This is a genomic window from Streptomyces venezuelae (genome assembly GCF_008642315.1).
In the GTDB taxonomy this organism is placed as follows: domain Bacteria; phylum Actinomycetota; class Actinomycetes; order Streptomycetales; family Streptomycetaceae; genus Streptomyces; species Streptomyces venezuelae_D.
The window spans coordinates 5,398,039-5,455,709 of sequence record NZ_CP029192.1 but is presented as its reverse complement, the minus strand read 5'-3'; the positions used below and the strand labels follow the sequence as shown (position 1 = coordinate 5,455,709).

The window sequence follows — 57,671 nt, the reverse complement described above, 5'->3', positions numbered from 1 at the left end:
CCACTTGGTCTGGTATCTCCCGTCCCTCTCCGACGACCGGGCAGCCAATGGATCCGAACGCCGCAGCTTCTTCGACCTGATCCCCTCCGGCTGGCTCTGGGGCACCCTGCAACTCACCATCGCCGCCGCACTCGCCGCCCTGTGGCGCGCCCGCCGCTTCGGCCCCCTCGTCGCAGAACGCCTCCCCGTCGTCATCCGCGCCTCGGAAGCAGTCGAGGGACGCGCCCGCCTCTACCGCAAGGTGAACGCCCGCGACCGCGCAGCCGCCGCCCTGCGCACCGCCGCCCGCACCCGCCTCGCCTCCCTCGTCGGCGTACCCCACACCCAGGCGCACGCGCCCGAAACCCTGATCCCCGCGCTCTCCTCCCGCCGCCACACCCCCGGCCAGGACCTGCACCCCCTCCTCTTCGGGCCACCTCCCGCCGACGACGCAGCACTCATCACCCTCGCCGACCAACTCGACGCCCTCGAAAGAGAGGTACGCCACTCATGATGGACCCGACCACTGACAACGGGCCCACCGGAGCTTCCCGCAGCCCACGCGCTTCCCTCGAAGCCCTGCGCGCCGAGATCTCCAAGGCCGTGGTCGGCCAGGACCCCGCCGTCACCGGACTCGTCGTCGCCCTCCTCTGCCGCGGCCATGTCCTACTAGAAGGAGTCCCCGGGGTGGCCAAAACGTTGCTCGTCCGCGCCCTCGCATCGAGCCTCGAACTGGACACCAAGCGCGTCCAGTTCACTCCCGACCTCATGCCGAGCGACATCACGGGCTCCCTCGTCTACGACGCCCGCACCACCGAGTTCTCCTTCCAGCCCGGCCCGGTCTTCACCAACCTCCTGCTGGCCGACGAAATCAACCGCACCCCGCCGAAGACCCAGTCCTCGCTCCTCGAAGCGATGGAAGAACGCCAGGTCACCGTCGACGGCACCCCGCGCCCGCTCCCCGAGCCCTTCCTCGTCGCCGCCACCCAGAACCCGGTCGAGTACGAAGGCACGTACCCCCTCCCCGAGGCCCAACTGGACCGCTTCCTCCTCAAACTGACGGTCCCTCTCCCTTCCCGCCAGGACGAGATCGATGTCCTCACCCGGCACGCGGAGGGCTTCAACCCGCGTGATCTGCACGCCGCCGGCGTACGCCCCGTGGCGGGCGCCGCCGACCTGGAAGCCGCACGCACCGACGTCGCGAAGACCTCCATCTCCCCCGAGATCACCGCGTACGTCGTCGACATCTGCCGCGCCACCAGGGAATCCCCTTCCCTCACCCTCGGCGTCTCCCCCCGAGGCGCCACGGCCCTGCTCTCCACGGCTCGCGCCTGGGCCTGGCTCACCGGCCGCGACTACGTCATCCCCGACGACGTCAAAGCTCTCGCCCTCCCCACCCTCCGCCACCGGATCCAGCTCCGCCCGGAAGCCGAGATGGAGGGCGTCACGGCCGACTCCGTCATCAACGCGATCCTCGCCCACGTCCCGGTCCCCCGCTGATGGCACTCACCGGACGCGCCGCCCTCCTGGCGGCCCTGGGCACACTCCCCGTCGGCTTCTGGGCCCCCGGCTGGACCGGCATCCTCGCCGTGAACGCCCCCCTGGCACTGGCCTGCGCCTGCGACTTCGCCCTGGCCACTCCGGTACGCCGCCTCGGCCTGACCCGCTCCGGTGATACGTCCGTACGTCTGGGAGAGACCGCCGACGTCGACCTCACCGTCACCAATCCCTCGGGCCGCGCCCTGCGCGCCGACCTCCGCGACGCCTGGCCCCCGAGCACCTGGCAGCCCGGAACTGAGATCACCGCTTCCCGCCACCGCCTGGCCATCCCGCCGGGCGAACGCCGCCGCCTCACCACTCGCCTGCAGCCGACTCGCCGAGGCGACCACGAGGCCGACCGCGTAACAGTCCGCTCGTACGGCCCCTTGGGCCTCTTCACCCGACAGGGCAGCCACAAGGTCCCCTGGTCCCTGCGCGTCCTGCCCCCGTTCACCAGCCGGAAGCACCTGCCCTCCAAACTGGCTCGCCTGCGAGAACTCGACGGCCGCACCAGCGTGCTTACGCGCGGCCAGGGCACGGAATTCGACAGCCTCCGCGAGTACGTCCCCGGTGACGACACCCGCTCCATCGACTGGCGCGCCACCGCCCGCCATTCCAGCGTCGCGGTCCGCACCTGGCGCCCTGAACGCGACCGCCACATCCTCATCGTCCTGGACACGGGCCGTACGTCGGCCGGCCGCGTGGGCGACGCCCCACGTCTCGACGCTTCCATGGACGCGGCCCTGCTCCTCGCAACCCTCGCTTCCCGCGCCGGCGACCGCGTGGACCTCCTCGCCTACGACCGCCGAGTACGCGCCCTGGTGCAGGGCCGCTCCGCCGGAGACATACTCCCTTCCATGGTTGACGCCCTGTCGACCCTGGAGCCGGAGCTCGTGGAAACAGACGCTCGCACCTTGACCTCAACGGCTCTCCGCACCGCCCCCCGGGCTTCCTTGGTCGTACTGCTCACCAGCCTCGACACGGCCCCCATCGAGGAGGGGCTCCTCCCTGTCCTCCCCCGCCTGACGAAACGACACAAGGTCGTGGTGGCCTCGGTCGCCGACCCTCACATCGAGGAAATGGCAACCGCCCGCGGAACGACGGAAGCGGTCTACGACGCGGCCTCAGCTGCCCAGGCCCAATCGGAACGCCACCGCACAGCAGAACAACTCAGGAACCGCGGCGTCACGGTCGTGGACGCCACGCCGCAGGCTCTGGCCCCCGCTCTGGCTGACGCGTATTTGGCCCTCAAATCAGCGGGCCGCCTTTAAGTAATTGCATGGGAAGCCGGCACCCTTGAGAAAAGAGGAAGCCGAAAACCACCCCATAACGCAGAAAACCCCCGCACCATACGGTGCGGGGGTTTTCCCAAAAAAAGTTCGGCGGCGTCCTACTCTCCCACAGGGTCCCCCCTGCAGTACCATCGGCGCTGTGAGGCTTAGCTTCCGGGTTCGGAATGTAACCGGGCGTTTCCCTCACGCTATGACCACCGAAACACTATGAAACTGTCAACCGCACCATGCGTGACCTTGCATGGGGTTGTTCGTGGTTTCAGAACCAACACAGTGGACGCGAGCAACTGAGGACAAGCCCTCGGCCTATTAGTACCAGTCACCTCCACCCGTTACCGGGCTTCCAGATCTGGCCTATCAACCCAGTCGTCTACTGGGAGCCTTAACCCCTCAAAGGGGGTGGGAATACTCATCTCGAAGCAGGCTTCCCGCTTAGATGCTTTCAGCGGTTATCCTTTCCGAACGTAGCCAACCAGCCATGCCCTTGGCAGGACAACTGGCACACCAGAGGTTCGTCCGTCCCGGTCCTCTCGTACTAGGGACAGCCCTTCTCAATATTCCTACGCGCACAGAGGATAGGGACCGAACTGTCTCACGACGTTCTAAACCCAGCTCGCGTACCGCTTTAATGGGCGAACAGCCCAACCCTTGGGACCGACTCCAGCCCCAGGATGCGACGAGCCGACATCGAGGTGCCAAACCATCCCGTCGATATGGACTCTTGGGGAAGATCAGCCTGTTATCCCCGGGGTACCTTTTATCCGTTGAGCGACGGCGCTTCCACAAGCCACCGCCGGATCACTAGTCCCGACTTTCGTCCCTGCTCGACCCGTCGGTCTCACAGTCAAGCTCCCTTGTGCACTTACACTCAACACCTGATTACCAACCAGGCTGAGGGAACCTTTGGGCGCCTCCGTTACTCTTTGGGAGGCAACCGCCCCAGTTAAACTACCCATCAGACACTGTCCCTGATCCGGATCACGGACCGAGGTTAGACATCCAGCACGACCAGAGTGGTATTTCAACGTTGACTCCACGAACACTGGCGTGCCCGCTTCAAAGTCTCCCACCTATCCTACACAAGCCGAACCGAACACCAATATCAAACTGTAGTAAAGGTCCCGGGGTCTTTCCGTCCTTCTGCGCGAAACGAGCATCTTTACTCGTAGTGCAATTTCACCGGGCCTATGGTTGAGACAGTCGAGAAGTCGTTACGCCATTCGTGCAGGTCGGAACTTACCCGACAAGGAATTTCGCTACCTTAGGATGGTTATAGTTACCACCGCCGTTTACTGGCGCTTAAGTTCTCAGCTTCGCACGCCCGAAAGCGCACTAACCGGTCCCCTTAACGTTCCAGCACCGGGCAGGCGTCAGTCCGTATACATCGCCTTACGGCTTCGCACGGACCTGTGTTTTTAGTAAACAGTCGCTTCTCGCTGGTCTCTGCGGCCACCCCCAGCTCACGGAGTAAATCCGATCACCAGGAATGGCCCCCCTTCTCCCGAAGTTACGGGGGCATTTTGCCGAGTTCCTTAACCATAGTTCACCCGAACGCCTCGGTATTCTCTACCTGACCACCTGAGTCGGTTTAGGGTACGGGCCGCCATGAAACTCGCTAGAGGCTTTTCTCGACAGCATAGGATCATCCACTTCACCACAATCGGCTCGGCATCAGGTCTCACCCTCATGTCATCCGGATTTACCTAGATGACGGGCTACACCCTTACCCCGGGACAACCACCGCCCGGGCTGGACTACCTTCCTGCGTCACCCCATCACTCACCTACTACAAGTCTGGTTCGTCGGCTCCACCACTTCCCTCAACTCCGAAGAGATCGGGACGGCTTCACGGACTTAGCATCGCCTGATTCGATGTTTGACGCTTCACAGCGGGTACCGGAATATCAACCGGTTATCCATCGACTACGCCTGTCGGCCTCGCCTTAGGTCCCGACTTACCCTGGGCAGATCAGCTTGACCCAGGAACCCTTAGTCAATCGGCGCACACGTTTCTCACGTATGTATCGCTACTCATGCCTGCATTCTCACTCGTGAACCGTCCACCACTGCCTTCCGGCGCAGCTTCACCCGGCACACGACGCTCCCCTACCCATCCCAGCACCCGTTGGGGCTTACTGCTGGAATGACACGACTTCGGCGGTACGCTTGAGCCCCGCTACATTGTCGGCGCGGAATCACTAGACCAGTGAGCTATTACGCACTCTTTCAAGGGTGGCTGCTTCTAAGCCAACCTCCTGGTTGTCTCTGCGACTCCACATCCTTTCCCACTTAGCGTACGCTTAGGGGCCTTAGTCGATGCTCTGGGCTGTTTCCCTCTCGACCATGGAGCTTATCCCCCACAGTCTCACTGCCGTGCTCTCACTTACCGGCATTCGGAGTTTGGCTAAGGTCAGTAACCCGGTAGGGCCCATCGCCTATCCAGTGCTCTACCTCCGGCAAGAAACACACGACGCTGCACCTAAATGCATTTCGGGGAGAACCAGCTATCACGGAGTTTGATTGGCCTTTCACCCCTAACCACAGGTCATCCCCCAGGTTTTCAACCCTGGTGGGTTCGGTCCTCCACGACCTCTTACAGCCGCTTCAACCTGCCCATGGCTAGATCACTCCGCTTCGGGTCTTGAGCGCGCTACTATGTCGCCCTATTCGGACTCGCTTTCGCTACGGCTTCCCCACACGGGTTAACCTCGCAACACACCGCAAACTCGCAGGCTCATTCTTCAAAAGGCACGCAGTCACGAGGATGAAGCAAGCTCCATCCCGACGCTCCCACGGCTTGTAGGCACACGGTTTCAGGTACTATTTCACTCCGCTCCCGCGGTACTTTTCACCATTCCCTCACGGTACTATCCGCTATCGGTCACCAGGGAATATTTAGGCTTAACGGGTGGTCCCGCCAGATTCACACGGGATTTCTCGGGCCCCGTGCTACTTGGGTGTCTCTCAAACGAGCCGCTGACGTTTCGACTACGGGGGTCTTACCCTCTACGCCGGACCTTTCGCATGTCCTTCGTCTACATCAACGGTTTCTGACTCGTCTCACAGCCGGCAGACTGTAAAAGAGAGATCCCACAACCCCGTATGCGCAACCCCTGCCGGGTCTCACACGCATACGGTTTGGCCTCATCCGGTTTCGCTCGCCACTACTCCCGGAATCACGGTTGTTTTCTCTTCCTGCGGGTACTGAGATGTTTCACTTCCCCGCGTTCCCTCCACACTGCCTATGTGTTCAGCAGCGGGTGACAGCCCATGACGACTGCCGGGTTTCCCCATTCGGAAACCCCCGGATCAAAGCCTGGTTGACGACTCCCCGGGGACTATCGTGGCCTCCCACGTCCTTCATCGGTTCCTGGTGCCAAGGCATCCACCGTGCGCCCTTAAAAACTTGGCCACAGATGCTCGCGTCCACTGTGCAGTTCTCAAACAACGACCAACCACCCATCACCCCGGACCAGTAGCCCGAGTGCACTGGGGTCGGCACTGAAGGCAGCCGAAAACCGGCCGTACCTTCAGATACCCAACAGCGTGCCCGACACCCTTACCGCTTCCCTCAACGCTCCACGCTCTGACGAGCAGTACTAGAAGGAGAAGACGATCAAGTGTGCCGAGTAGTCAACGTTCCACCCATGAGCAACCAGCATCAGACATTCGCTGATGTACTGGCCTCTGAACCAAGCAAGCTTGGCTTAGAAGTGCTCCTTAGAAAGGAGGTGATCCAGCCGCACCTTCCGGTACGGCTACCTTGTTACGACTTCGTCCCAATCGCCAGTCCCACCTTCGACAGCTCCCTCCCACAAGGGGTTGGGCCACCGGCTTCGGGTGTTACCGACTTTCGTGACGTGACGGGCGGTGTGTACAAGGCCCGGGAACGTATTCACCGCAGCAATGCTGATCTGCGATTACTAGCAACTCCAACTTCATGGGGTCGAGTTGCAGACCCCAATCCGAACTGAGACCGACTTTTTGAGATTCGCTCCACCTCACGGTATCGCAGCTCATTGTATCGGCCATTGTAGCACGTGTGCAGCCCAAGACATAAGGGGCATGATGACTTGACGTCGTCCCCACCTTCCTCCGAGTTGACCCCGGCGGTCTCCTGTGAGTCCCCATCACCCCGAAGGGCATGCTGGCAACACAGAACAAGGGTTGCGCTCGTTGCGGGACTTAACCCAACATCTCACGACACGAGCTGACGACAGCCATGCACCACCTGTACACCGACCACAAGGGGGGCACTATCTCTAATGCTTTCCGGTGTATGTCAAGCCTTGGTAAGGTTCTTCGCGTTGCGTCGAATTAAGCCACATGCTCCGCTGCTTGTGCGGGCCCCCGTCAATTCCTTTGAGTTTTAGCCTTGCGGCCGTACTCCCCAGGCGGGGAACTTAATGCGTTAGCTGCGGCACCGACGACGTGGAATGTCGCCAACACCTAGTTCCCACCGTTTACGGCGTGGACTACCAGGGTATCTAATCCTGTTCGCTCCCCACGCTTTCGCTCCTCAGCGTCAGTAATGGCCCAGAGATCCGCCTTCGCCACCGGTGTTCCTCCTGATATCTGCGCATTTCACCGCTACACCAGGAATTCCGATCTCCCCTACCACACTCTAGCTAGCCCGTATCGACTGCAGACTCGGGGTTAAGCCCCGAGCTTTCACAATCGACGTGACAAGCCGCCTACGAGCTCTTTACGCCCAATAATTCCGGACAACGCTTGCGCCCTACGTATTACCGCGGCTGCTGGCACGTAGTTAGCCGGCGCTTCTTCTGCAGGTACCGTCACTTTCGCTTCTTCCCTGCTGAAAGAGGTTTACAACCCGAAGGCCGTCATCCCTCACGCGGCGTCGCTGCATCAGGCTTTCGCCCATTGTGCAATATTCCCCACTGCTGCCTCCCGTAGGAGTCTGGGCCGTGTCTCAGTCCCAGTGTGGCCGGTCGCCCTCTCAGGCCGGCTACCCGTCGTCGCCTTGGTGAGCTTCTACCTCACCAACAAGCTGATAGGCCGCGGGCTCATCCTTCACCGCCGGAGCTTTCAACCTTCCCCCATGCGAGGGAAGGTGTTATCCGGTATTAGACCCCGTTTCCAGGGCTTGTCCCAGAGTGAAGGGCAGATTGCCCACGTGTTACTCACCCGTTCGCCACTAATCCACCCCGAAGGGCTTCATCGTTCGACTTGCATGTGTTAAGCACGCCGCCAGCGTTCGTCCTGAGCCAGGATCAAACTCTCCGTGAATGTGTACCGGTAATCCGGTGCTCACACACGAGAGCGGAACGGTCGGGAGGAATAATCCCGTCCGTTCACAGCGTCCTCGCTGTGTTTTTTCAAAGGAACCTCCAACTCACCGAAGTGAGCCGGGGTTATCAACATATCTGGCGTTGACTTTTGGCACGCTGTTGAGTTCTCAAGGAACGGACGCTTCCTTTGTACTCACCCTTGCGGGCTTTCCTCCGGGCGCTTCCCTTCGGTGTTTCTTTTGTTCTTGCGTTTCCGACTCTATCAGACTCTTTCGTGTCCGATTTCCTCGGCGCCTTTCCGGTTCCCGCTCCGGCCTTTCGGCTTTCGCGTTTCCCTTTCCGGCGGCTCCGACTTTATCAGAAGTTTTCGGCCGGTCTCACCGGCTTCGGATTCCGAATCATCGGGGGTGGCTTCTCGTATTGATGAGATTCGAGAAGCAGGAAGATATTAACCGTTGCGGCCGAACCTGTCTAGTTCTAGGCAACTGTTCGAATCTACCTCCCCGGTCCTTCCGTGTCAACGGTTTTTCCGGGGCGATGAGGAGACTAGCAGGTCAGGTGCGCCGTATGCACATCACGCTGCGAGAGGCGCGGAAGCGCTGCGTTCGGTGCTGTCGAGGTCGCCCGTCTCGCCTGCTCGGGCCGCTCTTCCGCCCAGCACGTAGACGTACACGAGGAAGGCCAGCTCCGCGCCGACGCCGATGGCGATGCGGGCCCATGTCGGGAGGCCCGACGGGGTGACGAAGCCTTCGATGGCGCCCGAGACGAAGAGGACCAAGGCCAGGCCGATGGCCATGCCCAGGGCCGAGCGGCCCTCTTCCGCGAGGGCGGTGCGGCGCGTGCGGGGGCCCGGGTCGATGACGGTCCAGCCGAGACGTAGGCCCGTTCCTGCCGCGACGAAGACTGCGGTCAGCTCCAGGAGGCCGTGGGGCAGGACCAACCCCAAGAAGGTGTCCAGGCGGCCGGCCGAGGACATCAGGCCGACGCCCACCCCGAGGTTGAGCATGTTCTGGAAGAGGATCCAGATGACGGGGAAGCAGAGGAAGGCGCCCAGGACGAGGCACATCGCGGCTGCCTGGGCGTTGTTCGTCCACACCTGGGCGGCGAACGAGGCCGCGGGATGACTGGAGTAGTACGTCTCGTACTCGCCCCCTGGGCGGGTCATCTCCCTGAGGTCGCTGGGGGCGGCGATCGTGGACTGCACTTCCGGGTGCGTGGCGATCCACCAGCCGATGATCGCCGCCAGCACCGTCGACAGCAGGGCGGTGGGGATCCACCAGCGTCGGGAGCGGTAGACCGCGGCGGGGAAGCCGTGGGTCAGGAAGCGGGTCACGTCACGCCAGGAGGCGCGTCGCGTGCCGGTGACGGCACTACGCGCGCGTGCCAGCAGGTGTGTCAGCCGTCCGGTGAGCTGTGGGTCCGGGGCGCTGGACTGGATCAGAGAGAGGTGGGTGGCGGCGCGTTGGTAGAGGGCGACCAGTTCGTCGGCCTCGGCTCCGGAGAGGCGGCGCCGACGGCGCAGCAGGGCGTCCAGTCGGTCCCACTCGGCTCGGTGGGCGGACACGAAGACGTCGAGGTCCATCGGAAGACTGCTCCTCGTACTGCGGCGCGTGATTGTTCAGCTTGGCAGACTGGCCAGTCCTACGGCAGGGCAGGGAAGGGTGGCTGGCGTGAGTGAGCTTGTGACGGGTGAGGCGGTGGCGTTGGAGCTGCGGCCCGCGAAGCTGCCGAGCCGGGCGCTGGCCGTGCTGATCGACCTGGCCGCGGCTTTCGTGGTGTACCTGGTGGTGACCTTCGGGATCATCGCCTCCACTTCTTCGTTGGACGATGCCGCGGCTGCCGCGGTGGCGGTCGCCAGTTTCGTACTCGTTCTGGTCGGTGGCCCCATCGCGGTGGAGACGCTCAGCCATGGGCGGTCGCTCGGGAAACTGGCGTGCGGGCTGCGGGTGGTGCGGGACGACGGCGGGCCGATCCGGTTCCGGCACGCGCTGGTGCGGGGGGCCGTCGGGGTCGTCGAGATTCTGATGACGTTCGGGGTCGTCGCGTGCATCGCGTCGCTGGTGTCGGCGCGGGGGCGGCGGCTCGGGGATGTCTTCGCGGGGACGCTCGTCGTACGGGAGAGGGTGCCTGCGGGGCGGGCCGCGTTCGTTCCTCCTCCGCCGCCCTGGCTGGTCGGGCGGTTCGCCGAGCTGGATCTGTCCGGGGTGCCGGACGGGTTGTGGCTCGCCGTTCGGCAGTACCTCACGCGGATGGGGCAACTCGATCCGCAGGTCGGCGGTGCGATGGCTGAGCGGCTCGCGGCGGATCTGGCGGAGCGGACCGGGTCGCCCGCGCCGTACGGGGTGCCGGCTGCCGCGTATCTCGCCGCGGTGGTGCACGAGCGGCAGGCTCGGGATGCTCGGCGCGCGTTTGGCGGGGTGGAGGCCGAAGCGGGGGGCGGGCTCGGTTCTCGCCCCGGGTCCGGGGGCGGGGACGGATACGGGGGCGGGTACGGGTACGGCTCTTGGGCTTCGGTCGATTCCGGGGCTTTTGCTGCCCCCGGTGCCCCCGGTACTGCCGGTGCTCCCGGTGCCTTTCCCGTTCGTGCTCCCCGTCCCGACGGGCCGGGTGCGGAGGAGGCTCCCCCGGCCACGGGGTTCGTGCCGCCTGCGTGAGGCGGCGGGTCATACGAAGGTCGACGGTGGGGTTTCGAGGTGTTCCAGCTCGATTCCCGGGGCCGCCAGGACCACGTCGCCGGCGATGTGGACGGCGTGCTGTTCCCCGGTGTCCAGGGCTGTGACCTGGTATTCGTCCACGATCAGGGGGCCGTTGTCAGTGGCGTGTGCTTCGCTTTTCCTCAGGGTCCAGGACTGGTCGAGGGTGCGGGGGGCGAGGACCGGATCCGTGAAGGCGACCAGGCGGATTCTGGTCGCGGGGGAAGCGGGGGTCAGGTTCAGGAGCCTGGCCGTCGCGATGAGGAAGACGGGGGATGTGCCGGTGAATGCGTGGGCGGGCGCGTTGTCTTCGGTGCCGTGGGCGCCTGTGGGGTCGGTGCGGACCCAGGTGACGCCGTTGAGTGCGCCGGCGCGGACCTGCCAGTCGCCCGCGTGGAGTTCCAGGCGGATGGGGCGGCCCCGAGCGTCCAGAGCGAGGTCGACGGAGCCTGCTGGGGTGCCTTCGGGGGTGATCCGTTGGGAGACGTAGCGCCAGCCGGAGGGGCCGGGTGCGCAGTTGAAGTGTTCTTCTCCGAGGGGGGTGTGATCGTGCGGATCGTGGAGCGAATAGCGGCCGCGGGGCATGGGCTTGGGTCCTGGTCCTCGGTCGGGTTCCTGTGCTGAGCCGGTGGCACGGCGGGGCGGAGCTGGAGTCGGGCGGAGCTGGGCTGGGCTGGGGCGTGCGCGGGACTACGGCTTCGCCGAGCCATCGCCGTACCTGTCGCGCTGCGTCGGCCGTGCCTGTTGCGTTGAGTCGGCCGTAGCTGCCCCGCTGAGTCGGCGATGGGGTGGGCGGGCTGTGGTGCGTGCCGTCCGCGCGTCTCGCCGCTGACCCATCGGCGAGCCTAGGCCACGCAACTGCCGGGGGCGTGTGCGGTGCTGCGTTGCAGCGGGTGCGGCCTGGGGCCGTGCGGCGTGTGGGGCCGTGCGGCGAGTGCGGCGGGCGCCATACCCGACGGGCGGGGCGCGTCATCGTCGTAGCGCGTGAGGGGTGCAACGGGTCAGACCCCGCTTGGAGGGTGGGGGTGCCACGGGGCAGGCCCCCGCCTGGAGGGCGAGGGCCTGCTGGGTGGTGCTGCTGGGTGGTGCTGTTGGGTCGTACTGACGGGGCCCAGGGGCCCGGCGCGGTCAGTAGCGGTAGTGGTCCGGCTTGAAGGGGCCCTCCACCTCGACTCCGATGTACGCGGCCTGCTCCGCGCTCAGCGTCGTCAGCTTGACGCCGAGGGCGTCCAGGTGGAGGCGGGCGACCTTCTCGTCGAGGTGCTTGGGCAGCACGTAGACGTCGGTCGGGTACTCCTCCTGCTTGGTGAACAGCTCGATCTGGGCCAGCGTCTGGTCCGCGAAGGAGTTGGACATCACGAAGGACGGGTGACCGGTCGCGTTGCCGAGGTTGAGCAGACGGCCCTCGGAGAGGACGATCAGGACCTTGCCCTCGGGGAAGGTCCAGGTGTGCACCTGCGGCTTGACCTCGTCCTTGACGATGCCCTCGATCGCCGCGAGGCCGGCCATGTCGATCTCGTTGTCGAAGTGGCCGATGTTGCCGACGATGGCCTGGTGCTTCATCCGGGCCATGTGCGAGGCCATGATGATGTCCTTGTTGCCCGTCGTGGTGACGAAGATGTCGGCGGTCTCGACGACGTCGTCCAGGGTGGTGACCTGGTAGCCGTCCATCGCCGCCTGCAGTGCGCAGATCGGGTCGATCTCGGTGACGATCACGCGGGCGCCCTGGCCGCGCAGCGACTCCGCGCAGCCCTTGCCCACGTCGCCGTAGCCGCAGACGACGGCGGTCTTGCCGCCGATCAGGACGTCGGTGGCGCGGTTGATGCCGTCGATCAGGGAGTGGCGGCAGCCGTACTTGTTGTCGAACTTCGACTTCGTCACCGCGTCGTTCACGTTGATCGCGGGGAAGAGGAGCTGGCCGTCGCGCTGCATCTCGTACAGACGGTGCACGCCCGTCGTGGTCTCCTCGGTCACGCCGCGGATCTCCGAGGCGAGCTGGGTCCACTTCTGCGAGCCCTCGGTGATGGTGCGGTTGAGGAGCTGCAGGATGACGCGGTGCTCGTCGTTCTCCGCGGTGTCGACGGCGGGAACCTTGCCGGCCTTCTCGTACTCGACGCCCTTGTGCACGAGCAGGGTGGCGTCGCCGCCGTCGTCGAGGATCATGTTCGGGCCACCGGTGGGCGTGTTGGGCCAGGTCAGCGCCTGCTCCGTGCACCACCAGTACTCCTCCAGGGTCTCGCCCTTCCAGGCGAAGACCGGGATGCCCTGGGGGTCGTCCGGCGTGCCGTTCGGGCCGACGGCGATGGCCGCGGCCGCGTGGTCCTGGGTGGAGAAGATGTTGCAGGAGACCCAGCGGACCTCGGCGCCGAGCGCGACGAGGGTCTCGATGAGCACCGCCGTCTGCACGGTCATGTGCAGCGAGCCCATGATGCGGGCTCCGGCGAGCGGCTGGGAGGCGGCGAACTCCTTGCGGATCGCCATCAGGCCGGGCATCTCGTGCTCGGCCAGGGTGATCTCCTTGCGGCCGAAGGCGGCCAGCGAGAGATCGGCGACCTTGAAGTCCTTGCCGTTGATGAGAGTCATGAGTGAGCTGCTCCTCGTGGTTCGATCGAGGGTGGACATGGCTGACCTGCGGCGTTGGGTACACGGGTGGACACCGAGGTGAACACACCGGCGCACCGACGCGCGCAGCGCAGTCCGTCGGAGGCCCTCTCTCCCTCGGACAGTCCGTGCGCGGACCGCCCGACCGCCATCAGCAGCGACGTCTGGCTCGGTGTCCAAGCTACACCGATTGGCCCATCCGGCCCCAGCCCGCCTCCGGGTACGTGATGTGCGGCGAATCGGCCGACGGAAGGCCGTCAGACCCGGACGATATGGGACCTTTGCGCTTTTGATCCTGGGCTTATGTGTTGCAGGATGCCCTGAGATCGGGAACATTTGCGCGATCTTGTTCGGAGCAAAGGCGTTAGGAGATCCACGTGACCAGTCCGGCCGATCCCCCCATAGGCGGTGACGGCGGCGGGCGGACGAAGCTCAAGCTGCTCGCCGTGACCGCCTGTCCGACCGGCATCGCTCACACGTACATGGCAGCCGAGAAGCTCTCGCAGGCCGCGGAGAGCCTCGGCATCGACATGAAGGTGGAGACGCAGGGCTCCATCGGGGCCGAGAACGTCTTGACTGACAACGATGTCAGAGAAGCCGACGGCATCATCATCGCAGCCGACAAGGACGTGGACCGCAGCAGGTTCGCCGGCAAGCGTGTGCTGTCCGTCGGTGTCTCCGAGGGCATCAGCCGCCCCGAGCAGCTCATCGAGCAGGTGCGCAGCGCGCCCGTGCACGGTGGGGGCGCCGGAGGTGGCGCCGCGGAGGGTGCCGCGACCGGTGGCGGCGGAGGTGGCGGCCGGGAGCGGAGCGTCGCGTACAAGGCGCTGATGAACGGCGTCTCGTACATGATTCCGTTCGTCGTGGTCGGCGGGCTGCTGATCGCCATCTCGCTGTCGCTGGGCGGGCACACCGACCCCAAGGGCGGGCTCGTCATTCCGGACGACTCGTTCTGGATGCACGTGAACCAGATCGGGACCATCGGGTTCACGCTGATGGTGCCGATCCTGTCGGGATACATCGCCTACGCGATCGGCGACCGGCCCGCGCTGGTGCCGGGCATGATCGGCGGGTGGATCGCGAACACCGGCGATCTGTACGACTCCAAGGCGGGCGCGGGCTTCATCGGCGCCATCGTCACCGGTTTCCTCGCCGGTTATCTGGTGCTGTGGATCAAGAAGGTCAAGGTCCCGAAGTTCGTCCAGCCGATCATGCCGATCATCGTGATCCCCATCATCGCGACGACCGCGCTCGGGCTCTTCTTCATCTACGTCATCGGCAAGCCCATCTCGTGGGTCTTCGAGCATCTGACCAGCTGGCTCAGCGGGATGACGGGGACGAGTGCGATTCTGCTCGGCGCGATCCTCGGGCTGATGATCGCCTTCGACATGGGCGGTCCCGTCAACAAGACCGCCTTCCTGTTCGGCGCGGGTCTCATCGCGACCGGCAACCAGACCGTCATGGGCATGTGCGCCGCGGCCATCCCGGTCATGCCGCTCGGCCAGGGCCTCGCGACGCTGCTCCGCAAGCGGCTCTACAGCGAGCAGGAACGGGAGACCGGGCTCGCGTCCTTGTTCATGGGCTTCTTCGGGATCTCAGAAGGTGCCATTCCGTTCGCCGCCGCGCGGCCCGCGCAGGTCATCCCCGCCAACATGCTCGGCGGCGCCGTCGCCGGTGCCATCGCGGGCATGGCGAGCGTGAAGGACGCCGTGCCGCACGGCGGGCCGATCGTGGCGGTGCTCGGCGCGGTCGGCGGTGTGCCGATGTTCTTCGTGGCGCTCGCCATCGGTTCGGTCGTCACCGCCCTCACCACCGTGACGCTGATCGACCTGAGCGAGCGCAAGCGGCGTGGGGCCGTCCCGGCCGACGCGCAGGGCGGGCTCGGCGGTCCCGAGCCGGTGCTCGCCGGGGTCGGCGCCACCGCGAGCGGCGCGGCCGTCGCCGCCGGTTCCTCGCAGGGCCGGTCGGCGCGGAAGGAGCCGGCTGTCGCCGAGGGCTCCCCCGCACCGGAGCGGAAGGAGCCGGCCGGTGAGGTCCTCTCCGGGTACCTCACCGAGCAGACCGTCGAGGTCCAGCTGGCCGCCGCCGACAAGGAGGCGGCCATCCGGGAGATGGCGGCGCTGCTCGCCTCCACCGGCAAGGTCAACGACGTCGAGGAGCTCGTGCGGACCGCGCTGCGGCGCGAGGCGCAGGGAACCACGGGGCTCGGCGAGGAGATCGCCATCCCGCACGCCAAGACGGACGCCGTGGATTCGCCGCTCGTCGGGTTCGCGCGGTCGTCGGAGGGCATCGAGTGGGGTTCGCTGGACGGTACGAAGGCCAAGCTGATCTTCATGATCTCCGTGCCGGAGGCGGCCGCGGGCGACGAGCACCTTCGGATCCTCGCCCTGCTGTCGCGCAAGCTCATGGACACCGGCTTCCGTGAGCGTCTTGAGGCGGCGCCGGACGACGCAGCGATCCTCGAGGTGCTGCGCGAGGTGCGGTGACCGAGGCAGGCAGTCGGTAGTCGCGTACGCAGAGGGGCCCCGCACCGTGCAGGTGCGGGGCCCCTCTGCGTACGTGCCGGGAGGGTCAGTGACCGCCGGGCGACTTCGCCGGGTTCTCGCCCGCGGCCGCCGCCGACTCGCTGTAGATGTCCGGCTCCAGGTAGATCACGCGGGCGATCGGGACGGCGGCGCGGATGCGCTCCTCCGCCGCGTTGATCGCGCTGGCGACCTCGGCGGCCGTGTCGTCGTGCCGGACGGCGATCTTGGCGGCGACGAGCAGTTCCTCGGGGCCGAGGTGGAGCGTGCGCATGTGGATGACCTTGGTGACGGTGTCGCCGTCGACCACGGCCTTCTCGATCTTGGCGACCTCTTCGGTGCCCGCGGCCTCGCCGAGCAGCAGGGACTTGGTCTCCGCGGCCAGGATGATCGCGATCAGGATGAGCAGGACACCGATGCAGAGCGTGCCGATGCCGTCCCAGACGCCGTCGCCGGTGGCCAGGGCGAGGCCGACGCCGCCGAGTGCGAGGATCAGGCCGACGAGCGCGCCGAGGTCCTCCAGGAGGACGACGGGCAGCTCGGGAGCCTTGGCGCGGCGGACGAACTGCGCCCAGCTGAGGCCGCCGCGCGTCTGGTTGGACTCCTTGATGGCGGTGCGGAAGGAGAAGCCCTCCGCGATGATCGCGAAGACGAGGACACCGACGGGCCAGTACCAGTGCTCCAGCTCGTGCGGATTCTTGATCTTCTCGTAGCCCTCGTAGATCGCGAACATGCCGCCGACCGAGAAGAGGACGATGGAGACGAGGAAGGCGTAGATGTAGCGCTCGCGGCCGTAACCGAACGGGTGCTGCGGGGTCGCCTCGCGCTGCGCCTTCTTGCCGCCGAGGAGCAGCAGGCCCTGGTTGCCGGAGTCGGCGAGCGAGTGGACGCTCTCGGCGAGCATCGACGACGAGCCGCTGAAGATGAACGCGACGAACTTCGCCACCGCGATCGCGAGGTTCGCGGCGAGTGCCGCGACAATCGCCTTTGTTCCGCCTGACGCGCTCATGAGTGCGGGGTGTCCCTTCGCCTTCGTATGTACCGACCACGGGGCCGGGCGCGCTTTGCCCGGCCTTTGCGGTGGGTCATTGTTGCAGCACTCGAGGGCGGTGGTGCGTCAGGCCACCACAGTGGCCCGGAAAACCGTGCCGCCGCCGGACACTTCGGCCTTTTCGCCCGCGGGGACGAATGCGGACTGACCGGGTGTCAGGGCCAGTTCGCCGGCGCGGACCGAGCCCGCCGTGCAGAGCAGGATCTGCGGGGTGGCGGCGGTGAGGTCGTGCGGGGCGGTGCCTTCGGGCAGGACGAAGCGGGAGAGGCGGAACTCGTCGATGGGGGTGTCGTAGACCTCTTCGCCGTCGGGGGACGCCTCGGGGCGCAGCACACCGGGGTCGGTCGACTCGAAGCGGACGATGCGCAGGAGTTCGGGGACGTCGACGTGCTTGGGGGTCAGACCGCAGCGCAGTACGTTGTCGCTGTTGGCCATGATCTCGACGCCGAGGCCGTCGAGGTAGGCGTGCGGGACGCCGGCGCCGAGGAACAGGGCCTCGCCGGGCTGCAGCCGGACGTGGTTGAGGAGCATCGCCGCGATGACGCCCGGGTCGCCGGGGTAGTGACGGGCGATGCCCGCGTACGGCTCGTAGGCGCCGCCGAGGCGTTGGGCGGCGGCCGTGACCTCGGTGACCGTCTCGGCCATCTGCTCGGGGTCGGCGGTCAGGACGGCCGTCAGGACCTCGCGCAGGGCGGCCTCTTCGGGCTGGGCGCGCAGCAGGTCGACGTACGGCTTGAGGGAGTCGACCTCCAGGGCCTCCAGGAGGTCCGCGGTCTCGGCGGGCGGGCGGAAGCCGCAGAGGCCGTCGAACGGTGTGAGGGCGCAGATCAGTTCGGGCTTGTGGTTGGCGTCCTTGTAGTTGCGGTGGGGGGCGTCGACGGGGACGCCCCGGTTCTCCTCGTCCGCGTACCCCGCCTTGGCCTGCGCGAGGTCGGGGTGGACCTGGAGGGAGAGCGGGGCGCCGGCGGCGAGGATCTTGAGGAGGAAGGGCAGGCGCGGGCCGAACTTGGCGGCCGCCGCCGTGCCGAGCTCGCGCTCCGGGTCTGCGTCGATGACCTCGTTCAGCGCGCCGCGTTCGGTGCGCGAGGGTGCGCCGGGGTGGGCGCCCATCCACATCTCGGCCTGCGGTTCACCGCTCGGTTCGGCGCCGATGAGCTCGGCGATGGCGGTGGTGGAGCCCCAGGCGTAGGGGCGGATGGTGTTGGTGAGGCGGTCCACGGAGGGGATCTCCCTTACTTGCTTACTGCGTACGCGAGTGCGGTCGTCATGATCCGTCGCCCGGGGCGAGCGCCAGGTAAACGGCGGCGAAATCCGTGACGGCGATCAGCTCGGCGAGGGCTTCGAGTTCGTCGCCGGTCTCCGGTTCCAGCTCGCTGAGCGCGACGTCGTGGCCGTGTGCCAGTTCGCGCGCGGCGGGGGCGGCGGTGAGGCCGCCCGCGTCCGTGGGGCGGTCGCGGAGCAGGACCACGCGCGGGCGGAGGGCCGCCGGGTCGTCGACGCGGTCGCGGAAGAAGTCGTCGGTGTCGCCGCCGCCCGCCGCGTTGCCCGCGAGGACGGCGCCGTGCGCGGGCAGCGCTTCGGGCAGTTCGGCGGCGAGCGCGGGGTGCCCGGCGAGTTCGGCGAGGGTGGCGGCGAAGCGGCGCCCCGCCGCGCCCGCGGACTGCCCTTCGGTCCAGATCAGCGGGAGCGCGTCGGTGAGCTCGGCGGCGAGCGTCTTGGCGGGGTTGCTGTACGTCGCGATGGCGGGGCCGCAGCGTTCCGCGACGTGGTCGAGGCGGTCGGCGACCTTCTGCAGGACGTCGACGGGGGCGGTGACCAGGCCGGTGCGGTCCAGGAGGACGAGGAGCGGGACGAGGAGGGCCCACAGGGTGCCGGGGGCGCCGGGCGCGGCCTCGTCCTCGACGCGGCGTGCCTCGTACGACGCGGAGCCTCGGGTCGCTTCGTCGTTGGTGCCTTCGTACGCGCCGTAGGGCGAGGTCGCCAGGGGCACGGTGAGGCCGTGGCTGCCCTCCACGCTCTCGGCGATCGGGGTGCGGGCGGGGGCGACGGCGACGACGGTGCAGCCCCGGCGGTAGGCCTGCTCGGCGAGGAGCGAGAGGCCCGGTTCGGTGCCGTCGGGGGTGGCGATGAGCAGCAGGTCGACGGGGCCGACCCAGCCGGGCAGCGCCCAGCGCAGGGCTCCGGCGGCGGGTGCGACGCCGGTCGGGGCCAGCCGGATGACGGGGCAGCCGGAGCCCACGAGACCGTCGAGGAGGTCGGCGACGCAGGCGGCGGCGGTGCCGGGGCCCGCGATGAGGACGGCGCGGGGGCGGCCGTCGGGCTTGAGCTCCGTCAGCCCCGCCTCCACCGCGTGCCGGACGGCGGTGCGGACGCGGGCACCTGCCTCCGCCGCGCCGCGCAGCAGTCCGCGGCGGTCGGCGCGGGCGAGCGCCTCGGGGTCGTCGAGCTGCGACTCGTCGAGCATGGGGTCAGGTCTCCGATCGCGGGGCGCGGCTTCCTGCGGGTGCCGGTCACCGACCGGCGGGTGGCGCTACGCGGGGCGGCGCGCCTCGTCGACGAGGAGTACGGGGATGCCGTCGCGGAGCGGGTAGGCGAGGCCGCACTCCTTGGCGTCCGCCGTGCAGACCAGCTCGGTCTCCGTCTCCTTGAGGGGAGCGTGGCAGGCCGGGCAGGCGAGGATCTCCAGGAGGCCGGCTTCGAGCGGCATGGGGTGGGTCCCTTCGAACGGATGTGGTGGGTGGTGCGCTGCTGCGGCGGGGTGTTCGCGCGCGGTGGTCCGCCGGGGACCGCGCCGCCGCCGCGCAGGATGCGGCCTGGTCAGCCTACCTCCGTGCGGGGCGGGGCGTGAGGGTCGTACGGGGGTCGTGGGGCGGAGGGGCGGGCCGTGGCTTCCCGGCCGCGCCTCCGCCGTCCCGCGGTGGGCGTCAGGCCGTCCCGCGGTGGGCGTCAGGCCGTCCCCCGGTGGGCGTCAGGCCGTCCCGCGGTGGGCTCAGGCGCGGATGATCGCCAGCGCCTCGTCCCGGACCTCGGCCATCGTCGTCTCGTCGCGCGCCTCGACGTTCAGGCGCAGGAGGGGCTCGGTGTTCGACGCGCGTACGTTGAACCACCAGTCGGCGGCGGTCACGGTGAGGCCGTCGAGCTCGTCGAGGGTCACGCCGTCCTGGTCCGCGTACGCCGTCTTGATCGCGGCGAGGCGGGCGGTCTGGTCGTCGACCGTGGAGTTGATCTCGCCGGAGCCCGCGTACCGGTCGTACTGGGCGACGAGTGCGGAGAGCGGTCCGTCCTGGCCGCCGAGGGCCGCGAGGACATGGAGCGCGGCGAGCATGCCGGTGTCCGCGTTCCAGAAGTCCTTGAAGTAGTAGTGCGCCGAGTGCTCGCCGCCGAAGATCGCGCCGGTCCTCGCCATCTCCGCCTTGATGAAGGAGTGGCCCACGCGCGTGCGGACCGGCGTGCCGCCGTTCTCCTTCACGACCTCGGGGACCGACCAGGAGGTGATGAGGTTGTGGATGACCGTGCCCTTGCCGCCGTGCTTGGCCAGCTCGCGGGAGGCGACCAGGGCGGTGATGGCGGACGGGGAGACCGGGTCGCCGTTCTGGTCGACGACGAAGCAGCGGTCCGCGTCGCCGTCGAAGGCGATGCCGAGGTCGGCGCCCTCCTCACGGACCCGCCGCTGGAGGTCCACGATGTTGGCCGGGTCCAGCGGGTTGGCCTCGTGGTTGGGGAAGGTGCCGTCGAGCTCGAAGTACATCGGCACGAGGTCGAGGGGCAGGCCCTCGAAGACGGTGGGGACGGTGTGGCCGCCCATGCCGTTGCCCGCGTCGACGACGACCTTGAGGGGGCGGATGGCGGTGAGGTCGACGAGGCCGCGCAGGTGCGCCGCGTAGTCGGTGAGGGTGTCGCGCCGGGTGACGGTGCCCGGGGTCGCCGCGGACTCGGGGGCGCCGGAGTCACGCCACCGCTCCACGAGGGCGCGGATCTCGGCGAGGCCGGTGTCCTGGCCGACGGGGGCGGCGCCGGCCCGGCACATCTTGATGCCGTTGTACTGGGCGGGGTTGTGCGACGCGGTGAACATCGCGCCCGGCAGGTTCAGCGCCCCCGACGCGTAGTACAGCTGGTCCGTCGAGCAGAGCCCGATCTCCGTGACGTCGACGCCGAGGGCGGCGGCGCCGCGCGCGAAGGCCCGCGAGAGCCCCGGCGACGAGGGGCGCATGTCGTGGCCGACGACGATCGCGTCCGCCACCGTGACCTGCGCGAAGGCCGCCCCGAACAGCTCGGCGAGGGACTCGTCCCACTGGTCCGGGACCACCCCGCGGACGTCGTACGCCTTCACGATCTGGGACAGATCAGCAGTCACGGCCAACCCTCTCTTGAGCTTCTGCGAGTTCAGCGCGTACGGAGAGTCCTCCGCGCATCACAAAGCTACCCGCTGGAGCCGACAGCGGGCCGGGGCACGGGCACGGACGCCTCAGGGCAGCATCCAGCCGAGGACCGCCGTGCTCTGCCCCACGACGATCAGGCACATCACCAGGAGCAGGCCGAGGCTCCACGGCAGCACCTTGCGCAGCAGGTCGCCCTCCTTGCCCGCGAGCCCGACGGCGGCGCACGCGATCGTGAGGTTCTGCGGGGAGATCATCTTGCCGAGGACGCCGCCGGAGCTGTTGGCGGCGGCGAGGAGTTCCGGGGAGAGCCCGGACTGCTGAGCGGCCGTCACCTGGAGTGCGCCGAAGAGAGCGTTGGCGGAGGTGTCGGAGCCGGTCACCGCGACGCCGAACCAGCCGAGCACGGGTGACAGGAAGGCGAGTCCCGCGCCGGCGGCCGCTACGTAGTGCCCGATCGTGGCGGCCTGTCCGGAGAGGTTCATGACGTACGCGAGGGCCAGTACGGACGTCACGGTGAGGATCGCGAAGCGCAGTTCGTGGACGGTGGCCACCCATTCCCGTACCGCCACGCGCGCGTGCACCCCGAGGACGGCGGCGGTGCCCAGGCCCGCGAGCAGCACCAGCGTCCCGCCCGTGGACACCAGCGGCAGCGAGAAGACGTTGCCGCCGACCGGGTCTCCGGAGGGGTCGGCGACGTTCAGGAAGGGCCAGTCGAAGGTGCGTGTCGCCTTGGCGAGGAAGTCCTTGACGGCGGGGATCTGGGCGAGGGAGAAGACGGCGACGATGAGGGCGTACGGGGCGTAGGCGCGCAGCACTTCGGGGCGCGGGTCGTCCTGGTCGAGGTCTTCGCTGCGGGCGCCGGTGAGGACCGCGGCGCGGACGGGTTCGGCGGCGGGCCTGCGCGCCCGCGGTACGGCCATGAGGGCTCCGGCGCCCGCCAGGGCCGCGCCGATGTCGGCGAGTTGCGCGGAGACGAAGTTGGATGCCGCGAACTGGGCGACGGCGAAGGCGAAACCGCAGGCCAGAGCGGGCATCCAGGTCTCACGCAGGCCGCGCCGCCCGTCCACGAGGACCACGAGGAGCAGCGGCACGACCAGGGCGAGCAGTGGTGTCTGGCGGCCGACGACCGTGGCGACGGTGTCGAGCGGAAGGCCCGTCACCTGAGCCAGTGTCACCACGGGGGTGCCCATGGCTCCGAAGGCCACGGGCGCGGTGTTGGCGACGAGGGCGACGACCGCGGCGCGCACCGGGTCGAAGCCGAGTGCGACGAGCATGACGGCGCTGATCGCGACGGGCGCCCCGAAGCCGGCGAGCGCCTCCAGGAGCGCGCCGAAGCAGAACGCCACGACGAGCGCCTGGATGCGGGGGTCGTCGGAGAGCCTGCCGAAGGAGCGGCGGAGGATGTCGAAGTGCCGGGTGCGGACCGTCATGCGGTACACCCAGAGGGCGTTGACGACGATCCACAGGATGGGGAAGAGGCCGAAGAGGGCCCCCTGGGCGGCGCTGGAGGCGGTCTGGCCGAGCGGCATGCCGTACACGAGCCAGGCGACGAGGACGGCGACGGCGAGGCCGATGAGTCCGGCGCGGTGGGCCTTCATGCGGACGGCGCCGAGGAGGACGAGGACGGTCAGGAGGGGCAGGGTCGCGACGAGTGCGGACAGGCCGAGCGAGTCGGCCACGGGCTCCAGTTGCTGCACGAACACAGAACGCCTCCCGGCTGTGGGGTGGCGAAATCCTCAGGGCACGGTCGAACGCGCGTCAACGATGCGGACGGAGAAGATCCGGTGAAGGGGGTGCGGGAGGCTCGGACGCGGTGGGGCTCAGTTGTCCGGTGAGCGCAGCACCCTCAGGTGGCCGCGGCGTGCGACCTCCATGGGGTCGGCCCTGCGGGCGCCGCCGCCTGCCTCCGCCGCGCGCTCCTGCGGGCGGGCGGCCTCGCGCACGGCGTTGGCGAGCGCTTCGAGGTCGTCGCCGGAGGGGCGGGCCGGACCCGAGGCGTCGGCGAGCCGGACGACCTCCCAGCCGCGCGGCGCGGTGAGGCGCTCGGAGTGCTCGGCGCACAGGTCGTAGCAGTGGGGTTCGGCGTAGGTGGCGAGGGGGCCGAGGACCGCGGTCGAGTCGGCGTAGACGTACGTCAGCGTCGCGACGGCGGGACGGCCGCAAGCGGTGCGCGAACAGCGACGTACAGGGCTCACAGCGTTGGACGGTACCGCACTCTTGAGCGGGCCGCGACGACTCTCCATGAGGTCACCCCACCGTGTCGTCCGGCGGCCCACATGACGGCGTGTCACCCGAACACCTGCTTGACCTGCGAAGACACCAGTGACCACTGGGGCGGGTGGTATTGAATCCGGTCACCAGATGGCTCGGATCACGTCATTTGGCGTGAGATCGACGGTCCAGGAGAGATACGGAATTGAGTCCAAGCTCGTCGGGAACGGTCAGGAAGCGACATGTCGCGCACCGCGCGGAAAGACCGATCTCGAGGACTACGCTTCGTCAGTGATGGACGACCCCGTACAGCCCCGCGCCGCCGACCCGAGGCCCCGCCGCCGTGACCGCCACGGCCGGGGCATGCGCGGCCCCGTGGCCCCGCCCCAGGTCCCGCTCTCCACCAGCCGCGGGGAGGCCTTCACCGACCTCGTGCAGGACTCCGTGGAGCGGCTCGAGCGGCGCTGGCCGCAGCTCACGGAGATCGAGTTCGTGGTGCTCGAGGTGCCGCCCGTGGGCGGGCCCGACGCGGACTGGCAGGAAGAGGTGGTGCCGCTGGGCGGCACGATCTCGGCGGCCGAGGGCCGGCCCGCGCGCGTGGTGGTCTACCGCCGCCCGGTGGAGATCCGCACGAAGGGCCGCGACGAGCGTGCACACCTGGTGCACGAGGTGGTCGTCGAGCAGGTCGCGGAGCTGCTCGGCCTCTCCCCCGAGTCGGTGGACCCGCGCTACGGGGACGAGGACTGAGCCGACGCCCGCGCGCGTGCGTGCCGCCTCCGCGCGGGGACGCCCTTCTACTTCTGCAGCACCGCCAGATCCCGCTCCGCCTTCGGCACCTCCACCGTCCCCCGGTCGTCCGGCAGCGGCTGGACGGTGAACATCGGGAGGCCCTCCTCCGGCGCCGCGAGCATCCGCGAGCCGTAGACCGGTCCTCCGGAGACCGGCTCCACCGTGAGCGCGTACGCCCCCTTCAGGCCCGCGGGCTTCGGCGGGTCCGCGATCGCCAGGGTGGTGCCGCCCTTGACCGTGTACGTCTTGGTGGCCGGTGAGCCGCCCTCGGTCCCCGCGGACGCCGTGACCTTCACCTTCGCCGTCTTCTCCGGGGCGACCAGCGAGAGCGTGGAGCCCTTGGCGCGGTTGTCGGCGACCGTGGCGCGCGCGCCGACCGCGGGCGTCGCCGGGATGAACGCCGTCTCCTGCTTGCTGCCCTTGCCGCGGGTGACCCGCAGGGCCGCCACCACGGGCACCGACCTGTCGGTCGGCGACAGGACCAGCGAGCCCGCCTCGCCCTTGGTGACGTCGCCGAGGTCGACGGCGGCCGTCATGCCGGACCTGACCTGGAGGCTCTCGTGCCCGGCCGGGGTGATGGTGCCGGTCGGGGAGGCGAGCTGGACCTTCAGGTCGGCGTCGTCGGCACCGGGCGCGTAGGCCACCAGGCGGACCGAGGTGGCGTCCTTGGGGATGCCGGGCAGGACGAGGCTGTCGGCGGGGTCGGCCGACGCGGGCAGCCAGTCGCCGCCCAGCTTCTCGTCGGAGGACTGCACGGCGGCCGCGACGCGTCCGCTGCGCGCGGTCACGTGCATGGTGAGGTTGGTGACCTTCTTGTCGGCGAGCGTGGACAGCAGCACCGGGACGCTGGAGTGCGGCTGGACCTGGATCGAGTCGCCCACCGCGGACGTGACCTCGCCGTCGGGGCCGAACAGTTCCACGTCGACGACGGCGGCGGAGTCGTCGGGGTTCGTGAGATGGATGTAGTCGCTGCGGTCCTTGGCGGTGCTCGCGCCGGGGAACCAGAAGTCCGTGTCCGGCGCCGTGCAGTTGGTGCCGTGCATGCCGCGGCCGCTGCCCGCCGCGTACGTCGTGGTCTGCTGCACGGTCCAGCCGGGGGCCAGCCCGCCGTCGGCCGTGCCGATGAGCGCGGGCGACTCCGCGCCGGACGCCTCACCGGCGACGGGCTCGCCGGGCGCCTTCTGGGTCAGGAAGGGCTTGGCCTTCTTGTCCTTCTCCTTGGCGGCGTCCGTGAGCGCCTTGCTGACGGGCAGCAGTTCCGCCTTGCCCTTGGCCTCGGCTCCGACCGCCTTCGGGGTGAACGCGGTGTACGAGGTCTCGGCCAGGTCGGAGGAGCTGGGCACCGGGCAGAGCAGGCTGGTGCGCTCGACGGGCAGCCGTGCCGCGGACTTCGCCCCGGTGTCGTCCGTGCCCTCCGAGCCGCCGAACGCGGCGAACCCGGTGACGGCGCCGAGCGCGACGACCACGGCGATCAGGGACTGGGTGGTGCGGTTCACTGCTGGCTCCCGTCGGGGCGCTCGCTGTCGGTGCCGTGGGTCGGGTCCTGGTGCTGCTGGTGGCGCGGGTCCTGGTGCTGCTGGTGGCGGTCGTACGAAGCGTCGTACGAGGCGTCGAAGGAGTGGCCGTACTGCTGCTGCTCTCCGTAGACCCCGCCCGCACCTCCGTAGGACGCGTACGGGTCGTACTGGGCGCCGCTCTGGTAGGCGTCCTGCTGGTACGCCTCCTGCCCGTACGTCCCGGACGGGTACTGCCCGTCCTGGTAGTGGCCGCCGTGATACGGCTGCCCCGCGTCGTACGCACCCTGCTCGGCGTCCGCGGGAGCGGGGGCCTGCCATCCGTCGTAGGACTGCGACTGCTGCGGGACCGCGGCGAGTGCCTCCTCCGAAGGAGGAGGCGGCGGTACGTCCTGGCCGGCCTCCTGCGCCGCCTGCTCGTTCTGGGCCCGCAGCCTGCGCGCCCTGCGACCCTCGCCCTCGACCGCCTGGGCCGGGACGACGGGCTCGTCGGGCAGGTCGTCGTCGACATCGCGGCGGCGGCCCGGCAGGGCCATCACCACGAGGACGACGGCGAGCGCGCCCTGCGCCCACAGCCAGGCCGTGTGCGTCATCGGGGGGTCGTAGGTGACGTCCAGGTGGCCGCCCGCGGTGGGCAGTTCGAAGCCCTGGGCCCAGCCGTCGACCGTGGTGCGGGGCAGCGGGCGGCCGTCGAGGGTCGCCGTCCAGCCCGGGTCCGCGGAGTCGGCGAGGCGCAGGACGCGGCCCTCGTCGCCGGACTCGATCTTCGTGTGCAGTTCGACGGGGCCCGCCGCGACGGGTTCGGGGTCGCCGGTCCTCGGGACGACGGCGGCACGGGCCACCTGCCGGTCCACGCGCCACAGGGCGCTGCCGTCCTCCTGGCTGAGCCGGGTCAGGCCGGGGGTCGCGTCCAGGGTGCGGCTCATCTGGCGGGGCGCTCCGTCGCGTACGAGGACGTATCGCACCGCGTAACCACCGAGTTGGTCGGCCTGGTCGGCGCCGGAGCCCGCGACGAGACGGGCGACGATCTTGTCGAGCCGCTCGTCGTCGGCGGCCGCCGCGGCGAGCTCCGCGTCACCGAGCCGGGCGCCGGAGCCCCGTACGAGCGAGTAGGAGACCTGGGCGGCGGATTCGCTGCCGAGGACGAGGGTGCGGGCCTGGTCCTCCGTGCCGCTCTCCTCGGCGACGAAGGCGGGCACCTGCACCGGGTCGCGGCGCTCCAGCGGGCCGTCGGCGCCGCCGATCATCCACCCGGCGGCGACGAGCAGCGGTCCCGCGGCGGCGGCGAACGCGATGAGCGCGGCGACCGGCTGGCGCCAGCCGAAGCTCTGCTCGGCGACACGCGCGCGTGCGCCGTCGGCGCCGAGCGCGGCGGCGGCCAGGAGCGCGATTCCGTAGCCGAGCGTGGCGGGGCCCGCCCAGGTCGAGCCGTTCGACAGGACGGCGAAGACCAGCGAGACCAGGGCGGCGGCCCAGGCGGTGCGGACGGCGCGCTGCCGCTCGCCGCGCAGCAGGGCGCCGAGCGCGGCGAGCACGATGCCGATGAGGAGCAGGCCGCTCACGGTGCCGGGGCCGCCGGGGCTCGCGCCGAGCAGGTCGGTGGCGGTCGCGGAGTCGGCGCCGAACTCCAGGCCCGCTTCCTTGAAGAAGCCGAAGGGCAGCAGCGTCAGCAACCAGGGGGCGAGGACGAGCAGCGGGGTGCCGAGTGAGGCGAGGAACCGCAGGCCGTACGCCGTGATGTCGCCGCGCCGCACCACGAGGAGGGCGAGACCGAGGACCAGGGCGATCGGCCAGACGATCGGCGTGAAGGCCGTGGCGAGGGTCAGGAGCAGCGTGTACGCCCACGTGGCGCGCCAGGTGCCGCGGGTGCCGTGCGGGGCGGCGAGGCCGCTCGCCGCGATGCCCGCGCGGGCGATGAGCGGCAGCAGCACGGCGAGAACGGCGGTGCCGATGTGGCCGCCTGCGAGGGCGCCGGTGGCGGCGGGCAGGAAGGCGTACGCGATCGATGCCCAGGCGCGCAGCAGGCGGGAGGTGACGAGCGGGCGCGAGGCGAAGTACGCGGCGAAGCCCGCGAGGGGGACGGAGCCGACGAGCAGCACCGTGACCGCGAGTCCGGTGGAGCCGAGGAAGAGCGTGGACAGGCCGGCGACGAGCGCGACGTAGGGCGGTGCGCCCTGGGTGCCGCCGGTGCCGACGGGGTGCCAGACGTCCGTGTACCGCGCCCACAGGTCCGAGGAGTCGCCGGGTGCGGGCAGCAGGGCGCCGCCCGCGAGGGCGCCGGAGCCGAGCAGGGCGCGGCAGGCGATGAGGGAGGCGAAGAGGAGCACCACGAAGAGCATCGGTCCCGGTTTGCGGGCGATGCGCTTGAGGCGGGCGAACTGCTCGATCTCCAGGAAGTCGGCGTCGTCTCCGCCGGGTCCGGACTCGACGACTCCGTGCCGTCCCGCGCCCGCGGGGGCCTCGGCGTCGTTGCGCCCGACGAGGCTGCCCGCGGCCTGTTCGACGGTGGCGCGCACGGTGGCGCCGGGCGGCGGGAAGAGGGCACGCATCTCGCCGGCGTCGGGCACGGGCTTGCCGCGCTGTTTGCGGGCGGCGAGGACACGTCCGGGGCGCAGCAGGGTGGCGAGGAGACCGGCGACTTCGTCGAGGGCCTGCACGGGCGCTTTGCCGACGAGGTAGGCGACGGTGCGCAGGAGGGTGCCGACGACGACTCTGAAGAGCACCCACGGGAGCACGGCCGAGCGGGCGTTGACGAGCAGGGTGTACGTGGCGCCGGCCTTGTCGACGCGGTGCGGGGACGTCGCCGTGCGGCCGACGCAGTCGACGGTGCGGCGCTCGCGCGAGGAGGCCTCGGCGTGCCGGACGACGGCGTCGGGGGCGACGAGGACGCGGTGGCCCGCGGCGTGCGCGCGCCAGCACAGGTCGACGTCGTCGCGCATCAGCGGCAGGCGGCGGTCGAAGCCGCCCAACTGTTCGTAGACATCGCGGCGGATGAGCATGCCTGCGGTGGAGACGGAGAGCACGGGGCGGACGTGGTCGTGCTGGCCCTGGTCCTGTTCGCGCCGGTCGAGGCCGGTCCAGCGGCGGCCGCTGTTGGCGATGGAGACGCCGACTTCGAGGAGTTGCCTGCGGTCGTACCACCCGCGGAGCTTGGGGCCGACGACGGCGACTTCCTTGCCGAGCTCCTGTTCGTTCTCGACGACGCGGAGCATTTCGGCGAGGGCGTCGGGGTCGGGCGCGCAGTCGTCGTGGAGCAGCCAGAGCCACTGCACGGGTTCGCCGTGCGGCAGTTCCGGCATGTCGTACGCCTCGTCGCGCCAGCTGCGGCTCACCGGGTCCCAGCCGCTGGGGCGCTTCAGATACGGCAGCTCTTCCGGGGTGAGGACGGCGGCGGTGCGGACGGCCTCGTCCACGGCCGTGCCGAAGCCGGAGCGGCGGGCGAGGTGCAGCACGCGGTCGGCGCCGAGGGCCTCGGTGACCAGGCGGGCGGAGTCGTCCGCGCTGCCGGTGTCCGCGGCCACGGCGTTCTGCACGGGGCGCTCCTGGCCGAGGAGGCCGGCCAGGGCGTCGGGCAGCCAGCGGGCGCCGTCGTGGGAGACGAGGACGGCGGTCACGATGTGCCGCGGGAACGCGGGAGGGTTGCTCGGGTCGAACCCGGCGGCGGCGGCCTCTTGGTGGGCTGCCGAATGGCTGTGCACGGACATCGAGGTACGGGCCCCGGTTCGATGGACTGCGGTGGACGCCTGCGCCCTGCGGGGGCGCCGGGGCGTCTCGGACGGGGCCCCACACTAACGGCTGGCACAGGAACGGCCCGCCGCCTGTGGATAACCCTTGGGCGACGGGCCGTTCGTTGCGCATTGTTTGTGGGATATGTGTGCCGTATCTGTTGCCGTACCGGCTGCCGTATCGGTCGTGCGGCGCGTGCCGACGGGGGTTCAGACCGCGGCCTTCTTCAGTCGGCGGCGTTCGCGCTCGGACAAGCCGCCCCAGATACCGAATCGTTCGTCGTTCGCGAGTGCATACTCAAGGCATTCGGAACGGACTTCGCAGGCGAGGCAGACCTTCTTGGCCTCGCGCGTGGAGCCGCCCTTCTCGGGGAAGAAGGACTCGGGGTCGGTCTGGGCGCACAGCGCGCGCTCCTGCCAGCCGAGTTCCTCGTCCGCGTCCTCGACCAGCAGTTCCTGAACCAGCTCGGTCATGTGCGCCCCTCGTCTGTTCGTGCGTCCCCGTGGTGCTGCTGTGCCGATTTCGGGTGAACGACACGAGTGAAATTACAAGTGTGCCGATCCGGGCCAGTCAAGCCGAGATCTGCTATTGGGCCCCTTATTCACTCTGCGGAACCAAGGCTGTGCGGAAAGTGTTCAAATCGGTCTAAACCATGACACCGTTCGGCAGCCCGTCCGGCGCTCCGCAACGCGTTCCCCCAAAAAGTGATCTCAGTCGAAGATCACCCGGTCGGGCCTCGAAGAGAAGGACGACGATGTTTGAGCGTCGGTTGCTGCGCCATGTGTCCGGCGGGATGTCTGCACAAACCTTTCGCCTGACAGAACAACCGGATGAGGTGAAACATATTCCACATACTGGACACTGAGTTGACACCGGAGGTGTGAAGCGCTGTTCTGGTGGGCATGCTCGCGAACCTGGCTCTTTCGATGACCCGCACCAGCGGGTCCATCGGTGCTGCCCACGCGCGCTGTTGCTGTTCCTGCTCCAGCTGTTGAGTCCACTCCAGCTGTAGAGCCGTCTCTCCCGCTCCATCTGCATTCCCCTTCTTCGCTCTCCTCCGCGCTTCACCTTCCTTCGCGACACCCCAGCACTCTTACGTTGAGGAACCACCGCACGATGAACAGCGACAGCGACCTCCAGATCGCCGGCGACATCCTCGAAGTCCCGCACCTCCTGCAGCCCGCCCGCGAGCACCCCGCCACCGTGGCCGAGTTCGTCGGCCTCGCCCGCGCCATCGCCGCCGACCGCTCCCAGTGGGAGCACCTCGTCGAGTACGACGCCACGAGCCGGTGGTACCACCGCCTGCGCACCGGACCCGGCTACGAGGTGTGGCTGCTCTCCTGGGTCCCCGGCCAGGGCAGCGGCCTGCACGATCACGGGCGCTCCTCCGGCGTCCTCACCGTCCTCCGGGGCGAGCTGACCGAGCGCACCCAGAACGGCACACGGGCGCTCGGCGCGGGCGCGCAGCGCGTCTTCGCGCCGGGGTACGTCCACGAAGCCGTCAACGACTCCCTGGAACCCGCCGTCAGCCTGCACGTCTACTACCCCGGCCTCACCGAGATGCCGATGCACTCCGCCCAGTGCGCCGCCTCCGTCGCGCCGGACGCCACGGAGGATGTCGTAACCGCCTGACGCGGTGTCGTACGCGCCTGACATGCTGGGGGCCATGCGCATTGTGGTTCTGGCCGGCGGCATCGGCGGCGCCCGTTTCCTCCGTGGCCTCAAGAAGGCCGCGCCCGACGCGGACATCACGGTCATCGGCAACACCGGTGACGACATTCACCTGTTCGGTCTCAAGGTCTGCCCCGACCTCGACACCGTGATGTACACGCTCGGCGGCGGCATCAACGAAGAGCAGGGCTGGGGGCGTACGGACGAGACGTTCAAGGTCAAGGGAGAACTCGCGGCCTACGGAGTCGGGCCCGAGTGGTTCGGGCTCGGCGACCGGGACTTCGCCACGCACATCGTGCGGACGCAGATGCTGGGCGCCGGATACCCGCTCAGCGCCGTCACCGAGGCGCTGTGCGAGCGGTGGCAGCCCGGGGTGCGGCTCATCCCCATGTCCGACGACCGGATCGAGACGCACGTCGCGGTCACCGTGGACGGCGAGCAGAAGGCCGTGCACTTCCAGGAGTACTGGGTGCGGCTGCGCGCCTCCGTGGACGCGCACGCCGTGGTGCCCGTCGGCGCCGAGCAGGCCAAGCCCGCGCCCGGCGTCCTGGAGGCCATCGCCGAGGCCGACGTCGTCCTCTTCCCGCCGTCCAACCCGGTCGTCAGCGTCGGCACGATCCTCGCCGTGCCCGGCATCCGCGAGGCCATCGCCGACGCGGGCGTGCCCGTCGTCGGCCTCTCCCCCATCGTCGGCGACGCGCCCGTGCGGGGCATGGCCGACAAGATGCTCGCCGCCGTCGGCGTGGAGACCGGCGCCGCTGCCGTCGCCGAGCACTACGGAAGCGGGCTGCTCGACGGCTGGCTCGTCGACACCGTCGACGCGGGCGTGGTCGAGCGCGTGGAGGAGGCCGGGATCCGGTGCCGGGCCGTGCCGCTGATGATGAGCGACCTCGACGCGACCGCGCAGATGGCCCGCGAGGCCCTCGCACTGGCCTCGGAGGTACGGGCGTGACCTCTGCTGCGACCCCGCCGTCGTACCGCGTGTGGGCCGTGCCCGGGCTGCCCGACGTGCGGCAGGGCGACGACCTGGCCAAGCTGATCGCGGCCGCGGAGCCGGGGCTCGCCGACGGAGACGTCGTGCTCGTCACCTCCAAGATCGCCAGCAAGGCGGAGGGGCGGATCGTCGAGGCGGCCGACCGGGAGGCGGCGATCGACGCGGAGACGGTACGGGTCGTGGCGCGCCGCGGGACGCTGCGCATCGTCGAGAACCGGCAGGGGCTCGTGATGGCGGCGGCGGGCGTCGACGCGTCGAACACGCCCGCGGGGACCGTGCTGTTGCTGCCGGCCGATCCCGACGCGTCGGCCCGCGCGGTGCGCGAGGGGTTGCGGGACGCGCTGGGTGTCGACGTCGGCGTCATCGTCACCGACACGTTCGGTCGGCCCTGGCGGGCCGGGCTCACCGATGTCGCCATCGGGGCGGCGGGGGTGCGGGTCCTCGACGATCTGCGGGGCAGCGAGGACGCGTACGGCAATCCGCTCGGCGCGACGGTCGTCGCCACGGCGGACGAGCTCGCCGCGGCGGGCGACCTGGTGAAGGGCAAGGCCGCGGGGCTGCCGGTGGCGGTGGTCCGTGGGCTTTCCCGGGTGGTCGTCGGCGGGGACGGCGTCGATGGTGGGGACGGCGTCGACGGTGCGGATGCCGGGGCTCGGGCGTTGGTGCGTGACGCGCGGAATGACATGTTCCGGCTCGGGACGTCCGAGGCGGTACGTGAAGCGGTGACGCGGCGGCGGACCGTACGGGAGTTCACCGACGAGGAGGTCGACCCGGGTGCGGTGCGGCGGGCCGTCGCGGCGGCGGTGACCGCGCCCGCGCCGCACCACACGACGCCGTGGCGCTTCGTGCTCCTCGAGTCCGCGGCGTCGCGGGTCGAGCTGCTCGACGCGATGCGGGACGCGTGGGTCGCGGACCTTCGGCGGGACGGGAAGTCGGAGGAGTCCATCGCGAAGCGGGTGCGGCGGGGGGACGTCCTGCGCAAGGCGCCCTACCTGGTGGTGCCCTGTCTGGTCATGGACGGCTCCCATACGTATGGGGACGCGCGACGGGATGCCGCGGAGCGCGAGATGTTCGTCGTCGCGATGGGGGCGGGCGTGCAGAACTTCCTGGTCGCGCTGGCCGGGGAGCGGCTCGGGTCCGCGTGGGTTTCCTCGACGATGTTCTGTCGGGACGTGGTGCGGGATGTTCTGGGGCTGCCGGGGTCCTGGGATCCCATGGGGGCGGTGGCGGTCGGGCATCCGGTGGATGAGCCGAGTGCGCGGGGCGGGCGCGTTGTGGAGGAGTTCTTGGCGGTGCGGTAGGCGGTGGCCTGGGGTGGGGTTCTGCGCAGTTCCCCGCGCCCCTTCACCTCGGCCTCCCGGCGTTGTCGGGTGCGGGTCGTGGGCTTTCTTGCGCAGTTCCCCGCGCCCCTGGGCCGGTTCCCCGGCGCCTTGACGTTCCGCTCGCGGGATGTTGTTCGGGTGCGGGTCGTGGGCATTCTTGCGCAGTTCCCCGCGCCCCTGGGCCGGTTCCCCGGCGCCTTGACGTTCCGCTCGCGGGATGTTGTTCGGGTGCGGGTCGTGGGCCTTCTTGCGCAGTTCCCCGCGCCCCTGGAGTACTTCCCCGGCGCCTTGACGTTCCGCTCGCGGGATGTTGTTCGGGTGCGGGTCGTGGGCATTCTTGCGCAGTTCCCCGCGCCCCTGGGCCGGTTCCCCGGCGCCTTGGCGGTTCGTCTGCGGGTGGGGAGAGTGGGGGTGGGTCAGGGGCGCGGGGAACTGCGCGGCTCGCCCCCACCGGGTCGCAGCGGGGGATCTGCCCACCGGGCCCCGCAGCGGGGGAGCTGTCCTCGGGGTCGCAGCGGGGGGCCTGCCCTCGGGGTCGCGCCCGGAGGCGCCGTCGGGGGTTGCCGGGGCCGGAGGCACTGGTGGGGGTTGCCGGGGCCGGAGGCGCTGGTGGGGGTTGCCGGGGCCGGAGGCGCTGGTGGGGGTTGCCGGGGCCGGAGGCGCTGGTGGGGTTACCAGAGGGCGATGTTGGTTTTGCGCATTTTGGGGTCTCTGCGGGGTGGGGTTCGGCCGCTCAAGAGGATGAGGCGGGCCGCTCGGTGGCGTTGGCCCTCGTAGGGGGCGAGGAGGGCGAGCATGTCCTCGTCGTTCGCGTCGCGGTTGTCCGCCAGGGCGTGGCCGATGATGCCCGGGAGGTGAACGTCGCCGACCGTCACCGAGTCCGGCGCCCCGTTGCTGCGCTGGACCGTCTCCGCGGAGGTCCACGGGCCGATGCCCGGGATGAGCTCCAGGCGGGACTGGGCCTGCGGAGGCTCCATCGACGCCGCCTCCTCCAGCCGCCCCGCCCGCGCCACCGCGCGCAGAATCGTGGACGACCGCTTGTTGTCGACGCCCGCCTTGTGCCACTCCCAGGACGGGATCAGGGCCCAGGTACGCGGGTCCGGCATCACGTGCATGCGGGCCTGCGCGGGGGTGGGGCCCGGCGCAGGCTCACCGTACTTGCGGACCAGGAGGCGCCACGCCCGGTACGCCTCCTCCGTCGTGATCTTCTGCTCCAGGATGGAGGGGATCAGGGATTCCAGGACCAGGCCCGTGCGGAGCAGGCGCAGGCCCGGGCGGCGGTGCGCCGTCATGGCCACCAGGCGGTGACGCGGGGCGAAGAGCTCGGGGTCGTCCGTCGCCCCCAGGAGGGCGGGGAGGCCGTCGAGGAGCCAGGCCGCTCCCGGGCCCCAGGCCTCCGCCTCCACCGAGCCGCCGCGCGCGGCCACCCGCAACGTGCCGGGCCCCAGCGGCGTACGGCTCGCGCGCCACACCGAGCCGTCCGGCGTCGTGCGGAACGTGGGGTCCCCCGGGCCGCGGCGCAGCGGGCCCAGGGTCAGGCCCAGGTCGAGCGGGTACGGCGGCTGCCAGGTGCGGGTCAGGGCCGCGGTGGCCTGACGCGGGACGCCGCCGGGCACCGCCGTTTCGCCCCCGCGCACTGTGGTGCGTGTGGGGCGCGGGGCGAAACGGGACGACATGTGTATGAGGGTAGGGGAAGGACGTAGGGGGCCGCTCCGCCTTGGCGCGTGCGTGCTCGTTACTGGTCCGAGGAGAAGCGGACCGCGCCCGCCGGCAGCGTCGCCTCGCACCACACCCGTACGCCGTCGCGCAGCTCGTTGTCCGCGCCGACCGTCGCGCCGTCCCCGATCACCGCTCCCGAGAGCGTCGAGCGCGCCCCGATCCGGGCCCCCGCGCCGATCAGCGAGTCCGAGACGACCGCGCCGGGTTCGACGACCGCGCCGGACAGGACCGTGCTGCCGGAGATCCGCGCGCCCTCGCCGATCCGCGCGTTCTCGCCGATCACCGTGCCGCCGGTGAGCTTCGCGCCGGGCGCGACGTCGGCGCCGGTCATGACCAGGTGTTCACCGCAGCGGCCGGGCACGGCCGGGGAGGGCGCGCGCCCGAGGACGAGGTCCGCCGAGCCGCGTACGAACGCCTGCGGCGTGCCCAGGTCCAGCCAGTACGTGGAGTCGACCATGCCCTGGAGGTGGGCGCCGGAGGCGAGGAGGTCGGGGAAGGTCTCGCGTTCGACGGAGACGGGGCGGCCCGCGGGGATCGTGTCGATGACCGAGCGGCGGAAGACGTACGCGCCCGCGTTGATCTGGTCGGTGACGATCTCCTCGGGGGTCTGCGGCTTCTCGAGGAAGGCGGTGACCCTGCCGGTCGCGTCGGTGGGGACCAGGCCGTATGCGCGCGGGTCGTCGACCCGGGTCAGGTGCAGGGAGACGTCCGCGCCGGACGTCTCGTGGGTGTCGACCAGGGCGCGGATGTCGAGGCCCGTGAGGATGTCGCCGTTGAAGATCAGGACCGGTTCGTCGGGTCCTGAGCGCAGCCGCGACGCCACGTTGCGGATCGCGCCGCCCGTGCCGAGGGGCTCGGTCTCCGTGACGTACTCGATGTGCAGGCCGAGGGCCGAGCCGTCTCCGAAGTACGGCTCGAAGACCTCGGCGAGGTAGGAGGTGGCGAGGACGATGTGGTCCACGCCGGCCGCGCGGGCCCGCGCCAGCTGATGGGTGAGGAACGGGACGCCCGCTGCCGGAACCATCGGTTTGGGGGTGTGGACCGTGAGGGGCCGCAGCCGGGTTCCCTTGCCGCCGACCAGGAGGATCGCTTCTGTCACCTGTCGTCTCTGCTTCCTGCTGGGGCCGGCCGAACTTGCGTTTCGGCCGGCCAGTGTATGCAGACGGATGTGCAGGTCGTGCAGGGCGTGCGGGTCTTACAGGTCGTGCGGGTGTGCGGGTGTGACCTCAGCGGCCCTGGAAGCGGGCCGAGGTGGACCGGGCCGTGCCGAGCTTCTTGTACAGGCGGCTGCCGGGGCACTCGGTGGCGAACCCGTCCCGGTGCCCGGAGATCACGCGGAGCCGGACGTTCTTGCCCTTCTTGTACAGGTTGCCACCGCCCGACTTCAGGTAGGTAGTACCGCGCGGGTTGGCTCCGTACAGGCCGAGCTTCCACGCGGTCAGCCGGGCGATGGCGTTCACGGCCGCCTTCGGCGGGTTGGAGTAGCTGTAGGTGCCGAGGACGGCGATGCCCATGCTGTTGGTGTTGAACCCGAGAGTGTGGGCCCCCAGGACCGGCTTCGCCACACCTCCGGCACGTCCTTCGTAGATGTTTCCGCACTTGTCGACGGCGAAGTTGTAGCCGAAGTCGCGCCAGCCGCTGCTCTTGACGTGGAAGCGGTAGATGCTGCGGATCACCGCGGCGGACTGTGAGCAGCGGTAGTAGTTGCCGGTCGCGCTGTGGTGGACGAAGGCGGCCTTGACCGTCTTCGTGTACCCGAACTTCTTCTCGCGGAGCTTCTCGTCGGCTCCCCAGCCCTTGCGGGTGATGATGCGCGGGCGCGGGCCGACGAACGGGCGGGCCTTGGTCCCCGCCTTGCCGCCGCGCGCGGCGATGAGGTCGTCCTCCGTCTGCCGCTTCGTCAGGGCGGGGATCACGGAGGCGCCGATGGGGGCGAGGTCCGCGTTGACGGCGGAGGACGCGGCGGACAGCTCACTCATGGAGGGGGCGCGCGGCGCCTTGTGTCCAGGGTTCTGGGCGGGTGGTTCGTCGCCCGGGTCGACGAGTTCCAGACGGAGGCCTTCGGGGAGGGGGGCAGCGGAGGAGGTGGAAGCGGAGGCGGAGGCGGGGGCGAGGGCTCGGTTCGTGGCGGGGGGCGCTTCCGCTCGTACGCGGATCTCCACGCCGTCCGAGTCGCCGACCCACAGCGGCGCGGTCGAGCCGCGGACCGTGCCGGTACCGCGCTCGGGGGAGCCCGGGTCGGCGGCGTGCTCGTGGTTGTGCGTCTCCACGTGCTGCCAGTCGGACCAGGTGGTGGTGCCGGTCGCCCGCGTGCGGACCTGAACCGTGCCGTGCAGTTCAGCTTCGGGGTCGTTCCAGACGACGCCCACCAGGGAGAAGGGGCTGACATCGCGCCGGGCCAGGCCCTGTTCGCGCGCTCCGGCCGAGCCGAGTGCGCGGTCGGAGCCGAGCGGGGTGAGCGGGATGGACTGGGTGCTGCCGGGGACCGCCTCCGTGGCGGGCCCGGCGGCCGACGGTGCGCCGGGCGCCGCGGCTCGGGCGCCGGACGACGGCAGTGTGAGGGGCAGGGCCAGGGCGGCCGCGCACGTGACGCCGATCGAGGAAGCTAGAAATCCACGCATACGTACGATCGTTGGCATAGCGGTGCATTTCTGTCCATTGGGGAACTGACGGGGCGTCGGCCAAGTGTGGGCGATCCGGTCGCGCGGTACTCCCCCGCCACGCCGGGGGCGCGCGCTGCTCCGCGTACGCTTGCGCCGTGAACGCCAACGACCGCACCCCTGCCGACCTGCTGCGATCCGCGCTCGCCTCGGACCCGGGCCGCCCACTGGTCACCTTCTACGACGACGCCACCGGTGAGCGGGTGGAATTGTCCGTCGCCACCTTCGCCAATTGGGTGGCCAAGACGGCCAATCTCCTCCAGGGCGACCTCTCCGCGGAGCCGGGCGACCGGGCCGTGCTGCTGCTGCCCGCGCACTGGCAGACGGCCGTGTGGCTGCTCGCCTGTTCGTCGGTGGGCGTCGTCGCGGACGTGGGCGGCGATCCCGCGTCCGCGGATCTCGTCGTCAGCGGGCCTGACTCGTTGGACGCGGCGCGGGCGTGTTCCGGGGAGCGGGTGGCTCTCGCGCTGCGGCCGCTCGGGGGACGCTTTCCGCAGCCGCCGGATGGCTTCGCCGATTACGCGGTGGAGGTGCCGGGGCAGGGGGATCAGTTCGCTCCGTACGCTCCCGTGGACCCGGACGAGGTCTCGCTCGTGGTCGACGGGGTCGAGCTGACGGGGGCGGAGGTCGTCGCTCGGGCGCGGGAGGATGCGGGGCGGCTGGGTGACGGCGGTGGCGGTGACGGCGCCGGTGGTGACACCGGGGTCCGGGTGCTGTCCGGGCTGTCCTACGGGACGTGGGACGGGCTCAGTGCGGGGCTTTACGCTGCGCTGGCCGGGGGTGGGTCGGTGGTGCTTTGCCGGCATCTGGAGCGGCTGTCCGAGGGTGGGCTGGAGAAGCGGGTGGGGGATGAGCGGGTGGGGGTTGTCCGGCGGTAGCTGGCCGGGGGCCTTGGGCGGTTCTCTCGGCGTGGGGCCCGTGGTGGCTTGTCTCGCGGTTCCCCGCGCCCCTTGTACACCGCCCCGTGCCGGGTTCCTCGGCCTCTGATGTGCGTTCGGGTGCGGGCCCGTCGTGGCTTGTCGCGCAGTTCCCCGCGCCCCTTACACACCGCCCGGCACCAGCCCCTCAGGCCCTCGTGTGTATTCGGGTGCGGGTCCGTCGTGGCCTGCCGCGCAGTTCCCCGCGCCCCTTACACACCGCCCGGCACCAGCCCCTCAGGCCCTCGTGTGTATTCGAGTGCGGGCCCGTCGTGGCCTGTCGCGCAGTTCCCCGCGCCCCTTACACACCGCCCCGCACCAGCCCCTCAGGCCCTCGTGTGTATTCGGGTGCGGGCCCGTCGTGGCCTGTCGCGCAGTTCCCCGCGCCCCTTACACACCGCCCCGCACCAGCCCCTCAGGCCCTCGTGTGTGTTCGGGTGCGGGTCCGTCGTGGCCTGTCGCGCAGTTCCCCGCGCCCCTGGAAGCACCGCACCACTGCGCGCCGCCCGACACCAGCCCCCGCCCTCCGGACTCACTCCCCCGTTCGGCTCAGTTTCCGGGGTGGTCCGGAGGCTGGGTGGGGCGGGGCGGGCCATGGTCGTAGTGGACGCAGTACGTACGCATCTACGCAGCCGTGAGGGGTGGACGCACACGTGGGTGAGGATGCAGGCAGCCACTCCGGGGGCGGGCCCTCTGGAACGGGAGAGGGCGGAACCCCCTACGGGCCGGGTGTGGGGGCCAGCGCCAGCGGGGTGGGCGTGGGGCGGCGCCAGCGGCGGTGGGTGCGGTGGTGCGCCGTCGGGGTCGCCGTCGTGGTGCTCGGGGCCGGAGGCCTCGGGTGGGCGGCGTACCAGAAGCTCAACGGGAACATCACCACGGACACGGACGCCGCCGCCGAGCTGGCGAGGTACGAGAAGGAGCGGCCGACGCCCCTCGTGCAGGACGCGCAGAACATTTTGCTGCTCGGCTCGGACACTCGTGCCGGGCAGGGCAACCGCAAGTACGGCCGGGACCCCGGAACCCAGCGCTCCGACACCACGATCCTGCTGCACCTCGCCGCCGACCGGCAGAGCGCGACCGCCGTGTCGATCCCGCGCGACCTGATGGTGAACATCCCCGGCTGCCGCAAGCCGGACGGTTCCCGGACGCGAGCGCAGTTCGCCCAGTTCAACTGGGCCTTCGAGTTCGGCGGGACGGCCTGCACCATCCGTACCGTCGAGAAGCTCACCGACATCCGCGTCGACCACCACATGGTCGTGGACTTCGCCGGGTTCAAGGACATGGTCGACGCCGTCGATGGAGTGCAGGTGTGTTTGAAGGCGCCGATCGACGACTCCGACGCGCACGTGAAGCTCGCCCCGGGGCTGCGGACCCTCAACGGAGAACAGGCCCTCGGTTTCGTGCGCGCCCGCAAGAGCCTCGGCAATGGCAGCGACACCGACCGGATGGACCGCCAGCAGGAGTTCCTCGGCGCGCTCGTCAACAAGGTGCAGAGCAATGACGTCCTGCTGAATCCGACGAAGCTGTATCCCGTTCTCGACGCGGCGACTTCCTCGCTGACGACCGACCCGGGACTCGCAAGTCTGCGGGGTCTGTACGAACTGGTGCGCGGCATGCGCAACATCCCCACGGAACGGGTGCAGTTCCTCACCGTGCCGCGTCAGTCGTACACGTACGACGCCAATCGCGACGAGCTCGTCGAGCCCGCGGCGAAAGAGCTCTTCACGCGGCTGCGCACGGACGCCCCCGTGGCCGTCGACCCGCGGCAGCCCGCCGAGCAGGCGCGCCAGGAGTCGTCGGAGAGCGGGTACGAGGAGGGGTCCTCGGAGGACGAGGAGGAGTACGACGGTTCCGGTGCGGACTGGAGCGACGAGAAGCCGGACGACCCGTCACAGACGCCGTCGCCCGCGCCGACATTCCGGGGCAACACGGCCGCGGGATCCACCTGTGAGTAAAACGATCCCCAAGGGAATGGCTCGCCCCACTAAGAAATAGGGCGGATTGCCCAGTTGTAGGGGAGTGGAATTTGTCACCGGCGTCGTTCGGCGCTGAACTGGGCGGATAGTGTGAGCGATCCGGTGCGCCAAGGGCCCTCTCGGCCATGCACCGCTGAACCTGACCGAGCGCCTTCTTGAGGGGGGAAAGGCGCCGCGTGGCCCCGACGGAGGACGCAAACAACCGTGGACGCGCAAGGCCGTGGGCGGGCGGAGAACATCGACCCCGCAGACCAGTGGGTTCTCAACCCGGACACCGGTGACTACGAACTGCGACTGAGCCCCTCCGCTGGGCAGTCGTCGGTGCCAGGACCCCGTGGATCGTCACCTCGGCAGGGCGGTCGTGGCCGCTCCGCGCCGGGCCGTGAGCGCTCCCGCCCGGACGAGCGCGACGAGCGCCGTGAGGTGCCGGGACAGCGCAGGCGTCGTGTGAAGGAGCCGGAGCCCGGTTCCGGCGGGCGGCGCAAGCAGAATCCCCGTAAGTCCAAGGGCAAGGGCAAACCCAAGTCCAAGGGCAAGAAGGTGATGATCTGGACGGGCGGCACGCTGGCCTTCCTGCTCGTCGCGGGCTGCACCGGCGGCTATCTGTACTACCAGCACCTCAACGACAACATCACGTCGATAGACGATGACGGCGCGGGCACCGGCGGCTTCAGCAAGGACCGTGCCATCAACATCCTCGTGATGGGCACGGACAAGCGCAGCGGCAGCGGCAACAAGGGGTACGGCGACGAGGGAAGCGCCGGTCACGCCGACACGACGATCCTGCTGCACGTCTCCAAGGACCGCACGAACGCGACCGCGCTCAGCATCCCGCGCGACATGATCGTCGACATTCCCGAGTGCCCGACGAAGCAGGACGACGGCAGCGTCAAGAACATCCCCGGCACGCAGAAGGCCCGCTTCAACGAGAGCCTCGGCCAGAGCGACCGCACGCCCAGCTGCACGATGCGTACGGTCAAGGAGATCACCGGGATCACGCCGGACCACTTCATGGTGGCCGACTTCAACGCGGTGAAGACCCTCTCCAGCGCGGTCGGCGGCGTGGACGTCTGTCTCGCCAAGGACATCGACGACCCCAAGTCGCATCTGAAGCTGCCCAAGGGCAAGCACACCATCGAGGGCGAGGACGCGCTCGCGTTCGTCCGTACCCGCCACTCCGTGGGCACCGGCGGCGACTTGAGCCGCATCGAGCTGCAGCAGCAGTTCCTCAGCGCGCTCATGCGCAAGCTCAAGTCGAACGACACCCTCTCCAACCCGAAGAAGATGTTCAGCCTCGCGGAGGCGGGCACCGAGGCCCTCACTGTCGACTCCAAGATCGCCGACATCATGAAGCTCAAGGACCTCGGCATGGAGCTGGGCAAGCTCGACATGAAGAACCTGAGCTTCGCCACGGTGCCGGTCATCGACAACCCGGCCGAGACGGTCCACACCACGGTCGTGCCGAACCCGACCAAGTCCGAGCAGCTGTTCGCGATGATGCGCGCCGACCAGTCGCTCACCGTGGTGAAGCAGAAGGAGAAGAAGGAGAAGGCCGCGGTGGCCGCCCGCCTCAAGGGCCCCAAGGCCGACGCCTCCGAGGTGCGCGTCGACATCTACAACGGCAGCGGGAAGACGGGCGCCGCTCAGACAACTCTCACGTGGCTGCAGAACACTGAGGGCGTGCTCAAGTCCAGCCAACTGGGGAACGCGCCCTCGGACGTCAAGAAGACGACGCTCGAGTACGCGCCGGACCAGGCGGACCAGGCCCGTCGGCTCGCCGACATCATGGGCCTGTCCGGGGCCGCCCTCAAGCCGGGCAAGAGCGAGAAGAACGCACAGGGCCTCCCGGCCATGAAGCTGACGCTCGGCGGAGACTTCAAGGGCGCGGGGGTGCCCGTTGATGCTTCTTCGAAGGCACCGAAGGACATCGACAAGGTCGAAGCGGACAAGGTTAAGTGCGCCAAGTGACCTGAAGCGGTCGTTCTGCGTCTAACAATGCGCCAAGGCGTCATGCGTCAAGGCGCCGCGGAACGACCGCAGTTCATGACAGGGGCGGGGAGGGGCTGGGGATGAGGCAGAACAGCGTGCGTAAGGAGGGGGCGCGACAACGCGCTCCGCACGCAAGTGATCACGGCTGGGACGAGGGCAAGGACGACGACACGGACGACGGCTCTCGTGGCGAATCCCGCGCGGGCTCTCGTAACGGCTCCCGCGAGAGTGCCCGGGAGGGCTCCCGCAAAGGCGGCACCCGTTCCAAGAAGTCGTCGAAAGGCGGCGGCGAGCCCCCGGACGGCAGCGCCCGGCACCGGCGCGGCGCGCACGGCGGGGCACGTCCGCCGCGCCGCAAGCGCCGTGTCCTGCGCTGGTCGGCGACGATCCTGTCGGTCCTGATACTCGGCACGGCCGGTGCCGGATACCTCTACTACCAGCACCTCAACAGCAACCTCGAGACGGACGACCTGAACCTCGGCGAGCACCGGGCCCCCGAGCCCACGCCCAACGCCGCGGGCCAGACCCCGCTCAACATCCTGCTCATCGGGTCGGACGCGCGGGACTCCAAGGCCAACCAGAAGCTCGGCGGCGCCAAGGAGACCTTCGGTTCGCCGCCGCTCGCGGACGTCCAGATGCTGCTGCACCTCTCGGCCGACCGCACCAACATGTCGGTCGTCAGCATGCCGCGCGACACCCTGCTGCAGATCCCCAAGTGCACCGACCCGGACGACGGCAAGGTCTATCCGGAGACCGGCCCGAAGTACATGACGAACGAGTCGCTGGGCCGCGGCGGCCCCGGCTGCACGGTCGCCACCTGGGAGAAGCTCACCAACATCCACATCAACCACTTCATGATGGTCGACTTCTCGGGTGTGGTCTCCATGGCGGACGCCATCGGCGGCGTACCCGTCTGCGTGGACAGGAACATCCACTCGCGCGACCGCGAGGGCCACGGCTCGGGCCTGAAGCTGAAGAAGGGCACCACGGAGGTCAAGGGCGAGCAGGCCCTGCAGTGGCTGCGCACGCGGTACGGCTTCGAGGGCGGCACCGACATCAGCCGCGCCAAGGCCCAGCACATGTACATGAACGCGCTGGTCCGCAAGCTCCGCGAGAACACCGGTCTGACCAGCCCCAACCAGCTGCGCAAGCTCGCCGAGGAGGCGACGAGCGCACTCACGGTCGACGACGGCCTCGGCAGCCCCAGGAAGCTGTACGACCTGGGCAACGAGCTCAAGAAGGTCTCGCCGAGCCGGACGACGATGACGACCATGCCGTTCGACTACGCCGGCGCACGCGTCGTCCCCAAGCCCGAGGACGCGGAGCAGCTCTTCCGTCTGGTCCGCGACGACATCCCGCTCGACGGCAAGGGCAAGAAGAAGCCCGCCAAGGAGAAGGTGTCGGACGATCCGGCCGCCGCGGACGACGAGATCGCGGTGCAGGTACAGAACGGCACGCGAAGCGCCACGGAGCCGCCGGTCAGCGGCCGGGCCTCCACGGTGGCCCAACTCCTCGCGGGCAAGGGCTTCAAGAAGGCGACGCCGGACTCGGCGGCGGCGCTCGCCGAGGAGAAGACGGTCGTCCGCTTCCCCAGCGCGGACCTGGAGGGCGACGCCCAGCGGGTCGCCAAGTCCCTCGGGCTGCCGCTGAGCGCGGCGAAGAAGTCGACGGACGTCTCGGGGGTGACGCTGGTCGTCGGCGCCGACTGGCGCGAGGGCGACGCGCCGCCCAAGGCGAAGAAGAAGGACGACACGACGCCGGACTCCGCGGACGCGCTCAGCGGGTCCGACAAGAAGGCGTGCATGAAGGTCGACCCGAACTTCAGCTGGTAGTCACCGCGGGACGCGCGAAGGGCCCCGGCACTGTGCCGGGGCCCTCGTCGCGCACGTCATCGCGTACGCGTCACACCCGCTGCGTCTCCCCCGGCACCGCCGGGCGGCGCGAGGCGATGACCCGCTCGGCCAGTGAGCGCGGGCTGGTGAGGAAGCCCCAGCCCCACGACATGTGCATGGTCGCGAGGGCGACCGGGATGCGCAGGCGTGCCTTCAGGGGCAGGCCCTTGCCCGCGGGGACAGAACCGGCGGCGATGGCCGCGACGTAGCCGCCGGGGATGACGAAGCCCCACGGTGTGAGGGCCGCGCCCACGACGACGCCCGCGGCGATCGCGCAGACCGCGGTCGGCGGCGCGAGATAGCGGAGGTTGATGGAGCCTTCGTGGTAGCGGGCGACGACGTGGCGCCACCGGCCGTAGTCCTTGTACTGCTTGGCGAGCGCCCGCACGCTCGGCCGCGGGCGGTACGAGACCTTCAGCTCGGGCGAGAACCAGATCATGCCGCCGGCCTCGCGGATGCGGAAGTTCAGCTCCCAGTCCTGGGCGCGGATGAACTCCTCGTTGTACCCGCCCTGCTGCTCCAGGGCCTCGCGGCGGAACACGCCCAGGTAGACCGTCTCGGCCTGCTGGGCGTCGCCACCGGTGTGGAAGGCGGCGTTGCCCACGCCGATCTTCGACGTCATGGCGGCGGCGACCGCGTGCTCCCAGTCGTTCTGGCCCTCGGCGTGCATGATGCCGCCGACGTTCATCGCGCCGGTCTCCTCCAGGAGGCGGACGGCCGTCGTGATGTAGCCGGGCGAGAGCGCGGCGTGGCCGTCGACGCGCACCACGATCGGGTGACGGGATGCCTTGATGGCGGCGTTGAGCGCCGCGGGCGTGCGCCCCGTCGGATTCGGGACCGTGTGCACCCGTGGGTCCTCGCGGACCAGCTCGGCGGCGATCTCGTCCGTGCGGTCGGTGGAGGGGCCGAGCGCGACGACGACCTCCATCTCGCCCGCGTACTCCTGCCGAAGGATCGCGTGCACGGCCTCGCGCAGATGCCGCTCCTCGTTGAGGACGGGCATGATCACGGATACGGCTGGAGGCTGCCCCTCGGACTTCGCGTTCATCACGCGTCACGTTACCGCGAACGGGGGACACCGGTGCGCCCCATCCGGGTCGCTACCCCGGGCCGCATTTCGTATGGCCTTACGTTTCTCGGGTTAACCGGCTCGTCCTCAGAGCCTGTGTCATCACCCCGGTCGGATCAGCGTGCGTGCCAGGCGGCGACCACCCGACCGGGGTGATGACACAGGCTCTCAACCGGGCCACGGCCCGTCTCGCGGAGGTGCCCCGCACGTGCCCACACCGCCCCGCCGCTCCCCCGCCCCGCCACCGCGCCGCCCCCGCCCACCGGCTCAGAGGGCCGAGCGGGCCGTACGGGCCGAGCGGGTTGCCCGGAAGTCCGCGGGGCGGCGCAGACGGCCGCGCTGGGCGATGCGCGTGGCGACGGGCTTCTCCGTGACGGTCCTCGCGGCGGCCGGCATCGGGCACGCGGTCGTGACCGGCCTGGACACCGGCATCAAGCGGGTCGACGCCTTCCGGGACATGAAGAACAGGCCCGAGCCGGGCAACGGCATGAACGTGCTGCTCGTCGGCACCGACGGCCGCGACAAGCTCTCCCCCGAGGACAAGCAGAAGTACCGCCTCGGCGGCGCGCCCTGCCACTGCACGGACACGATCATGATCGTGCACATCTCGGAGGACCGGGACCGCGCCAGCGTCGTGAGCCTGCCCCGGGACAGCTACGCCGACCTGCCCGCGCACACCGACAGGAACACGCGCCAGAAGCACCACGAGCACCCCAACAAGATCAACGCGGCGTACGCGGAGGGCGGCCCGAACCTCACCGTGCGCACCGTCGAGCACATGACGAAGGTCAAGATCGACCACTATCTGGAGGTCGACTTCACCAGCTTCATGAAGACCGTGGACGTCCTCGGCGGCGTGGAGATCTGCACGGCACGGCCGCTCCAGGACTCGCACACCGGCCTGAACCTGGCGGAGGGCACGCACCTCATGAACGGCGGCGAGGCGCTGCAGTACGTCCGCTCCCGGTACGTCGACGGGGCGTCGGACCTCGGCCGCATGCAGCGCCAGCAGCGCTTCCTCGCGGCGCTCATCGCCAAGGCGACGGGCAGCGGCGTCCTGCTGAACCCGGTCAAGTTCCGCGACGTGACGCTGACGCTGCTCGGCGCGGTCCGCGCGGACAACGGCTTCGGGACGGACGAGATCCTCGACCTCGGGCGGGCCATGCGGGGCTTCTCGCCGTCGTCGTCGGAGTTCACGACCGTGCCGCTGAACGACAAGGGAACGACCATCCCGGGCATCGGTTCGACGCTCGTCTGGCATCCGGAGAAGTCCGAGAAGCTCTTCGAGGCGCTGCGCGAGGACCGTCCGCTGGCGGCACGCCACGGCAAGGGCGGGTCCACAATGGTCGGCGTCGCGCCGCAGCAGATCCGGGTGCAGGTCGACAACGGCACGGGCGACCCGGGGCTCGGGAAGCGGGTGGACGCGGCGCTGCGGAAGACCGGTTTCCGGACCTCGCAGCTGCCGGGGAACATCCCCGGGGCGGCGGCCAGGCCCGTCGAGCGGACGGTCGTCGCGTACGACCCGCGGTGGGACCGGTCGGCGAAGGCGCTGGCCACGGCTCTGCCGGGGAGCGAGATGCGCGAGGTGAAGGGGCAGGGCGCGACCTTGAAGGTCATCGCGGGGAAGGACTTCAAGGAGGTCAGGCGGGTGCGCGCGGAGGATGTGCGGCAGGGCGAGTTCGGCGCGGTCACCGGGGACCAGGTGGTCTGCCCCTGAGGCAGGTCTGCCCCTGACACAGGCTCTCAGCGGGTCCGGGCCCCGGCCGCCTCAGTCGTCGAAGCCCTCCGCCGCGCGGGACTCGCGCAGGTCCTTGATCGCTCGGCGGCGGGCCAGCCGGTGGGTGCGGCGGATCTGGGCCTCCTGGTAGCGGCGGCGGTCGCGGTCGGTCTCGGGGACGACCGGGGGGACCGTGCGGGGCTTGCCGTCCGCGTCGACCGCGGCGAAGACCAGGTAGGCGGAGCCGACCTGCTGTGCGGGCGTCGACTCGTTCCAGCGCTCGGCGAGGACCCGGACGCCGACCTCCATGGAGCTGCGCCCGGTCCAGTTGACCTGGGCCTTCACATGGACCAGGTCGCCGACCCTGACCGGCTCCAGGAACACCATCTCGTCCATGGACGCGGTGACCGCGGGGCCACCGGAGTGGCGTCCGGCGACGGCGCCCGCCGCGTCGTCCACCAGTTTCATGATCACGCCACCGTGCACCGTGCCGAGGAGGTTGGTGTCGTTGTGGGTCATGATGTGGCTGAGCGTGGTGCGGGATGCCGAGGTCGGCTTGCCCGGAATCTCCGATTCCGGATTGGGAGCCTGGTCTGTCATACCCTCCACCCTATGCCGGACGTATGACCGAGCCCTCCCCGGCCGCTTTTGCATCAGCTCTGCAACAGCCGTGACCCGAATTCCCGACCGCCCTGTAAGGCGCGCCCCCAAAGACGGCAGACTGGGCCACATGAGCGATTGGCCTGACGATCAGGGTGGCGGCCGGGGATACGGCCGCGGCAGCGGGAACTCCCAGCCCGAGGGAGCCCGTGCGATGCGGCACATCCAGCGCGGCCGGCCCTCCCGTCCGGCCGGACCACCGCCCGGCGGCGTCCCGCAGCAGACCGGGTACGACGACGGGTACGACGCGCCGCGCGGCAACGGGCAGCCGTACGGCGACGCCCGCGACGAGGTCTTCGAGCCGCGCGCCGCGCGCCAGGACCCGTACGCGCAGAACCAGGGCTACGACAGCGGCTACAACACCGGCCAGGTCTACGGCAGGCCCGGTCCCGGCGACGGCGGCGGCCCCGGCGGCGACGGACGCCCGCCGCGCGCCCCGCGCCCCGCGCCGAACTGGCGCAAGCGGATCAAGTGGACCGCGATCACGCTGGTCAGCGTGCTGGTCGTGACCTCCGTCATCACGTACTTCTGGGCCGACTCCAAGCTCAAGCGCGAGGTCGACCTCTCCAAGGTCATCGAGCGGCCCGAGGGCGGCGCCGGCACGAACTACCTGATCGTGGGCTCCGACAGCCGCGAGGGCATGACCGCCGAGGACAAGAAGAAGCTCCACACGGGTTCGGCCGAGGGCAAGCGCACGGACTCGATGATGATCCTGCACGTCGCGGACGACGGCGGGAACACGATGATCTCGCTCCCCCGCGACTCGAACGTCACGATCCCCTCGTTCAAGGGCGCCGAGTCCGGCAAGCTCTACCCCAACCAGGGCCGCCAGACGAAGCTCAACGCGGCGTACGCGGAGGACGGGCCCGAGCTGCTCGTGCGGACCGTCGAGTACAACACCGGCCTGAAGATCGACCACTACGCGGAGATCGGCTTCGGCGGCTTCGCCAAGATCGTGGACGCGGTCGGCGGCGTCGAGATGGACATCCCGAAGGCCTTCAAGGACAAGTGGTCGGGCGCCGACTTCGAGAAGGGCAAGCAGACGCTGAACGGCCAGGAGGCCCTGGCGTTCGTCCGCACCCGGCACGCCTTCTCCAGCGACCTGGACCGTACGAAGAACCAGCAGAAGTTCCTCGCGTCCCTGGCCCACCAGGCGGCGACGCCCGGCACGGTCATGAACCCGTTCAAGCTCTACCCGACGATGGGCGCGGGCCTGGACACGCTGATCGTCGACAAGGACATGGGCCTGTTCGACGTGGCCTCCATGTTCTGGGCGATGAAGGGCGTGACCGGCGGGGACGGCAAGTCGATGAACATCCCGATCTCCGGCTCCATCGGCGGCAACCTCGTCTGGGACAAGGCCAAGGTCAAGCAGCTCGTCAAGGAGCTCAACAACGACGAGAAGGTGACGGTCTCGGACAACCCGTGACACCGTTGACCGCCCGCGCCTGAGAGGGCCCCGCCGATCCAGGTCGGCGGGGCCCTCTCGCGTACCGCGACGGCCGCCCCGTACTCCGAACGCCCCGTCCGCCGCGAAGCCGTGGCCGTGCCGTGCCACGGTTTACGGGAACTGCCGCCCGCCGACGTCCGGAGCACCTGCCATGGCAGACCTGCAGGAGGAATTCAGCGCCACCGCCGAGGCGGGGGCCCTCGATCCAGCCCTCGTCCCGCCCGACCCCGTGCCCGATGCCGCCCTCGTGCCCGACCCCGCCCCCATGACCGTGCCGGGACCGGAGACGGTCCGCTGCGCCTCCCCCGCGGACCGGGCCCGCACCCTGCTCGCCGCACACCCCGTCGCCGACGGCTACAGCGGCCTGCCGTGGGCTCTGCGCGAGCTGCCCTGGCACGACTTCGAGACCGGCGACAGCGGTCTGGAGGGTGACGTGCCGAGGCTGCGCGCGGGCCGGGTCGGCGCGCAGTTCTGGTCGGTGCACGTGCCCGACGGGCCGAGCGGCGACCGCACCGTCCGCGCGACGCTCGAACAGATCGACCTCGTGAAGCACGTCGTCGCCGCGCACTCCGACGCCCTGCGGCTCGCCCGCAACGCCTCGGAGACCGCCGACGCCCGCAACTGCGGCCGCATCGCCACCCTGATCGGACCGGCCCGCGGCGCCGCCCTCGGCGACTCGCTGGGCACGCTGCGGGCGCTGCACAGCCTGGGCCTGTGCGTGGTCACGCTCTGCGGGACGTCGTGGGCGGGCGAGGGCGGTCTGACGCCGTTCGGCGAGGAGGTCGTCAGGGAGATGAACCGGCTCGGGGTCCTCGCGGACCTCTCCGGCGCCTCCGAGGCGACCGCCCGGCGGGTGCTCGCCGTCTCCAAGGCCCCGGTGGTCTTCATGCGCTCGGGAGCCCGCGCCCTGTACGACCATCCGGCGAACCTCTCCGACGAGCTGCTCGCCGAGATCGGCGCCGCCAAGGGCCTGGTCCTCGTCCCGCTCACCACCGGGCGCACCGGGCCCACGGTGCGCACGGTGGCGGACCACCTCGACCACGTGCGCCGCGTCGCGGGACCGGAGTGCGTCGGGATCTCCGGCACGCACGACACCCACGAGACGCACCCGGAGGGCCTCACCGACCCGGCGGGCCACCCGCGGCTCGTCGCCGAGCTCGTCGAACGCGGCTGGCCCGAGGCCGACTTGGCGCTGCTTACCTGGGGCAACGTCCAACGCGCGCTGCGCGGTGCGGACTTCACCGCGCGGGCGACGCGGGAGCGGCGGGCGGCATCGACGGCGACGATAGACCGACTGGACGGCTGAGAGCCTGTGTCATGACCCCGGTCGGCCCGCCCCGGCTGCCGTCAGGGAATCTTGCAGAGACAGAACGGGTGCCCCACGGGGTCGGCGTACACGCGGAAGTCGCGCCTGCCGTTGTCGTCGTCCAGGTCGAGGGGGGTCGCGCCGAGCGCGAGCACCTTCTCCTGGGCGGCGTCGATCTCCTCGGTGGTGCGTCCCGCATCGAGGTCCAGGTGGACCTGTTGCGCGTTGACGTCGGAGCGGGGCCACTCCGGCGGGCGCAGGCCCTCCACCTTCTGGAACGACACCTTGACGCGGCCGGGCGACACGAGGTCGACCCAGTCCCCGTCCTCCTCGATGGTGCCGCCGATGAGGGCGGCGTAGAACTCGGCGAGTGCGCGCGGGTCCGGGCAGTCCAGGACCACGTTGCGCAGGCGGGCGATGGGTTCCGTCATATCCGTCTCCATGCCCTCCATGGTCGCTCTCAGGCGGCGGGCCTGCCCATCGCGCGGTACGTCCAGCCCGCGGCCCGCCACGTCGCGGGGTCCAGGGCGTTGCGGCCGTCCAGGATGAGCGGGGAGGCGGCCACGGCGGCGAGCTCCGCCGGGTCGAGCTCGCGGAACTCGCGCCACTCGGTGAGGTGGAGTACGACGTCGGCGCCGCGGACGGCGTCCAGGGCCGTGTCCGCGTACCCGAGGGTGGGGAACAGCCTGCGGGCGTTCACCATGCCCTTGGGGTCGTAGACGGTCACCTGGCCGCCCTGGAGGTGGATCTGGCCGGCCACGTTCAGGGCCGGGGAGTCGCGCACGTCGTCCGAGTCGGGCTTGAACGTGGCGCCGAGGACCGCGACCCGCTTGCCGAGGAAGGAGCCGCCGCCGAGCGCCTCGCGGGCCATCTCGACCATCTGGCCGCGCCGCCGCATGTTGATGGAGTCGATCTCGCGCAGGAAGGTCAGGGCCTGGTCCGCGCCGAGCTCGCCGGCCCGCGCCATGAAGGCGCGGATGTCCTTGGGCAGGCAGCCGCCGCCGAAGCCGATGCCGGCCCTCAGGAACTTCTTTCCGATCCGGTCGTCGTGGCCGAGGGCCTCCGCGAGCTTCACGACGTCGCCGCCCGCGGCCTCGCAGACCTCGGCCATGGCGTTGATGAAGGAGATCTTGGTGGCGAGGAACGAGTTCGCGGAGGTCTTAACGAGCTCCGCGGTCGGGAAGTCGGTGACGACGAACGGCGAGCCCTCGCCGATGGGCGACGCGTACACCTCACGCAGCAGCTTCTCCGCGGCCTCGCTGCGCACGCCGACGACGATCCGGTCGGGGTGCAGCGTGTCCTTGACGGCGAAGCCCTCGCGCAGGAACTCGGGGTTCCAGGCCAGCTCGACCTCGTCGCCCGCGGGGGCGAGCTCCGCGAGACGGGTCGCGAGCCGGTCCGCGCTGCCGACCGGGACGGTGGACTTGCCGACGACCAGCGAGGCCTTGGTGAGGTGCTTGGCGAGGGACTCCAGGGCGTTGTCGACGTACGACATGTCGCACGCGTACTCGCCGTGCTTCTGCGGGGTGTTCACGCAGATGAAGTGCACGTCGCCGAAGTCCGCGACCTCCGCCCAGTCCATCGTGAAGCGCAGCCGCCCGCTGGCGCCCTCGATGCCCGCGACGTGCTTGCGCAGGAGCTCCTCGAGACCGGGCTCGTACATGGGGACCTCGCCCCGCTGGAGCATCTCGATCTTCTCGGGCACCACGTCGAGCCCCAGCACCTCGAAGCCGAGCTCGGCCATGGCCGCGGCGTGGGTGGCGCCGAGATAGCCGGTGCCGATCACGGTGATCTTGAGGGCCATGCGGTGCTCCAGGGGGCTGTGGCGTAGTTGCGCAGACGAGCATAGTCCCGCGTGTCCCGGCCGCTCACCGGGCACGATTTCCGCTGTCGCGAAGCTCACGTATCCCTTGCGCGGGGGGCAGCACTAAAATTTGGGTTACTTAACGGTAATTAGCGTCCTTGGAGCGTGAGAGACCTTGGCCGGATCGGCTGATTTCGACCTGTACCGCCCGTCCGAGGAGCACGACATGCTCCGCGACGCGATCCGTTCGCTGGCCGAGGCGAAGATCGCACCGTTCGCCGCCGCGGTGGACGAGGAGGCCCGCTTCCCGCAGGAGGCCCTCGACGCGCTGGTCGCGAACGACCTGCACGCCGTGCACGTCCCGGAGAGCTACGGCGGCGCGGGCGCCGACGCCCTCGCCACGGTCATCGTCATCGAGGAAGTGGCCCGCGTCTGCGCGAGCTCCTCGCTGATCCCCGCCGTGAACAAGCTCGGCTCGCTGCCGGTCATCCTCTCCGGCTCCGAGGAGCTGAAGAAGAAGTACATGACGCCGCTCGCCGGCGGCGAGGGCATGTTCTCGTACTGCCTCTCCGAGCCGGACGCCGGTTCGGACGCGGCGGGCATGAAGACCAAGGCCGTGCGCGACGGCGACTTCTGGGTGCTCAACGGCGTGAAGCGCTGGATCACCAACGCGGGCGTCTCCGAGTACTACACGGTGATGGCCGTCACCGACCCGGAGAAGCGCTCCAAGGGCATCAGCGCGTTCGTCGTCGAGAAGGGCGACGAGGGCGTCTCCTTCGGCGCCCCGGAGAAGAAGCTCGGCATCAAGGGCTCCCCCACCCGCGAGGTCTACCTCGACAACGTCCGCATCCCCGCCGACCGCATGATCGGTGAGGAGGGCACGGGCTTCGCGACCGCCATGAAGACCCTGGACCACACCCGCATCACCATCGCGGCCCAGGCTCTCGGCATCGCCCAGGGCGCGCTCGACTACGCCAAGGGGTACGTCAAGGAGCGCAAGCAGTTCGGCAAGCCGATCGCCGACTTCCAGGGCATCCAGTTCATGCTCGCCGACATGGCGATGAAGATCGAGGCCGCGCGTCAGCTGACGTACGCGGCGGCCGCCAAGTCCGAGCGCGGCGACAAGGACCTCACCTTCCAGGGCGCGGCCGCGAAGTGCTTCGCCTCGGATGTGGCGATGGAGGTCACCACGGACGCGGTGCAGCTCCTCGGTGGTTACGGCTACACGCGGGACTACCCCGTCGAGCGGATGATGCGCGACGCGAAGATCACGCAGATCTACGAGGGCACGAACCAGGTCCAGCGCATCGTGATGGCGCGGAACCTGCCGTAGCCCGCAGACGCGTCTGCCTCCGGCGGGCTTCTCGCGGGTGCGGGCACGCTTCGGTTGCTCGCGCAGTTCCCCGCGCCCCTGAGACGGGGGCGCCCCTGACGGGGCGCCCCCGTCTCAGCCGTCCAGCTGCTCCAGCGTGGCGATGGACGGGCCCCTGCGGGACCGGAGGTCCCGTGAGACGTCCTCCGCCGCGCCCAGGACGCGGACCGTGTTCTGCCACGTCAGCTTGGCGAGGTCGGACTTCGACCAGCCCCGGTCCAGGAGCTCCGCGAGCAGGTTCGGGTAGCCCGCCACGTCGTCCAGGCCGGACGGGGTGAACGCCGTGCCGTCGTAGTCGCCGCCGATGCCGATGTGGTCGACGCCCGCCACCTCGCGCATGTGGTCGAGGTGGTCGGCGACCGTCGCGGCGGTGGCGACCGGGCGCGGGTTCGTCGCCTCGAAGGCCTCGTGGACCTTCATCGCCTCGGGCCGCGTGTCCAGGTGGTGGAACCCGTTGGCCCGCATGTTCTCGTCGGCCGCCTGCGTCCAGTCGACCGCCGCCTGGAGGACGAACTTCGGGACGAAGGTCGCCATCGCCACGCCGCCGTTGGCGGGCAGCCGCTCCAGGACGTCGTCCGGGATGTTGCGCGGGTGGTCGCAGACCGCGCGCGACGAGGAGTGCGAGAAGATCACCGGCGCCACCGACGTGTCCAGGGCCGCCCGCATCGTCGTCGCCGCGACGTGCGAGAGGTCCACCAGCATGCCGACGCGGTTCATCTCGCGTACGACCTCGTGGCCGAAGGGCGAGAGGCCGCCGACGCCCGGCTCGTCCGTCGCCGAGTCCGCCCACGCGATGTTGTCGTTGTGCGTGAGCGTCATGTAGCGGACGCCGAGCGTGTGCAGCGCCCGGAGCGTGGCGAGGGAGTTGTTGATCGAGTGCCCGCCCTCGGCGCCCATCAGGGACGCGATGCGGCCCTCGGCCCGGACCTTCTCCATGTCCGCCGCCGTCAGCGCGCGGCTCAGGTCCGCCGGGTAGCGGGTGAGCAACTGGTCGACGCAGTCGATCTGTTCGAGCGTGGCGCTGACCGCCGCGTCGCCGGTCAGGTCCGTGCGGACGTACACCGACCAGAACTGTGCGCCGACACCGCCCGCGCGCAGCCGGGCGATGTCCGTGTGCAGGCTGCCCCGCTGGTCCGTCGCGATGTCGAGCTTGCCGATGTCGTAACCGGCCTTCTCGCGCAGGGCCCACGGCAGGTCGTTGTGGCCGTCGACGACGGGGAAGTCGGCGAGGAGCGCGCGTGCTCGGTCGAGAGATGTCATGCGATCAGTCATGCGATCACTTTCCCGAGCCGAAGCCGAATCCGGAACCCGCTCCCTCGACCTTGGCCCGGAGCCGCTTGCCCTTCTCCGTCGCCTGGTCGTTCAGCTCCTGCTGGAACTCCCGCATGCGGCCGAGGAGTTCGGGGTCGTGCGCGGCGAGCATGCGGGCCGCGAGCAGTCCCGCGTTGCGCGCGCCGCCGACGGAGACCGTCGCGACCGGGACGCCCGCGGGCATCTGCACGATGGACAGGAGGCTGTCCATGCCGTCCAGGTACTTGAGCGGGACCGGCACGCCGATCACCGGGAGCGGGGTCACCGACGCCAGCATGCCGGGCAGGTGGGCGGCGCCGCCCGCGCCCGCGATGATCGCCTTGAGGCCGCGGTCCGCCGCCTGCTCGCCGTACGCGATCATCTCGTGCGGCATGCGGTGCGCGGAGACGACGTCGACCTCGAAGGGGATCTCGAACTCGTCGAGCGCCTTGGCGGCGCCCTCCATCACCGGCCAGTCGGAGTCCGAGCCCATGACGATGCCAACAACAGGGGAGGTCATTCGGTGATCGTTCCTCTGAGATAGCCGGCTGCGTGCCGGGCGCGGTCGAGGACCTCGTCCAGATCGTCGCCGTAGGTGTTCACGTGACCGACCTTGCGGCCGGGCTTCACGTCCTTGCCGTACATGTGGATCTTGAGCTGCGGGTCGCGGGCCATGCAGTGCAGGTACGCGGTGTACATGTCGGGGTAGTCCCCGCCCAGCACGTTGGCCATCACGGTCCACTTGGCGCGCGGGCGCGGGTCGCCGAGCGGCAGGTCGAGCACGGCGCGGACGTGGTTGGCGAACTGCGAGGTGATCGCGCCGTCCTGCGTCCAGTGGCCGGAGTTGTGCGGGCGCATCGCCAGTTCGTTGACGAGGATGCGGCCGTCACGGGTCTCGAAGAGCTCGACGGCGAGGTGCCCGACGACGCCGAGTTCCTTGGCGATGCGCAGAGCCAGTTCCTGCGCCTGGCCCGCGAGGTCCTCACTCAGGCCGGGCGCGGGGGCGATCACCGTGTCGCACACGCCGTCGACCTGCTGGGACTCGACGACGGGGTAGGCGACGGCCTGGCCGTGCGGCGAGCGGACGACGTTCGCCGCCAGTTCGCGCTCGAAGTCGACCTTCTCCTCCGCGAGCACGGGGACACCGGCCCGGAAGGGGTCTTCGGCGTCCTCGACGGAACGTACGAACCACACCCCCTTTCCGTCATAGCCGCCCCGCACCGTCTTCAGGATCACGGGGAAGCCGTCGCCGCCGTCCTCGGCGCCCTCGGCCGCGAAGGCGGCCACGTCGGCCGGGTCCTTCACGATCCGATGGCGCGGACAGGGCACGCCGATCTCCGTGAGCTTCGCGCGCATGACGCCCTTGTCCTGGGCGTGCACCAACGCGTCGGGCCCCGGACGGACGGGGATGCCGTCCGCCTCCAGGGCCCGCAGATGCTCGGTGGGTACGTGTTCGTGATCGAAGGTGATCACGTCGCAGCCCCGCGCGAACTCACGCAGCGTGTCCAGGTCGCGATAGTCGCCGATGACGACGTCGCCGACGACCTGCGCCGCGGAATCCTGCGGGGTGTCACTGAGGAGCTTGAATTTAAGGCCGAGGGGGATGCCCGCCTCGTGGGTCATGCGGGCGAGCTGACCGCCGCCGACCATGCCGACTACCGGGAACGTCACGCTCCCAGGGTATCGGCCGGTATCGGCCACCGCGGAACGGCCGGAACCCACGCCCCGCAGCCCCTCCTGTCACAGGGGCGCCACAGTGTCCAAGCGCCCGCGAGCGCCCGCGGAGGCCGCTGGTTAGCATGGCTGGGTCGACACGACCGAAACACCAATCCGTCGGCACGTACTTGACCGGTACGAATCGACCGGTACGGAATCGACGGGGGCTGGGGCGACACCATGACGGAACGAGGCTCACTGCGCGTGCGGCTGGACAGGCTCGGGCGCGAAGTTGCCAAGTTCGGAGCCGTGGGGGCGGTCGGCACCCTGGTCAACTTCGCTGTCTTCAACCTCGTGCGGCACATGACCGACCTCCACGTGGTGCGCGCGAGTGTGATCGCCACGGTCGTCGCCATCGCCTTCAACTACGTGGGCTTCCGCTACTTCACGTACAAGGACCGTGACAAGAGCGGCCGCACCAAGGAACTCACGCTGTTCCTGCTGTTCAGCGCGGTCGGCCTGGTCATCGAGAACGGCGTGCTCTACGCGGCGACGTACTGGTTCGGCTGGGACAGCCGGCTCCAGTCCAACTTCTTCAAGTTCCTCGGCATGGGCATCGCGACGCTCTTCCGCTTCTGGTCGTACCGCAGCTGGGTGTT

41 protein-coding genes and 3 rRNA genes (2 of these 44 only partly in view) are annotated in these 57,671 nt (G+C 69.9%); 18 read left to right on the top strand and 26 right to left on the bottom strand.

Annotated elements, in window-relative coordinates; genetic code table 11:
• The 3 genes in view from DEJ48_RS23930 to DEJ48_RS23920 are tightly spaced (each overlapping or abutting the next) and all read left to right on the top strand, a layout consistent with a single transcriptional unit that may run on beyond the window.
• A protein-coding gene (locus DEJ48_RS23930) for a DUF4350 domain-containing protein (protein ID WP_150218166.1) crosses the window boundary here: on the top strand, positions 1-493 show its 3' portion. The gene continues 800 nt to the left of window position 1, outside the view; 493 of the gene's 1,293 nt are visible here — the last part of the coding sequence; the start codon falls outside the window, past its left edge; its stop codon occupies positions 491-493.
• Positions 493-1,479: an AAA family ATPase gene (locus tag DEJ48_RS23925; RefSeq protein ID WP_150218165.1), complete on the top strand. Its 987-nt coding sequence runs from the start codon at positions 493-495 to the stop codon at positions 1,477-1,479. The genes DEJ48_RS23930 and DEJ48_RS23925 overlap by 1 nt, the downstream gene beginning before the upstream one ends.
• Positions 1,479-2,789, top strand: a complete 1,311-nt coding sequence (locus DEJ48_RS23920) for a DUF58 domain-containing protein (RefSeq protein WP_150218163.1) — start codon at positions 1,479-1,481, stop codon at positions 2,787-2,789. Before DEJ48_RS23925 ends, DEJ48_RS23920 begins: the two co-directional genes overlap by 1 nt.
• Positions 2,790-2,895: 106 nt before the next feature.
• On the opposite strand, the gene rrf is transcribed toward DEJ48_RS23920, so the two are convergent.
• The 4 genes from rrf to DEJ48_RS23895 all read right to left on the bottom strand — a co-directional run bounded on the left by rrf (position 2,896) and on the right by DEJ48_RS23895 (position 9,644).
• Positions 2,896-3,012, bottom strand: a 5S ribosomal RNA gene (gene rrf / locus DEJ48_RS23915).
• 87 nt (positions 3,013-3,099) lie between these two features.
• A 23S ribosomal RNA gene (locus DEJ48_RS23910) occupies positions 3,100-6,222 on the bottom strand.
• 312 nt (positions 6,223-6,534) lie between these two features.
• Positions 6,535-8,060, bottom strand: a 16S ribosomal RNA gene (locus tag DEJ48_RS23905).
• Together the 16S, 23S and 5S rRNA genes form the textbook arrangement of a ribosomal RNA operon.
• A 576-nt stretch (positions 8,061-8,636) precedes the next feature.
• Positions 8,637-9,644, bottom strand: coding sequence for a stage II sporulation protein M (locus DEJ48_RS23895; protein WP_150218162.1), 1,008 nt, complete (start codon positions 9,642-9,644; stop codon positions 8,637-8,639).
• 88 nt (positions 9,645-9,732) lie between these two features.
• On the opposite strand from DEJ48_RS23895, the gene DEJ48_RS23890 reads away from it, so the two are divergent.
• Positions 9,733-10,716, top strand: coding sequence for an RDD family protein (locus tag DEJ48_RS23890; RefSeq protein ID WP_150218160.1), 984 nt, complete (start codon positions 9,733-9,735; stop codon positions 10,714-10,716).
• Positions 10,717-10,725: 9 nt separating this feature from the next.
• Here the strand turns inward: DEJ48_RS23890 and DEJ48_RS23885 are convergent, their stop codons facing one another.
• Together DEJ48_RS23885 and ahcY are read right to left on the bottom strand one after the other, a co-directional pair.
• Positions 10,726-11,340, bottom strand: a complete 615-nt coding sequence (locus tag DEJ48_RS23885; protein WP_150218159.1) for a hypothetical protein — start codon at positions 11,338-11,340, stop codon at positions 10,726-10,728.
• A 543-nt stretch (positions 11,341-11,883) separates the two neighbouring features.
• Positions 11,884-13,338: an adenosylhomocysteinase gene (gene ahcY, locus DEJ48_RS23880; RefSeq protein WP_150218157.1), complete on the bottom strand. Its 1,455-nt coding sequence runs from the start codon at positions 13,336-13,338 to the stop codon at positions 11,884-11,886.
• A gap of 395 nt (positions 13,339-13,733) precedes the next feature.
• On the opposite strand from ahcY, the gene DEJ48_RS23875 reads away from it, so the two are divergent.
• Entirely contained in the window at positions 13,734-15,842 is a 2,109-nt protein-coding gene (locus DEJ48_RS23875) for a fructose-specific PTS transporter subunit EIIC (protein ID WP_150218155.1), read from the top strand.
• 85 nt (positions 15,843-15,927) lie between these two features.
• On the opposite strand, the gene DEJ48_RS23870 is transcribed toward DEJ48_RS23875, so the two are convergent.
• The 7 genes from DEJ48_RS23870 to DEJ48_RS23840 form a co-directional block, all read right to left on the bottom strand.
• The gene (locus DEJ48_RS23870) at positions 15,928-16,887 is read right to left on the bottom strand and encodes a cation diffusion facilitator family transporter (protein WP_150218154.1); all 960 of its coding nucleotides are present in this window, start codon (positions 16,885-16,887) and stop codon (positions 15,928-15,930) included.
• 108 nt (positions 16,888-16,995) lie between these two features.
• Complete coding sequence (manA, locus tag DEJ48_RS23865; RefSeq protein WP_150218152.1) at positions 16,996-18,147, bottom strand: mannose-6-phosphate isomerase, class I; 1,152 nt, start codon at positions 18,145-18,147, stop codon at positions 16,996-16,998.
• A gap of 46 nt (positions 18,148-18,193) precedes the next feature.
• Positions 18,194-19,393 (bottom strand): SIS domain-containing protein, encoded by a 1,200-nt coding sequence (locus DEJ48_RS23860; RefSeq protein ID WP_150218150.1) that lies wholly within the window; start codon positions 19,391-19,393, stop codon positions 18,194-18,196.
• 66 nt (positions 19,394-19,459) lie between these two features.
• A complete protein-coding gene (locus DEJ48_RS23855) occupies positions 19,460-19,636 on the bottom strand; it encodes a Trm112 family protein (protein ID WP_150168621.1) in 177 nt (58 codons plus the stop codon).
• Between the two features lie 282 nt (positions 19,637-19,918).
• The gene (locus DEJ48_RS23850; protein ID WP_150218149.1) at positions 19,919-21,283 is read right to left on the bottom strand and encodes a phosphomannomutase/phosphoglucomutase; all 1,365 of its coding nucleotides are present in this window, start codon (positions 21,281-21,283) and stop codon (positions 19,919-19,921) included.
• Between the two features lie 111 nt (positions 21,284-21,394).
• On the bottom strand, positions 21,395-23,011 hold the full coding sequence (locus DEJ48_RS23845; RefSeq protein WP_150218147.1) for an L-lactate permease: 1,617 nt from the start codon (positions 23,009-23,011) through the stop codon (positions 21,395-21,397).
• A gap of 117 nt (positions 23,012-23,128) precedes the next feature.
• Complete coding sequence (locus tag DEJ48_RS23840) at positions 23,129-23,551, bottom strand: DUF3499 domain-containing protein (protein ID WP_150184425.1); 423 nt, start codon at positions 23,549-23,551, stop codon at positions 23,129-23,131.
• 262 nt (positions 23,552-23,813) lie between these two features.
• Between DEJ48_RS23840 and DEJ48_RS23835 the strand changes: the two genes are divergently transcribed.
• The gene (locus tag DEJ48_RS23835) at positions 23,814-24,266 is read left to right on the top strand and encodes a metallopeptidase family protein (RefSeq protein WP_150221352.1); all 453 of its coding nucleotides are present in this window, start codon (positions 23,814-23,816) and stop codon (positions 24,264-24,266) included.
• A 47-nt stretch (positions 24,267-24,313) separates the two neighbouring features.
• Here the strand turns inward: DEJ48_RS23835 and DEJ48_RS23830 are convergent, their stop codons facing one another.
• The 3 genes from DEJ48_RS23830 to DEJ48_RS23820 form a co-directional block, all read right to left on the bottom strand.
• Positions 24,314-25,804: a DUF5719 family protein gene (locus DEJ48_RS23830; protein ID WP_150218146.1), complete on the bottom strand. Its 1,491-nt coding sequence runs from the start codon at positions 25,802-25,804 to the stop codon at positions 24,314-24,316.
• Complete coding sequence (locus tag DEJ48_RS23825; RefSeq protein ID WP_150218145.1) at positions 25,801-29,526, bottom strand: glycosyltransferase; 3,726 nt, start codon at positions 29,524-29,526, stop codon at positions 25,801-25,803. Before DEJ48_RS23825 ends, DEJ48_RS23830 begins: the two co-directional genes overlap by 4 nt.
• Before the next feature lie 231 nt (positions 29,527-29,757).
• Positions 29,758-30,021 (bottom strand): WhiB family transcriptional regulator, encoded by a 264-nt coding sequence (locus tag DEJ48_RS23820; RefSeq protein ID WP_016642094.1) that lies wholly within the window; start codon positions 30,019-30,021, stop codon positions 29,758-29,760.
• 643 nt (positions 30,022-30,664) lie between these two features.
• Between DEJ48_RS23820 and DEJ48_RS23810 the strand changes: the two genes are divergently transcribed.
• The 3 genes from DEJ48_RS23810 to DEJ48_RS23800 are packed head-to-tail and all read left to right on the top strand — an operon-like array spanning position 30,665 to position 33,514.
• Entirely contained in the window at positions 30,665-31,180 is a 516-nt protein-coding gene (locus DEJ48_RS23810; protein WP_150218143.1) for a cysteine dioxygenase, read from the top strand.
• A 34-nt stretch (positions 31,181-31,214) separates the two neighbouring features.
• Positions 31,215-32,171 carry a 2-phospho-L-lactate transferase gene (gene cofD / locus DEJ48_RS23805; RefSeq protein ID WP_150218142.1) on the top strand — a complete coding sequence of 319 codons (957 nt, stop codon included), beginning with the start codon at positions 31,215-31,217 and terminating at the stop codon, positions 32,169-32,171.
• Positions 32,168-33,514, top strand: a complete 1,347-nt coding sequence (locus tag DEJ48_RS23800) for a coenzyme F420-0:L-glutamate ligase (protein WP_150218140.1) — start codon at positions 32,168-32,170, stop codon at positions 33,512-33,514. Before cofD ends, DEJ48_RS23800 begins: the two co-directional genes overlap by 4 nt.
• A 692-nt stretch (positions 33,515-34,206) precedes the next feature.
• Here DEJ48_RS23800 and DEJ48_RS23795 read toward each other — a convergent pair.
• The 3 genes from DEJ48_RS23795 to DEJ48_RS23785 form a co-directional block, all read right to left on the bottom strand.
• Positions 34,207-35,211 carry a DNA-3-methyladenine glycosylase family protein gene (locus DEJ48_RS23795; RefSeq protein ID WP_150218138.1) on the bottom strand — a complete coding sequence of 335 codons (1,005 nt, stop codon included), beginning with the start codon at positions 35,209-35,211 and terminating at the stop codon, positions 34,207-34,209.
• A 59-nt stretch (positions 35,212-35,270) separates the two neighbouring features.
• Positions 35,271-36,353 carry a sugar phosphate nucleotidyltransferase gene (locus tag DEJ48_RS23790; protein ID WP_150218137.1) on the bottom strand — a complete coding sequence of 361 codons (1,083 nt, stop codon included), beginning with the start codon at positions 36,351-36,353 and terminating at the stop codon, positions 35,271-35,273.
• A gap of 127 nt (positions 36,354-36,480) precedes the next feature.
• Positions 36,481-37,875 carry a peptidoglycan recognition protein gene (locus DEJ48_RS23785; RefSeq protein WP_190537550.1) on the bottom strand — a complete coding sequence of 465 codons (1,395 nt, stop codon included), beginning with the start codon at positions 37,873-37,875 and terminating at the stop codon, positions 36,481-36,483.
• Between the two features lie 137 nt (positions 37,876-38,012).
• Between DEJ48_RS23785 and DEJ48_RS23780 the strand changes: the two genes are divergently transcribed.
• From DEJ48_RS23780 to DEJ48_RS23765, 4 genes are all read left to right on the top strand, one after another.
• Positions 38,013-38,792: a TIGR03089 family protein gene (locus DEJ48_RS23780; RefSeq protein ID WP_150218133.1), complete on the top strand. Its 780-nt coding sequence runs from the start codon at positions 38,013-38,015 to the stop codon at positions 38,790-38,792.
• A gap of 680 nt (positions 38,793-39,472) precedes the next feature.
• Positions 39,473-40,786, top strand: a complete 1,314-nt coding sequence (locus DEJ48_RS23775) for an LCP family protein (protein WP_411757475.1) — start codon at positions 39,473-39,475, stop codon at positions 40,784-40,786.
• Positions 40,787-41,011: 225 nt separating this feature from the next.
• Positions 41,012-42,775, top strand: a complete 1,764-nt coding sequence (locus DEJ48_RS23770) for an LCP family protein (RefSeq protein ID WP_150218129.1) — start codon at positions 41,012-41,014, stop codon at positions 42,773-42,775.
• 101 nt (positions 42,776-42,876) lie between these two features.
• On the top strand, positions 42,877-44,628 hold the full coding sequence (locus tag DEJ48_RS23765) for an LCP family protein (RefSeq protein WP_150218128.1): 1,752 nt from the start codon (positions 42,877-42,879) through the stop codon (positions 44,626-44,628).
• A 70-nt stretch (positions 44,629-44,698) separates the two neighbouring features.
• Here DEJ48_RS23765 and DEJ48_RS23760 read toward each other — a convergent pair whose 3' ends face one another.
• Positions 44,699-45,736 carry a glycosyltransferase family 2 protein gene (locus tag DEJ48_RS23760; protein WP_150218126.1) on the bottom strand — a complete coding sequence of 346 codons (1,038 nt, stop codon included), beginning with the start codon at positions 45,734-45,736 and terminating at the stop codon, positions 44,699-44,701.
• Between the two features lie 367 nt (positions 45,737-46,103).
• On the opposite strand from DEJ48_RS23760, the gene DEJ48_RS23755 reads away from it, so the two are divergent.
• Positions 46,104-47,474: an LCP family protein gene (locus tag DEJ48_RS23755; RefSeq protein WP_150221350.1), complete on the top strand. Its 1,371-nt coding sequence runs from the start codon at positions 46,104-46,106 to the stop codon at positions 47,472-47,474.
• Positions 47,475-47,525: 51 nt separating this feature from the next.
• Here DEJ48_RS23755 and DEJ48_RS23750 read toward each other — a convergent pair whose 3' ends face one another.
• Positions 47,526-48,074 carry an acyl-CoA thioesterase gene (locus DEJ48_RS23750; protein WP_150218125.1) on the bottom strand — a complete coding sequence of 183 codons (549 nt, stop codon included), beginning with the start codon at positions 48,072-48,074 and terminating at the stop codon, positions 47,526-47,528.
• 130 nt (positions 48,075-48,204) lie between these two features.
• Between DEJ48_RS23750 and DEJ48_RS23745 the strand changes: the two genes are divergently transcribed.
• Both DEJ48_RS23745 and DEJ48_RS23740 read left to right on the top strand, forming a co-directional pair.
• Positions 48,205-49,563, top strand: coding sequence for an LCP family protein (locus DEJ48_RS23745; protein ID WP_150218124.1), 1,359 nt, complete (start codon positions 48,205-48,207; stop codon positions 49,561-49,563).
• Positions 49,564-49,735: 172 nt separating this feature from the next.
• Entirely contained in the window at positions 49,736-50,890 is a 1,155-nt protein-coding gene (locus DEJ48_RS23740) for a dipeptidase (protein ID WP_150218123.1), read from the top strand.
• Between the two features lie 41 nt (positions 50,891-50,931).
• Here DEJ48_RS23740 and DEJ48_RS23735 read toward each other — a convergent pair whose 3' ends face one another.
• The gene (locus tag DEJ48_RS23735; protein WP_150218122.1) at positions 50,932-51,321 is read right to left on the bottom strand and encodes a VOC family protein; all 390 of its coding nucleotides are present in this window, start codon (positions 51,319-51,321) and stop codon (positions 50,932-50,934) included.
• Between the two features lie 29 nt (positions 51,322-51,350).
• The gene (locus tag DEJ48_RS23730) at positions 51,351-52,694 is read right to left on the bottom strand and encodes a UDP-glucose dehydrogenase family protein (protein ID WP_150218121.1); all 1,344 of its coding nucleotides are present in this window, start codon (positions 52,692-52,694) and stop codon (positions 51,351-51,353) included.
• Between the two features lie 175 nt (positions 52,695-52,869).
• On the opposite strand from DEJ48_RS23730, the gene DEJ48_RS23725 reads away from it, so the two are divergent.
• A complete protein-coding gene (locus tag DEJ48_RS23725) occupies positions 52,870-54,027 on the top strand; it encodes an acyl-CoA dehydrogenase (RefSeq protein ID WP_150218120.1) in 1,158 nt (385 codons plus the stop codon).
• Between the two features lie 114 nt (positions 54,028-54,141).
• Here the strand turns inward: DEJ48_RS23725 and DEJ48_RS23720 are convergent, their stop codons facing one another.
• Genes DEJ48_RS23720 through DEJ48_RS23710 form a run of 3 tightly spaced genes read right to left on the bottom strand, consistent with a single transcriptional unit; the run spans position 54,142 to position 57,027 of the window.
• Positions 54,142-55,338: a dipeptidase gene (locus tag DEJ48_RS23720; RefSeq protein ID WP_150218119.1), complete on the bottom strand. Its 1,197-nt coding sequence runs from the start codon at positions 55,336-55,338 to the stop codon at positions 54,142-54,144.
• 4 nt (positions 55,339-55,342) lie between these two features.
• Positions 55,343-55,876: a 5-(carboxyamino)imidazole ribonucleotide mutase gene (gene purE, locus DEJ48_RS23715; protein WP_150218118.1), complete on the bottom strand. Its 534-nt coding sequence runs from the start codon at positions 55,874-55,876 to the stop codon at positions 55,343-55,345.
• Entirely contained in the window at positions 55,873-57,027 is a 1,155-nt protein-coding gene (locus DEJ48_RS23710) for a 5-(carboxyamino)imidazole ribonucleotide synthase (protein WP_150218117.1), read from the bottom strand. Before DEJ48_RS23710 ends, purE begins: the two co-directional genes overlap by 4 nt.
• A gap of 225 nt (positions 57,028-57,252) precedes the next feature.
• Between DEJ48_RS23710 and DEJ48_RS23705 the strand changes: the two genes are divergently transcribed.
• Positions 57,253-57,671, top strand: partial view of a GtrA family protein gene (locus DEJ48_RS23705; protein WP_150218116.1) — the 5' portion only. Its footprint extends 91 nt past the window's final position; the window shows 419 of its 510 coding nt (coding positions 1-419); its start codon is at positions 57,253-57,255; its stop codon lies off the right edge, out of view.

Coding starts and splice junctions, on each gene's coding strand:
- DEJ48_RS23820 (WP_016642094.1), bottom strand. CDS start 30,021: ATGACCGAGCTGGTTCAGGAACTGCTGGTCGAGGACGCGGACGAGGAA.
- DEJ48_RS23840 (WP_150184425.1), bottom strand. CDS start 23,551: ATGGAGAGTCGTCGCGGCCCGCTCAAGAGTGCGGTACCGTCCAACGCT.
- cofD (WP_150218142.1), top strand. CDS start 31,215: ATGCGCATTGTGGTTCTGGCCGGCGGCATCGGCGGCGCCCGTTTCCTC.
- DEJ48_RS23740 (WP_150218123.1), top strand. CDS start 49,736: ATGGCAGACCTGCAGGAGGAATTCAGCGCCACCGCCGAGGCGGGGGCC.
- DEJ48_RS23720 (WP_150218119.1), bottom strand. CDS start 55,338: ATGACTGATCGCATGACATCTCTCGACCGAGCACGCGCGCTCCTCGCC.
- DEJ48_RS23825 (WP_150218145.1), bottom strand. CDS start 29,526: ATGTCCGTGCACAGCCATTCGGCAGCCCACCAAGAGGCCGCCGCCGCC.
- DEJ48_RS23895 (WP_150218162.1), bottom strand. CDS start 9,644: ATGGACCTCGACGTCTTCGTGTCCGCCCACCGAGCCGAGTGGGACCGA.
- DEJ48_RS23765 (WP_150218128.1), top strand. CDS start 42,877: ATGAGGCAGAACAGCGTGCGTAAGGAGGGGGCGCGACAACGCGCTCCG.
- DEJ48_RS23810 (WP_150218143.1), top strand. CDS start 30,665: ATGAACAGCGACAGCGACCTCCAGATCGCCGGCGACATCCTCGAAGTC.
- DEJ48_RS23745 (WP_150218124.1), top strand. CDS start 48,205: ATGAGCGATTGGCCTGACGATCAGGGTGGCGGCCGGGGATACGGCCGC.
- DEJ48_RS23885 (WP_150218159.1), bottom strand. CDS start 11,340: ATGCCCCGCGGCCGCTATTCGCTCCACGATCCGCACGATCACACCCCC.
- DEJ48_RS23835 (WP_150221352.1), top strand. CDS start 23,814: ATGGACGACCCCGTACAGCCCCGCGCCGCCGACCCGAGGCCCCGCCGC.
- DEJ48_RS23760 (WP_150218126.1), bottom strand. CDS start 45,736: ATGAACGCGAAGTCCGAGGGGCAGCCTCCAGCCGTATCCGTGATCATG.
- DEJ48_RS23870 (WP_150218154.1), bottom strand. CDS start 16,887: ATGAGCGCGTCAGGCGGAACAAAGGCGATTGTCGCGGCACTCGCCGCG.
- DEJ48_RS23730 (WP_150218121.1), bottom strand. CDS start 52,694: ATGGCCCTCAAGATCACCGTGATCGGCACCGGCTATCTCGGCGCCACC.
- purE (WP_150218118.1), bottom strand. CDS start 55,876: ATGACCTCCCCTGTTGTTGGCATCGTCATGGGCTCGGACTCCGACTGG.
- DEJ48_RS23735 (WP_150218122.1), bottom strand. CDS start 51,321: ATGACGGAACCCATCGCCCGCCTGCGCAACGTGGTCCTGGACTGCCCG.
- DEJ48_RS23920 (WP_150218163.1), top strand. CDS start 1,479: ATGGCACTCACCGGACGCGCCGCCCTCCTGGCGGCCCTGGGCACACTC.
- DEJ48_RS23750 (WP_150218125.1), bottom strand. CDS start 48,074: ATGACAGACCAGGCTCCCAATCCGGAATCGGAGATTCCGGGCAAGCCG.
- ahcY (WP_150218157.1), bottom strand. CDS start 13,338: ATGACTCTCATCAACGGCAAGGACTTCAAGGTCGCCGATCTCTCGCTG.
- DEJ48_RS23925 (WP_150218165.1), top strand. CDS start 493: ATGGACCCGACCACTGACAACGGGCCCACCGGAGCTTCCCGCAGCCCA.
- DEJ48_RS23785 (WP_190537550.1), bottom strand. CDS start 37,875: ATGCGTGGATTTCTAGCTTCCTCGATCGGCGTCACGTGCGCGGCCGCC.
- DEJ48_RS23855 (WP_150168621.1), bottom strand. CDS start 19,636: ATGCCGCTCGAAGCCGGCCTCCTGGAGATCCTCGCCTGCCCGGCCTGC.
- DEJ48_RS23860 (WP_150218150.1), bottom strand. CDS start 19,393: ATGCTCGACGAGTCGCAGCTCGACGACCCCGAGGCGCTCGCCCGCGCC.
- DEJ48_RS23755 (WP_150221350.1), top strand. CDS start 46,104: ATGCGCGTGGCGACGGGCTTCTCCGTGACGGTCCTCGCGGCGGCCGGC.
- DEJ48_RS23795 (WP_150218138.1), bottom strand. CDS start 35,211: ATGTCGTCCCGTTTCGCCCCGCGCCCCACACGCACCACAGTGCGCGGG.